This is a genomic window from Streptomyces sp. NPDC101225 (assembly GCF_044767585.1).
Classification (GTDB): Bacteria; Actinomycetota; Actinomycetes; order Streptomycetales; family Streptomycetaceae; genus Streptomyces.
The window spans coordinates 169,443-224,712 of record NZ_JBIWOE010000012.1; the positions used below are offsets into that span (position 1 = coordinate 169,443).

The following is a 55,270-nucleotide window of genomic DNA, read 5'->3' on the forward strand; positions in this document are numbered from 1 at the left end:
GAACCGTAGTGGGTGGCGAGGTGCTTGGCCGTGTCGGCGGCCATCCGCGGCCCCGGCGCCGGGTGGTCCACCAGCAGCCGGTGCGCGACCGCGCGCGGGTTGGCGACACCGGGCAGCGGCAGCTTCTTCGGCAGCGAGGCGATGGGCTCGAAGTCGTCGCCCAGCGGGTGGCCCGGCAGCGACTCCAGCTTCTTCATGACCGTACGGCCTATGTGGCGGAAGGTCGTCCACTTGCCGCCGGCGACGGACAGCATGCCGCCGCGGCCCTCCGTGACCACGGTCTCGCGCTTGGCCTTCGCCGTGCTGCCGGGACCGCCGGGCAGCACGCGCAGACCCGCGAAGGAGTACGTGATCAGGTCCCGGGAGAGCTGCTGGTCGCGCACGGAGAAGGCGGCCTCGTCGAGGATCTGGGAGATGTCCCGGTCGGTCACCGAGACGTCCGCCGGGTCGCCCTCGAACTCCTCGTCGGTGGTGCCGAGCAGCAGCATGTCCTCCCAGGGGAGGGCGAAGGTGATGCGGTACTTGTCGATCGGGGTGGCCAGGGCGGCCTTCCACGGGGAGGTCCGCCTCAGGACCAGATGCGCGCCCTTCGACAGCCGGATCGACGGTGCCGCATTCGGGTCCTCCATCCGGCGCAGGTGGTCGACCCAGGGTCCGGTCGCGTTCAGAACGAGCCGGGCGTCGACGCCGAACTCGTCGCCGGAGGTGCGGTCGCGCAGCTCGGCACCGGTCACCCGGCCCCGGGTGAAGCGCAGGCCGGTCACCTCGGCGTGGTTGAGGACCACGGCGCCCGACTCGACGGCCGCGCGGACCGTCATCAGCGCCATGCGCGCGTCGTTCATCTGGTCGTCGCCGTACACGGCCACGGCCTTGAGGTTCTCGGTGCGCAGCTCGGGCACGTCCTGCGCCGCCTTGGCGGGGGAGAGGAGGTGGCCGACGCCGTCACCGAACGCGGAGAGCGCGGAGTAGGCGAAGACGCCCGCCCCGAGCTTCGCGGCGCCGTGCGGCCCGCCCTTGTACACGGGGAGGTAGAAGGTGAGCGGGTTCGCCAGGTGAGGTGCCACCTGGCGGGAGACCGCACGGCGCTCGAAGTGGTTCTCCGCCACCAGCTTCACCGCGCCGGTCTGCAGGTAGCGCAGACCGCCGTGGAGGAGCTTGGAGGAGGCGGACGAGGTGGCGCCGGCGAAGTCGCCGGCGTCGACCAGAGCCACCCTGAGGCCGGACTGCGCGGCGTGCCAGGCGGTGGAGATGCCCAGGATGCCGCCGCCGATCACAAGAAGGTCGAACGACGCCTTGGCGAGCTGCTCCCGGGTCTCGGCGCGGCTCGCGGTGAAGCCGGAGGCCGGGCGGGTGCCCAGGGCAGGCACGGACTGCAGGGTGGACTGACTGGTCATGTCGGGTACTTACTCCTCATCAGAGCGGGCTGAGCCTTCGCGGGGCCCTCGTCAGCTCTCGTCCTCGAGCCAGCCCATGGTCCGGTCGACGGCCTTGAGCCAGTTCTTGTACTCACGGTCGCGGGTCTCCGCGTCCATGCGGGGGGTCCACTCGGCGGCCCGGCGCCAGTTGGCGCGCAGTTCGTCGGTGCTGGACCAGAAGCCGACGGCGAGACCGGCGGCGTAGGCGGCGCCGAGGCAGGTGGTCTCGGCGACCATCGGGCGCACCACGGGCGCGTCCAGGACGTCGGCGAGCGTCTGCATCAGCAGGTTGTTGGCGGTCATGCCGCCGTCGACCTTGAGGGTCACCAGGTCGTCGCCGGAGTCCTTGACCATGGCGTCGGCGATCTCCCGGGTCTGCCAGGCGGTGGCCTCCAGGACGGCGCGCGCGAGGTGCGCCTTGGTGACGTACCGGGTCAGGCCGGCGATCACACCGCGGGCGTCGGCGTTCCAGTGCGGGGCGAACAGGCCGGAGAAGGCCGGCACGAAGTAGGCGCCGCCGTTGTCCTCGACCGAGAGCGCGAGCGTCTCGATCTCGGCGGCGGTGGAGATCAGGCCCATCTGGTCGCGCATCCACTGCACCAGGGACCCGGTGACGGCGATCGAGCCCTCCAGGGCGTAGACCGTCTTCTGGTCGCCGATCTTGTAGCCGACGGTGGTGAGCAGGCCGGCGTACGAGTTGATGATCTTGTCGCCGGTGTTCATCACCATGAAGGTGCCGGTGCCGTACGTCGACTTGGTCTCGCCCTCGGCGAAGCAGGTCTGGCCGAACAGGGCCGCCTGCTGGTCGCCGAGCGCGGAGGCGACCGGGATGCCGCCGAGCAGGTCGCCCAGCTTGCCGCCGGTGATCTCGCCGTAGACCTCGGCGGAGGAGCGGATCTCGGGCAGGATCTGCAGCGGCACGCCGATCGACTCGGCGATCTTGTCGTCCCACTCCATGGTGTGGAGGTTCATCAGCATGGTGCGGGAGGCGTTGGTGACGTCGGTGACGTGCTTGCCGCCGTCCGGGCCGCCGGTCAGGTTCCAGATGACCCAGGTGTCCATGGTGCCGAAGAGGATGTCCCCGGCCGCGGCGCGCTCCTTGAGGCCGTCCACGTTGTCCAGCAGCCAGCGGGCCTTGGGACCGGCGAAGTAGGAGGCGAGGGGAAGGCCGGTCTCGCGGCGGAAGCGGTCCTGGCCGACGTTGCGCCCGAGCTCCTTGCACAGGGCGTCGGTGCGGGTGTCCTGCCACACGATGGCGTTGTGGACGGGCTCACCGGTGTTCTTGTCCCACAGCACGGTGGTCTCGCGCTGGTTGGTGATGCCGATGGCCTTGATGTCGTCGCGGGTGATGCCGGCCTTGGCGATGGCCCCGGCGACGACCTCCTGGACGTTGGTCCAGATCTCGGTGGCGTTGTGCTCGACCCAGCCCGGCTTCGGGAAGATCTGCTCGTGCTCCTTCTGGTCGACGGAGACGATACGGCCGTCCCGGTCGAAGACGATGCAGCGCGAGGAGGTCGTGCCCTGGTCGATGGCGGCGATGAAGGGGCCGGCAGTGTGGGCGTCGGTCACTGTGTGCTCCTGGGGTTCACTGAGTTGGGAGGGGGACTGTTCCACCGTGCTTTAAGCAAAAGCGACGTTGTAGATGCCTGCAGCGATCGCGCCGCCGATCAGCGGACCGACCACCGGCACCCAGGCGTAGCCCCAGTCCGAGCCGCCCTTGTTGGGCAGGGGCAGAAGGGCGTGCACGATGCGCGGGCCCAGGTCGCGGGCCGGGTTGATCGCGTAGCCCGTCGGGCCGCCGAGCGAGAGACCGATGGAGACGACGACCAGCGCGGTGATCAGACCGCCCAGGACGCCGAGCCCGTCACCCTTGGCGTTGAGACCCTGCGTGAGCACCGCGAGGATCAGCACGATGGTGCCGACGATCTCCGTGAGGAGGTTCTGCACCGCGTGACGGATCTCCGGGCCGGTGGAGAAGATCCCCAGGACCGGGCCGGCGCCCGTCTCCTGGGCCTCGACGGCCTTGACCTTCGTGGCCTGGGCGCCCGGGCCGCCGACGATCTCCTTGTCGGTCAGGTGAGCGTGGAACTGGCCGTAGTAGGCGACCCACACCAGGGTCGCGCCGATCATCGCGCCGAGCATCTGGCCGGCGAAGTAGACCGGGACGTTGCTCCAGTCGCTGTCCTTGATGGCCAGGGCGACGGTGACGGCGGGGTTGAGGTGGGCACCGGAGAGCGGGCCGGAGATGTAGACCGCCGTCATGACCGCGAAGCCCCACCCGAAGGCGATGGCGAGCCAGCCGGCGTTACGGGCCTTGGAGGCCTTCAGCGTCACGGCGGCACAGACGCCGCCGCCGAGCAGGATGAGTATGGCGGTACCGATGGTCTCGCCGATGAAGATGTCGGAGCTGGACACCCGCGACTCCTTTGTCCTTCGTCCAGGGGACCGAACCCCGGGTCCCTCCGGGAGTTCGAGCTGCCCTCGGGGGTGAGAGCGATGCCGGCCCTTGGCGTTGTCACACTCTAGCGCGTATTGCCGGTAGGTGTTCGACAATGCCGACCGATGGACGGGAGTCTTGCCCCGGGGTCGCATGCCCGTCAAGGGTCCTGTTGTCGAAAATGCGATCGTTATCGATCGGCGAGAAATGTCGATCTTGCAGGTCAGCTGTGTACGGCCGAGTAACAAGCACGGTGCGTACCGACCGGGCGGTCTGTGCCGCCGGGCCGGTGCGGGTGGGAAGGGTTCAGAACCGTCCGGCGCCCAGGTCCCGCGACACCGCGCGGGCGCAGTCCCGTACCGCGGCCACCAGATCGGGGCGCAGTTCGCCGTTCCGGCACAGCCGCTCCACGGCGCCGGTGACGCCCACGGCGCCCACCGGCATCCGCCGCCGGTCGTGGATGGGCGCGGCGACGGACGCCACGCCCTCCCAGGTCTCCTCGACGTCGGCCGCGTAGCCACGCGCGCGTGACATGTCGAGGATGTGCTCGAAGCCCTCCAGGTCGCACACCGTCCGGTCGGTGAAGGCCTTGCGGTCGGCCTCGATCGCCTCGCTGTGCGCGACCGGGTCGTAGGCCGACAGGACCTTGCCGAGGGCCGTGGAGTGCAGCGGCTGCATGGCCCCGATCTCCAAGACCTGACGGCTGTCGTCGGGCCGGAAGACGTGATGCACGATGAGCACGCCGTGCTGGTGCAGTACGCCGAGGTAGACGCTCTCGCCGCTGGAGCGGGCCAGGTCGTCCGTCCAGACCAGGGCGCGCGCCCGCAACTCGTGCACGTCGAGATAGGTGGTGCCCAGGCGCAGCAGTTCGGCGCCCAGCTGATAGCGCCCGGAGGCGTCGTCCTGCTCGACGAAGCCCTCCTGCTGGAGGGTGCGCAGGATCCCGTGGGCGGTGCCCTTGGCGAGGCCCAGTGACGAGGCGATGTCCGAGAGGCCGAGCCGTCGCTCGCCACCCGCGAGCAGCCGCAGCATCGCGGCCGCCCGTTCGAGCGACTGGATGTTCCGTGCCATCGCCGTGCTGCCTCCGTCCCCTTCGACCGTCGACGAACGACGTCGCTGCCGCTGTTCGGCAATGCCGAACACTACCGGTCGATGCCGACCTCCCGCCAATGGTCCACTGTCATCCGTCGAGATCTGTTGCGTCACTCGTATCCCGCAAGTGGCCCGTGCGTCATCCTCGTCCGCGTCGTGGACGCCCCGTCCGTCCCCGTCCGGACCCGGTTACTCTGGCGAGGTGCGCCCACCGCGGAAGACCCGCGGGCGGACGCAAAGCCGACAGCCGTCGCACTCCAAGGGAGCCCCTTCATGGCCTCGTCGCCACTGACCCCTTCCGCCGACAGCCGGACCCGTGTGTCCGCGCTCCGCGAGGCGCTCGCCACCCGGGTGGTGGTCGCCGACGGAGCCATGGGCACCATGCTCCAGGCCCAGGAGCCGACCCTCGAGGACTTCCAGAACCTCGAAGGCTGCAACGAGATCCTGAACCTGACCCGCCCCGACATCGTCCGCTCCGTGCACGAGGAGTACTTCGACGCCGGCGTGGACTGCGTCGAGACCAACACCTTCGGCGCCAACTACGCCGCGATGGCCGAGTACGACATCCCCGAACGGGTCTACGAGCTGTCCGAGGCGGGCGCCCGCATCGCCCGCGAGACCGCCGACGGCTACCTCGCCCGGGACGGCCGCCCGCGCTGGGTGCTGGGCTCCATCGGCCCCGGCACCAAGCTGCCCACGCTCGGCCACATCGGGTACACCACCATCCGCGACGCCTTCCAGCAGAACGCCGAGGGCCTGATCGCGGGCGGCGCCGACGCGCTGATCGTGGAGACCACCCAGGACCTGCTGCAGACCAAGGCCGCGGTGATCGGCGCCCAGCGGGCCCGCGAGATCTCCGGCCTCGACCTGCCGGTCATCGTCTCCGTCACCGTCGAGACGACCGGCACCATGCTGCTGGGCTCGGAGATCGGCGCCGCGCTGACCGCGCTGGAGCCGCTCGGCATCGACATGATCGGCATGAACTGCGCCACGGGCCCCGCCGAGATGAGCGAGCACCTGCGCTATCTCTCCCGCCACTCCCGCATCCCCCTGTCCTGCATGCCGAACGCCGGCCTCCCGGTGCTCGGCAAGGACGGCGCCAGCTACCCGCTCGGCCCGTCCGAGCTGGCCGATGCCCACGAGACCTTCGTGCGCGACTACGGCCTCTCCCTCGTCGGCGGCTGCTGCGGCACCACCCCCGAGCACCTGCGGCAGCTGGTGGAGCGGGTCCGGGCGGCCACCCCGACCGAGCGCCGGCCGCAGCCCGAGCCCGGTGCCGCCTCGCTCTACCAGACGGTGCCCTTCCGCCAGGACACCGCGTACCTCGCGATCGGCGAGCGCACGAACGCCAACGGCTCCAAGAAGTTCCGTGAGGCGATGCTGGAGGGCCGCTGGGACGACTGCGTGGAGATGGCCCGCGAGCAGATCCGCGAGGGTGCCCACATGCTGGACCTGTGCGTGGACTACGTCGGCCGGGACGGCGTCGCCGACATGGAGGAGCTGGCCGGCCGCTTCGCCACCGCCTCCACCCTGCCGGTCGTGCTGGACTCCACCGAGGTCGAGGTCATCCGGGCGGGGCTGGAGAAGCTGGGCGGCCGCGCGGTCATCAACTCCGTCAACTACGAGGACGGCGACGGCCCCGAGTCCCGGTTCGCGAAGGTCACCAAGCTCGCCCGGGAGCACGGCGCCGCGCTCATCGCCCTCACCATCGACGAGGAGGGCCAGGCCCGCACCCCGGAGAAGAAGGTCGAGATCGCCGAACGGCTCATCGAGGACCTGACCGGCAACTGGGGCATCCACGAGTCGGACATCCTCATCGACACCCTGACCTTCACCATCTGCACCGGGCAGGAGGAGTCCCGCAAGGACGGTCTGGCCACCATCGAGGCCATCCGCGAGCTCAAGCGCCGCCATCCGGACGTGCAGACCACCCTGGGCCTGTCGAACATCTCCTTCGGCCTCAACCCGGCCGCCCGCATCCTGCTCAACTCCGTCTTCCTGGACGAGTGCGTCAAGGCGGGCCTGGACTCGGCGATCGTGCACGCCTCCAAGATCCTCCCGATCGCCCGCTTCGACGAGGAGCAGGTCACCACCGCCCTCGACCTGATCCACGACCGCCGCGCCGAGGGCTACGACCCGCTGCAGAAGCTCATGCAGCTGTTCGAGGGCGCCACCGCGAAGTCGCTGAAGGCCGGCAAGGCGGAGGAGCTGGCGGCGCTGCCGCTGGACGAGCGCCTGGCGCGGCGGATCATCGACGGCGAGCGCAACGGCCTGGAGGCCGACCTCGACGAGGCCCTCCAGGAGCGCCCGGCGCTGGACATCGTCAACGAGACGCTGCTGGACGGCATGAAGGTCGTCGGCGAGCTCTTCGGCTCCGGCCAGATGCAGCTGCCGTTCGTGCTGCAGTCCGCCGAGGTGATGAAGAGCGCGGTCGCCTACCTCGAACCGCACATGGAGAAGACCGACGCCGACGGCAAGGGCACCATCGTGCTGGCCACGGTCCGCGGCGACGTGCACGACATCGGCAAGAACCTGGTCGACATCATCCTGTCCAACAACGGCTACAACGTCGTCAACCTCGGCATCAAGCAGCCGGTCTCCGCGATCCTGGAGGCGGCCGAGGAGCACCGCGCCGACGTGATCGGCATGTCGGGGCTCCTGGTCAAGTCCACGGTGATCATGAAGGAGAACCTGGAGGAGCTCAACCAGCGCAAACTGGCGGCGACCTACCCCGTCATCCTGGGCGGCGCGGCCCTCACGCGCGCGTACGTCGAGCAGGATCTGCACGAGGTCTACGACGGCGAGGTCCGCTACGCCCGCGACGCGTTCGAGGGCCTGCGCCTGATGGACGCGCTCATCGGCGTCAAGCGCGGTGTCCCCGGCGCGCAGCTGCCCGAGCTGAAGCAGCGCCGTGTACGGGCGACCGCGCCCGCCGCGGTGGAGGAGCACCCGGAGGAGGGCCACGTCCGCTCCGACGTCGCCACCGACAACCGCGTCCCGCAGCCGCCGTTCTGGGGCACCCGCGTCATCAAGGGCATCCAGCTCAAGGAGTACGCGAGCTGGCTCGACGAGGGCGCGCTGTTCAAGGGCCAGTGGGGCCTGAAGCAGGCCCGTACGGGCGAGGGACCGTCGTACGAGGAGCTCGTCGAGAGCGACGGCCGGCCGCGGCTGCGCGGTCTGCTCGACAAGCTCCAGACCGAGAACCTCCTCGAGGCGGCCGTCGTCCACGGCTACTTCCCGTGCGTCTCCAAGGACGACGACCTGATCATCCTGGACGAGCACGGCAACGAGCGCACCCGGTTCACCTTCCCGCGCCAGCGGCGCGGCCGCCGCCTCTGCCTCGCCGACTTCTTCCGCCCCCAGGAGTCCGGCGAGACGGACGTCGTCGGCCTCCAGGTCGTCACCGTCGGCTCGCGGATCGGCGAGGAGACGGCACGTATGTTCGAGGCGAACGCCTACCGCGACTACCTGGAACTGCACGGCCTGTCCGTCCAGCTGGCCGAGGCGCTCGCCGAGTACTGGCACGCGCGTGTGCGTTCGGAACTGGGCTTCGCCGGTGAGGACCCGGGCGCGATGGAGGACATGTTCGCCCTGAAGTACCGGGGCGCCCGCTTCTCCCTCGGCTACGGAGCGTGCCCGAATCTGGAGGACCGGGCCAAGATCGCGGACCTGCTGCAGCCCGAGCGGATCGGTGTGCGGCTCTCGGAGGAGTTCCAGCTGCACCCCGAGCAGTCCACGGACGCGATCGTGATCCACCACCCGGAGGCGAAGTACTTCAACGCGCGCTGAAAGGGCGCGCCGGATCCGGCGAAGGCGCAGCTCACAGCGGCACGCGGCGTACAGAGGGTGTGCCCCGGAGCACGCCGGATAAACGAGGCGTTTGCGCCGCGACCGTCGTACACTGGTCGGTCCACTGCAGGCCGGTTCCCCGCACGGGAACCGGCCTGCTCGTCCCTCAAGGAGGTGCGCCCGGATGACCAGTACGGTCCCCGCGCTCGGAACCCGCATGGCCGAAGGCTCCGCTCTTCAGGCCGTGCTCCTCGACATGGACGGAACCCTGGTGGACACCGAGGGGTTCTGGTGGGACGTCGAGGTCGAGATCTTCGCCGGACTCGGCCACGCCCTCGACGACTCGTGGCGTCATGTCGTGGTGGGCGGGCCGATGACCCGCAGCGCGGGGTTCCTGATCGAGGCCACGGGCGCCGACATCACCCTCGCCGAGCTCTCCGTCCTGCTCAACCAGGGCTTCGAGAGCCGTATCTCCGGCGCCCTGCCGCTGATGCCGGGCGCCGCCCGGCTGCTGGCCGAGCTCGCCGAGTACGAGATCCCGACGGCCCTCGTCTCCGCCTCCCACCGGAGCATCATCGACCGGGTGCTCACCTCGCTCGGCCCCCAGCACTTCGCGCTGTCGGTGGCCGGCGACGAGGTCCCGCGCACCAAGCCGCACCCCGACCCCTATCTGACCGCGGCCGCCGGACTCGGCGTGGACCCGGCCAGATGCGCGGTCGTCGAGGACACCGCGACCGGTGTCGCCTCGGCCGAGGCCGCGGGCTGCCATGTGGTCGTGGTGCCCTCGGTGGCCCCCATCGCCTCCGACGTCCGGCGGACCGTCGTCACCACCCTGGAAGACGTGGACCTGACCTTCCTGCGCGGTCTGATCACCCTGTGACGGCGGAGCCGGTCACGCGGCGATCACCGGGTCGGCGACGGCGTCGACGACTGCCTTGATGACAGAAATGCGCCGGGCGTTCACCCAGTGTGCAGAGGGGAAAGGACTGGAATTCCGGAGTCCGGTGTGCGAAGGAATTCGAATCAAGACGACCGGCCGAATTCCGGCGCCGCTCTCGCCTGTTGATGGTGTGACGTTCACCACTTGTACGGGGCTCGACAGGCCGCGCGGTGTGTGCAGTAAGCCCTGATTCGCGGTGGGCCGCTGTGCCCTTGTGTCCCGATTGATGGAAAGCTGCACTAATCCTTCCCGTCGTGGGCCTCCGGTCTGTCCACGGCCGGTTCCGCTGCGTGATGGTGGCTCAACTCCGGTGATTGTGAACCCTCGTGCAGGTGCGGACTAATCTCGTCGCGAGAACCATCGCCCCTACCCCCGTGATCCGCCGCGACACCCCTGCATGCCGGGTACACGGACCTGAACAGCTCTGGAGAAACACGAGCATGAACCGCAAGACATTGGTGCTGCCGGCCGTGGTCGGGCTGCTCGCGCCCGTGCTCGCCGCCTGTGGTGGTTCCGACAGCGGCAGCAGCGGTGGGGACGCGATCGTCGTCGGGACGACGGACCAGTTCACCGCCACCAAGGATGCCCCTGCGCCGCTCGATCCGGCGTACGCGTACGACGTGGGCACCTGGAACATCCTGCGTCAGACCGTGCAGACGCTGATGATCCAGCCGCGTGGTGAGGGCGAACCCGTCCCCGAGGCCGCCGAGAGCTGCGCATTCACCGACTCCGGCAACGAGCGCTACGCGTGCAAGCTGCGTGAGGGCCTGAAGTTCGCCAACGGCGACCCCATCACCGCGCAGGACGTCAAGTACTCCATCGACCGTGTGCGGGCCATCAACGCGGAGGGCGGCCCGGTCGGCCTGCTCTCCACCATCGACACGGTCGAGGCCAAGGGCGACCGCGACGTGATCTTCCACCTGAAGACCGCCGACGCCACCTTCCCGTACAAGCTGTCGACCCCGGTCGCCGGCATCGTCAACCCCGACGACTACGAGAAGAAGAAGCTGCGCGACGGCTTCGACGTGGACGGCTCCGGCCCGTACACCCTGCGGAGCGAGGTGAAGGACGACTCGCTCGTCAAGGCCACGTTCACCAAGAACCCCAACTACAAGGGGACGCTGAAGGTGAACAACTCCAAGGCGGAGATGGTCTCCTTCCCGGACGCCGGTGCGATGGGCAAGGCGCTCGACAAGGGTGACATCGACGTCATGACCCGCAGCATGTCGCCGCAGCAGATCCAGAAGCTGTCCGACGACCCGGGCAACAACGTCGACCTCGTCGAGATGGCCGGCCTCGAGATCCGCTACCTCGCCTTCAACACCGACGCCCCGAGCGTGAAGTCGAAGGCCGTCCGCCAGGCGATGGCCCAGGTGATCAACCGCGGCGAGCTCGTCTCCAAGGTCTACGGCACCCAGGCCGAGCCGCTGTTCTCGCTGGTCCCGGCCAGCATCACCGGCCACTCCAACTCGTTCTTCAACAAGTACGGCGACCCGAGCACCGCCAAGGCCAAGTCCCTGCTGGCGGCCGCCAACATCACCACTCCGGTGAAGATGACGCTGCACTACACGACCGACCACTACGGCCCGGCCACCAAGAAGGAATTCGAGATCCTTCGCAAGCAGCTCAACGCCAGCGGCCTGTTCGACGTCAGCATCCAGGGCGCGCTGTGGAAGGACTACATCCCGGCCGAGCGCAAGGGCGAGTACGACGTCTGGGGCATGGGCTGGTTCCCGGACTTCCCGGACGCCGACAACTACCTGGCGCCGTTCCTCGACAAGGACAACTTCCTCAAGCTGCCGTACCACAACAACAAGATCATCAACACCCTCATCCCCGCGTCCCGCCGCGAGGCCGACCGCATCGCCGCCGCCCCCGACCTGACCGCGATCCAGGACACCGTCGCCGACGACGTGCCCATCCTGCCGCTGTGGCAGGGCAAGCAGTACGTGGCCGCCCGCGACGACGTCACCGGCACCGCGTACGCTCTCAACTCCTCCTCGACTCTGCAGTTGTGGGAGCTCGGCCGTGGCGTGAGCGGCTGACGGCCGTTCCCGGGGCCCCAGGGACGGCGGCCCCGGGAGTCCTGACACCGACGAGAAGGCACCTTGCCGTGAAGATGCGCATCCAGTGGCCGGTCCTGCCCGTAGTGGCGGGGCTGGCCTCCGGGCTTTTGACGGGCTGTGGAGCGGGCAGCGGCGATTCCGGGGGGACCGGGCCCGCCGTCGTCATGGGGATGTCGGACGACGTGCTGGCCACCGACCCCGCCTCCGGATACGACCCGGGGTCCTGGCTGCTGTTCAACAACGTCTTCCAGTCGCTGCTCAGCTTCCCCGACGGGGGGACCGAGCCGCAGCCGGAGGCGGCCCAGTCGTGCGGCTTCACCGACCTGTCGACCACGGCCTACAAGTGCACCCTCAGGGACGGCCTGAAGTTCAGCAACGGTGACGAACTCACCTCCGAGGACGTGAAGTTCTCCTTCGACCGCATGCTCAGGATCAACGACGCGGCGGGTCCGGCGATCATGTTCCCCATGCTGGAGAAGGTGGAGGCGCCGGACGCGAGGACCGTCGTCTTCCGGCTGAAGGTCCCCGACGCCACCTTCCCGAGCAAGATCGCCTCCGGCGCCGGCTCGATCGTCGACCACACCCAGTACGACGCCGGCGGACTGCGCAAGGACGGCAAGGCGATCGGCTCCGGCCCGTACACCCTGGACTCCTTCGGCAAGGAGAAGGCCGTCTTCTCCGTCAACCACAGGTACAAGGGCACCGCCGAGGTCAAGAACTCCGGCGTGACGCTGAAGTTCTTCCACGGCAACCAGTCCGCGCTGAAGAAGGCTCTGCAGGACGACAAGGCCGACATCGCCTACCGCGGCCTGACCGCCCAGGACGTCGCCGGCCTGCAGAACGCCGACAACAAGTCCAAGGTCGAGGTCGTCGAGGGCAGCAGCGCCGAGGTCCAGCACCTGGTCTTCAACATGAGGGACCCGGTCGCCGGAAAGCTGGGCGTGCGCAAGGCCATCGCCTATCTGCTCGACCGCGACGCCCTCATCAAGGACGTCTACCGGGGCACGGCCACCCCGCTGTACTCGATCATCCCGGCGGGCATCGCGGGCCACAACACGGCCTTCTTCGACACCTACGGCGCCAGTCCCTCGCCGACCAGGGCCGCCGCCGCGCTGAAGGCCGACGGCATCACCGGCAAGGTCAAGCTGACCCTGTGGTCCACCCCGTCGCGCTACGGCCCGGCCACGGACCAGGAGCTGACGGCGATCGCCAAGCAGCTCGACGACAGCGGGCTGTTCGAGGCCGACGTGAAGTCCGTCCCCTTCGACCGGTACGAGAAGGACATCGCCAAGGGCAGGTACGGCGTCTACGTGAAGGGCTGGGTGCCGGACTACCCGGACGCCGACAACTTCACCGCGCCGTTCTTCGGCAAGGGCAACGTACTGAGCAACAACTACAGCAACAGCTTGATCACCGGCACGCTCATCCCGCGCACCGCCGCCCAGAGCGACCGCTCCGCCACGGACCACGACTACGGCCGGCTCCAGGACATCGTCGCCGACCAGCTGCCGGTCCTCCCGGTCTGGCAGGCCAAGCAGTACGCCGTGACCCGGGAGAACGTCTACGGCCTGGAGTACTGCCTGGACGCCTCGACGGTGTTCCGGTTCTGGGAGCTCAGCAAGGACTGAGCGGCCGTGCACACGGAAAGAAGGGCGCCCCTCGCGGGGGACGCCCTTCCTCCGTCACGGCCGCCACCGCGGCCGCGGCGCCCTACTGCGCGCCGGGACGCACCAGGCCGCTCTCGTACGCGTACACCGCGGCCTGCACCCGGTCGCGCAGCCCCAGCTTGGTCAGCACATGCCCGACGTGCGTCTTCACGGTGGTCTCGCTCACGAACAGGTCGGCGGCGATCTCGGCGTTGGACAGCCCGCGCGCCACCAGCTTCAGCACCTCCACCTCGCGGTCGGTGAGGGTGTGCAGCGTGTCGGGGACGGGCTCCTCGCCGGAGGGCAGATGGGTGGCGTACTTGTCGAGCAGCCGCCGGGTGATGCTCGGCGCGAGCATCGCCTCACCGCCGGCCACCACACGGATGGCCTGCACCAGTTCGTTGGCCGGCGCGTCCTTCAGCAGGAAGCCGCTGGCACCCGCGCGCAGCGCCTCCACCACGTACTCGTCGAGGTCGAAGGTGGTCAGCACCAGCACCTTGGCCGGGCCGTCCCGCCCGGGCCCGGTGATCTGCCGGGTCGCCTCCACCCCGTCCATGCGGGGCATGCGGATGTCCATCAGGACCACGTCGGGCTGGAGCGCCCGCACCTGGTCGAGAGCCTGGAGGCCGTCTCCGGCCTCGCCGACGACCGCGATGTCCTGCTCGGCCTCCAGGATCATCCGGAAGCCCGTGCGCAGCAGCGGCTGGTCGTCGACCAGTAGGACGCGGATGGCCACGTAAGTCTCCTTCGCTAGTCCGGCCCCATTCTGCCCTGCGTGAGGTCGCCGGACTCGACCACCCTCACCGGCACCGGCACCGGCGCCGCCTGCCGGACGGCGGAGTCCGCTCCCGCGGCCGGGGCCGCGGCGGTGGCGGACCGCGGGCCGGCCGCCCGCACCGCCAGCGGATACGGCGGGGGAGTGCCGCCGAACTCCGGGCAGTGGGCCTGGTGGTCGCACCACCCGCACAGCTTGGTGGGGCGCGGACGCCATTCGCCGGACTCGGTCGCCCTGCTGATCGCCTCCCACAGGGCCAGCAGCTTGCGCTCCACACGCTCCAGGTCGGCGAGGACGGGATCGTAGGTCAGGACGTCACCGCTGCCGAGGTAGACCAGCTGCAGCCGCCGCGGCACGACGTTCTTCAGCCGCCACACCACCAGGGCGTAGAACTTCATCTGGAACAGCGCGCCCTCGGCGTACTCCGGCCGGGGCGCCTTGCCCGTCTTGTAGTCGACGATCCGCACCTCGCCCGTGGGCGCCACGTCGACCCGGTCGATGATCCCGCGCAGCGTGAGCCCCGAGTCCAGCTCGGTCTCGACGAACAGCTCCCGCTCGACCGGTTCCAGCCGGGTCGGGTCCTCCAGGGTGAACCAGCGCTCGACCAGCCGCTCCGCCTCGCCCAGCCAGCGCGCCAGCCGCTCGCCCTCGGGGTCGTCCTCGAACAGCTCCACCACCTCCGGCCTGGTCTCGCGCAGCCGGTCCCACTGCCCGGGGATCAGGGCCTTGGCGCGCAGCGCGGTCCGGTCCGCGGCCGGGGCGTCGAAGAGCCGCTCCAGCACCGCGTGCACCAGCGTGCCCCGAGTGGCCGCCTCGCTCGGCTTCTCGGGCAGCCGGTCGATGACGCGGAAGCGGTAGAGCAGGGGGCACTGCATGAAGTCGCCGGCCCGCGACGGCGACAGGCTCGCGGGCGCCGTGGCCACCGGCACCCGCCTGCCCGCCCCACCGGCCGCGTCCACCGCGACCGCCGCCACCGGTTCCACCGCCGCCACCGGTTCCACCGCCGCCACCGACTCCACCGCCGCTACCGGACCCGACGGCTCCACTGGACCCGCGGGCTCCTCCGCGACCACCGGCTCCCCGCGCTCCGCGGGGGCCGGCGCCTCCCCCCGCACCGCCCCGCTGCCGCGCGCCTCCGCCGTGCCCTCCGCGCTCGTCTCCATGCCCCAGACCATACGGCCCGCCACCGACAGTGACCCAGCCGTGCCCGTGACGGGTGCGACGCACGGGAAAACTGAGGGGGTGCCGGGGCGGAACACGCCGCGACGGCCGCATACCATCGACCCCAGACCCTTCCGCCCGGCAGGCGCGGAAGACGCTTCGAACGAGGGGACATCGTGGACGAGAGCGGCGGGAGCGGGCAGCCGCGGTCCGGCACCGACGAGCCGGCCGAGCACCACGCAGGGCCGGTGGCCCCGGCCGCCCCCTCACCCACCCCGGCCGACGGGCGGCCCACACGGTCCGCCGAGGCGGAGAACGGCACCGGGGCCGCGGGAAGCGACGGCCGGGACACCCCCCACGGCACCGACCCGCAACAGGCTCCCTCGGCCGGCCCCGGAGACCCGCACCCCGCGAACGGCCCCGGAGACCCGCACCCCGCGAACGGCTCCGGTGACAGGCACTCCACGGACGGTTCCGACCGCAGCGACTCGGCGGCCGGCCCTAGGGGTCCGCACCCCGCAGACGACTCCGGCCGCACCGGCTCGGCGGACGGTTCCGGGGGCCCGCGCCCCGCGGGCGGTCCCGGCCGCGAGCGCTCCGTGGACGGCCACACCGCCGCGGACGGCCGTCCCGGCGCCCAGGACCGTCCCACCGGCGACCGCTCCACGGCGGACCACACCGATCACACCGCCCACACCGCCGGTCACGAGCGCACCCTCGCCCACTCCGGTACTACCGGTACCACCGGTACCACCGGGACCCGCCCGCCCCGCCGGCCCGAGTCCCCCCGCGGGGGTCTGCTCATGGGCCGGCCCTTCGGCGTGCCCGTGTACGTCGCGCCCAGCTGGTTCCTCGTGGCCGCCCTGATCACCTGGGTGTTCGGCGGCCAGCTCGACCGCGTGCTGCCCGAACTCGGCGCCGCCCGCTACCTGGTCTCCCTCTTCTTCGCGGTCGCCTTCTACGCCTCCGTCCTCGTCCACGAACTGGCCCACACGGTCGCGGCCCTGCGCTTCAAGCTCCCCGTGCGCCGCATCCAGCTCCAGTTCTTCGGCGGCGTCTCCGAGATCGAGAAGGAGGCCGAGACCCCCGGCCGGGAGTTCGTCCTGGCCTTCGTCGGCCCCCTGCTCTCCCTGGTCCTCGCCGGCCTCTTCTACGTCGCCATGCAGCCCGTGGAGCCCGGCACCGTCCCCGGCGTCCTGCTGGCCGGCCTGATGGTCTCCAACCTGATCGTCGCCGTCTTCAACCTCCTGCCCGGCCTGCCCCTCGACGGCGGCCGCATGCTGCGCGCGGTCGTCTGGAAGATCACCGGCAGGCCCATGTCCGGCACCGTCGCCGCCGCCTGGGTCGGCCGCGCCCTGGCCGTCTCCGTGCTCATCGGACTCCCGCTGCTCACCCAGTCCGGGGCCCTCGGCTCCACCGCCGAGGACAGCGTCGGCATGGACACGGTGACCGACGCCCTGCTCGCCGCGATCCTCGCCGCCATCATCTGGACCGGCGCCGGGAACAGCCTGCGCATGGCCCGGCTGCGGGAGCATCTGCCGGAGCTGCGCGCCCGCAACCTCACCCGCCGCGCCGTCCCGGTCGAGACCGACACCCCCCTGTCCGAGGCGCTGCGCCGCGCCAACGCCGCGGGCGCGCGCGCCCTGGTCGTCGTGGACCCCGACGGCAACCCGCTCTCCCTGGTGCGCGAGGCCGCCATCGTCGGCGTACCGGAGCACCGCCGCCCGTGGGTGGCCGTCGGCGGCCTCGCCCAGGAGCTCACCGACGGCATGCGCGTCTCCGCGGAGCTCGCGGGCGAGGACCTCCTGGACGTCCTGCGGGCCACCCCCGCCACCGAGTACCTGGTGGTCGAGGAGACCGGCGCGATCTACGGAGTCCTGTCCGCCGCCGACGTCGAGCGGGCCTTCGTGAAGGCCATGGCCCGCCCCTCCCCGTGAACGGCCCGGTGGTCGGCGGCCCCGGCAAACCCCGGTAGGCTGTTCACATGTCCGAACCGACCGGTGCCGCCCGCAGGCGCGGGCCCTTCAAGGTCGGGGACCAGGTTCAGCTGACCGACCCCAAGGGCCGCCACTACACGTTCACGCTCGAGGCCGGGAAGAACTTCCACACCCACAAGGGTTCCTTCCCGCACGACGAACTGATCGGCGCTCCCGAGGGCAGCGTTGTCCGCACCACCGGTAACGTCGCCTACCTCGCGCTGCGCCCCCTGCTCCCCGACTACGTCCTGTCCATGCCCCGCGGGGCGGCCGTCGTCTACCCCAAGGACGCGGGGCAGATCCTCGCCTTCGCCGACATCTTCCCCGGCGCGCGCGTCGTGGAGGCCGGTGTCGGCTCGGGCTCGCTCAGCAGCTTCCTGCTGCGCGCCATCGGCGACCAGGGCATGCTGCACAGCTACGAGCGCCGCGAGGACTTCGCCGAGATCGCCCAGCAGAACGTGGAGCGCTACTTCGGCGGCCCGCACCCCGCCTGGCAGCTCACCGTCGGCGACCTCCAGGACAACCTCTCGGACGCCGACGTCGACCGCGTCATCCTCGACATGCTCGCCCCCTGGGAGTGCCTGGAGGCCGTCTCCAAGGCGCTCGTGCCCGGCGGCATCCTGTGCTGCTACGTCGCCACCACCACCCAGCTCGCCCGGACCGTCGAGTCCATCCGTGAGATCGGCTGCTTCAACGAGCCGACCTCCTGGGAGACGATGATCCGCAACTGGCACATCGAGGGCCTGGCCGTCCGCCCGGACCACCGGATGATCGGCCACACCGGCTTCCTCCTCACCGCCCGCCGCCTCGCGGACGGCGTCGAGCCGCCCATGCGCCGCCGCCGCCCCGCCAAGGGCGCCTACGGCGAGGACTACGCCGGCCCCAACGCCGACGGGGGCTCCGGCCGCTAGGGCGGACGACGGGAATCGTCAGACACCCCCTGGGGCTGTCCGGACCTCCCCGGGGCGGTGCGTGCCGTACTCAACGAAGGGGCGCCGGGGCCGAGTTCCGGAGGGGATCCGGAACTCGGCCCCGGCGCCATTGTGTTGACATCGCGGCGCAAACCGCACCATCCCGGCGAGCAGGCGCCGAGGACCGGACACCCCGCCGTTCCGCCGCAGTGTGACGTGTGGCACGATGCAGGCCACCCCCACCGGCACAGCCCTCACAGGAGACACTCCTCGTGCAGCAATCCGCCGTTCCGGAACTGGCACACACGCAGACCCGGCCCATCCACTGGGTCGCCACCGCCACGGCCGTAGCGGGCGTCATGGCCCTCTCCTCGCTCCTGCAGCCCAACTCGGCGACCGCGGCCCAGCCGGCCACCGGCCCCGAGACCAAGGCCGCCCACGCGGCGGCCGCGCCCGGCACCGCCGGCGTCGACTTCCCGCTCACGTGCGGTCCGGTGAAGGCCGTCGTGCGGAAGAAGGCCACCGGCGACCTCGACGGCGACGGCAATCCGGAGACGGTCGCCGTGGTGCACTGCGACGCCCCCATGGGCACCCCGCCCGACGGCGTCTACGTCCTCACGCGCGCCAAGGACGGCCGGGCCCGGGTGGTCGCCACCCTCGCCGACCCCAAGGCGGGGGACACGGTGAGTGACGTCGTGGTGCGCCGGGGAGCGGTCTTCGCCACCCTCCTCGGCTACTCCTCCCGAGACGTGCCGCGCTGCTGCCCGGACGTCACCGACCACGTGAAGTGGCAGTGGAAAAACGGCTCGTTCGAGCGCTCGACATCCGCCGGAGCGCACCGCGTCTGAGCCGCGCGGGAAACGTGTGAGATTTCAGACAGCGGTGACGTTCCGTGTCCGGACGTTCACCCGGAGTCCGGACCGTAGACCTCGACCCTGTCCGAAACCCGCCGCACATGGATGCACTCGCCCGGGCACTCCCGGGCCGAGTCCACCACGTCCGTGAGGAGCGGCAGGGGTACGGGCGTTGCGGCGCCCTTGTCCTGGAGGAGCTCGTCGTCGGAGCCCTTCACATAGGCCAGCCCGTCGATGTCCAGCTCGAACACCTCGGGCGCGTACTGAGCGCAGATGCCGTCGCCGGTGCACAGGTCCTGATCGATCCAGACCTCCAGCGTCTCGCCGGGACCGGCCTCTTGCTGCACGCTCATGTCTCCTGCCGTTTTCAAGTCGGGCGGGCGGGAATCCGGCCAGCTCTGACGGGTGTTGAACACTTCGACCCTACCTGGGGCAGCTTTCCAATCATGTTCGGTGGGTATTCCCCTGGCGTGAGGGAGAGCGCAAGGGTGAAGATCGGACACACCCCGACCGTCTTTGTGATCTAGGGGTTTCAATCGACACCCACCCAGGTAGGGTCTGGAAGCGTCCAGCTCCCCTTGGAGGAGGTGAGGACCGTGGCAGCCCACGACGACGACATGAACCGCGGCATCCGCCCGGGACGAGGGTCCGAAGACCCCGCCGGGCAGATTGCCTACCTTGAGCAGGAGATCGCCGTCCTGCGGCGCAAGCTCGCCGACTCTCCGCGGCACACGAGGATTCTCGAAGAGCGGATCGTCGAGCTGCAGACCAACCTGGCCGGCGTGTCCGCCCAGAACGAGCGACTCGCCAACACGCTCCGTGAGGCCCGCGACCAGATCGTGGCCCTCAAGGAGGAGGTCGACCGGCTGGCGCAGCCGCCGGCCGGATTCGGCGTCTTCCTGCAGGCCAACGAGGACGGCACGGCCGACATCTTCACCGGGGGCCGCAAGCTCCGGGTGAACGTCAGCCCGAGCGTCGACCTCGAAGAGCTCCGGCGCGGCCAGGAAGTGATGCTCAACGAAGCGCTGAACGTGGTCGAGGCCATGGAGTTCGAGCGCGCCGGCGACATCGTGACCCTCAAGGAGATCCTCGAGGACGGCGAGCGCGCCCTGGTGCTCGGCCACACCGACGAGGAGCGGGTGGTACGGCTCGCCGAGCCGCTGCTGGACGTGAACATCCGGCCCGGTGACGCCCTGCTGCTCGAGCCCCGGTCCGGCTATGTCTACGAGATCATCCCCAAGAGCGAGGTCGAGGAGCTCGTCCTCGAAGAGGTGCCCGACATCGGCTACGAGCAGATCGGCGGTCTGGGAGGCCAGATCGAGGCGATCCGCGACGCCGTCGAGCTCCCCTACCTCTACCCGGACCTGTTCAAGGAGCACGAACTGCGCCCGCCCAAGGGCGTCCTGCTCTACGGGCCGCCCGGATGCGGCAAGACGCTGATCGCCAAGGCCGTCGCCAACTCGCTGGCCAAGAAGGTCGCCGAGGTCACCGGTCAGGCCGCCGGCAAGAGCTTCTTCCTCAACATCAAGGGCCCGGAGCTGCTGAACAAGTACGTCGGCGAGACCGAGCGGCAGATCCGGCTCGTCTTCCAGCGTGCCCGTGAGAAGGCCAGCGAGGGCACCCCCGTCATCGTCTTCTTCGACGAGATGGAGTCGCTCTTTCGCACCCGTGGCTCCGGCGTCAGCTCGGACGTGGAGAACACCATCGTCCCGCAGCTGCTCGCCGAGATCGACGGTGTCGAGGGCCTGCAGAACGTGGTCGTGATCGGCGCCTCCAACCGCGAGGACATGATCGACCCCGCCATCCTGCGCCCCGGCCGCCTGGACGTGAAGATCAAGATCGAGCGTCCCGACGCCGAGGCCGCCAAGGACATCTTCGGCAAGTACCTCACCGAGCGCCTCCCGCTGCACGGCGACGACCTGGGCGAGCACGGCGGCGACAAGCCGGCCACCGTCGAGAGCATGATCCAGACGGCCGTCGAGCAGATGTACGCGGAGTCCGAGGAGAACCGCTTCCTGGAGGTCACCTACGCCAACGGTGACAAGGAAGTCCTCTACTTCAAGGACTTCAACTCCGGCGCCATGATCGAGAACATCGTCGGCCGCGCCAAGAAGATGGCGATCAAGGACTTCCTCGAGCACAAGCAGAAGGGCCTTCGGGTCTCCCACCTCCTCCAGGCCTGCGTGGACGAGTTCAAGGAGAACGAGGACCTGCCGAACACCACGAACCCGGACGACTGGGCCCGGATCTCTGGAAAGAAGGGCGAACGGATCGTCTACATCCGTACCCTCATCACCGGAAAGCAGGGCGCGGACACCGGACGCTCCATCGACACGGTGGCGAACACTGGTCAGTACCTGTAAAAGACAGGGCGGCTGCGGGTGCCCTCACCGGGTACCCGCAGCCGACTGTTTTTCAGGCCACGGCTGGAGCAAGGCAATGACGCAAATGATCTCCCCACCAGCGCAAAGCCGTTCTAGGCTCTTCGGTACCGCCGAGTCGCGCAGTGCGGGGACGGGCACCGCACACGCACCGGAGCGCCAGCGGTACTTGAGCGGCGTCCCCGACCGAGGGCGCCGCCGGGCAAGGAGGGCCGCATGACCGTACGGCGAGTAATGGGCATCGAGACCGAGTACGGCATCTCCGTACCCGGCCACCCCAACGCCAATGCCATGCTCACCTCGTCCCAGATCGTCAACGCCTACGCGGCGGCGATGCACCGGGCCCGCCGGGCCCGCTGGGACTTCGAGGAGGAGAACCCGCTGCGCGACGCGCGGGGCTTCGACCTCGCGCGCGAGGCCGCCGACGCCAGCCAGCTCACCGACGAGGACATCGGCCTCGCCAATGTGATCCTCACCAACGGCGCACGGCTCTACGTCGACCACGCACACCCCGAGTACAGCGCGCCCGAGGTCACCAATCCGCGCGACGCCGTGCTGTGGGACAAGGCGGGCGAGCGCATCATGGCCGAGGCCGCCGAACGTGCGGCCCAGCTGCCCGGGGCGCAGCCGATCCACCTCTACAAGAACAACACCGACAACAAGGGCGCCTCCTACGGCACGCACGAGAACTACCTGATGAAGCGGGAGACCGCCTTCTCGGACATCGTGCGCCACCTCACACCCTTCTTCGTCTCCCGCCAGGTCGTCACCGGCGCCGGTCGCGTCGGCATCGGCCAGGACGGCCACGAGCACGGCTTCCAGCTCAGCCAGCGCGCCGACTACTTCGAGGTCGAGGTCGGCCTGGAGACGACCCTCAAACGCCCGATCATCAACACCCGCGACGAACCGCACGCGGACGCCGAGAAGTACCGCCGGCTGCACGTGATCATCGGCGACGCGAACCTGTCGGAGATCTCCACCTACCTCAAGCTGGGCACGACCGCCCTGGTCCTGTCCATGATCGAGGACGGCTTCATCGCGGTGGACCTGGCCGTCGACCAGCCGGTGCGCACCCTGCACCAGGTGTCGCACGACCCGTCCCTCAAGCGTCTGGTCACGCTCCGCAGCGGCCGTACGCTCACCGCGGTCCAGCTCCAGATGGAGTACTACGAGCTGTCCCGCAAGTACGTGGAGGAGCGCTTCGGCTCCGACGTGGACGAGCAGACCAAGGACGTGCTGGCCCGCTGGGAGGACACCCTCAACCGCCTGGAGAACGACCCGATGAGCCTGGCCGGCGAACTGGACTGGGTCGCCAAGCGGGAGCTCATGGAGGGCTACCGGCGGCGTGACAGCCTGGACTGGGACGCCGCCCGGCTGCACCTGGTGGACCTGCAGTACGCCGACGTGCGGCCGGAGAAGGGCCTCTACAACCGTCTGGTGGCCCGCGGCCGGATGAAGCGCCTGCTGGACGAGAACGACGTCGAGCGGGCCCGTACGAGCCCTCCGGAGGACACGCGCGCGTACTTCCGCGGCCGCTGCCTTGAGCAGTACGCCGACGACGTGGCGGCGGCCTCCTGGGACTCCGTGATCTTCGACCTCCCGGGCCGGGACTCGCTCCAGCGGGTCCCAACCCTCGAACCGCTTCGCGGAACGCGAAATCACGTCAAGGAGCTCCTGGACCGCTGCCGGACGGCGGAAGACCTGGTCAGGGTGCTGTCCGGCGGATGACGGGGTACCCGGGGCCGACCCGGCCGAACAGGGTGGAAATCCTGGCGTAAGGGAATCATCGAGGTGGTCCCCGGACGTTGAGGGAACTGCGGGGCCGATGTCGGACCCTGCTTGTAGGGTCTGATCAAGAACGTCGAACCGAGCGGGGTGAGGGTTATGGCGACCAAGGACACCGGCGGCGGCCAGCAGAAGGCGACGCGCTCCACCGAGGAGGTCGAGGAGCAGGCGCAGGACGCGCAGGCTTCGGACGATCTCAAGGAGCGCCAGGAGAAGCTGAGCGACGACGTGGACTCGGTGCTGGACGAGATCGATGACGTGCTCGAGGAAAATGCCGAGGACTTCGTTCGCTCATTTGTTCAGAAAGGTGGCCAGTAGCCTTCGAGCCGAAGGCTGCGGAAGGCGCTGACCGCCTCGGGCGAAGAGGGCGTGGAGCGCTGCGTGCGGTGACGTCGAGCCGCACGCGGCCTTCGCCCGCGGCCGGTCCGGCCGGGACGGCCGGCGCCGGGGCTGCGGGGACCGCGCATCGGGCGGTCACCGGTGCGTGGGCGGATCCGACGCGCCGCGAGGCGTCAGCACGGCGTGACCGAAGCCGGACGTGACGAGACGATCGCCTCCCGGGCGGGGCTCCGCGTGATCTGCCCGAAGGCTCCCGCCGTACATGTGGATCACCGCCACAAGACGGGTAGGGTCCGAGGCGTACTGTGCTTCAACTGCAACCGGGCCACCGGCACGTTGGGAGACGATCCCGACGCCGTACGTCGGGCCGCCGCTTACTTGGAAGGAATCGCGTGGAAGCCAACACTCGTAGCACCGGGCGTCTACCGGCTGCCTTCCTGACGCCTGGGTCCTCGTCCTTCATGGACTTCCTGTCCGAGCACCAGCCGGAGATGCTGCCGGGCAACCGCCAACTGCCGCCCACCCAGGGTGTCATCGAGGCGCCGCACGGGACGACCATCGTGGCCGTGACCTTCCCGGGCGGTGTCGTGCTCGCCGGTGACCGCCGGGCCACCATGGGCAATGTGATCGCCCAGCGCGACATCGAGAAGGTGTTCCCGGCGGACGAGTACTCCGCCGTCGGCATCGCCGGCACGGCCGGTCTCGCCGTCGAGATGGTCAAGCTGTTCCAGCTGGAGCTGGAGCACTTCGAGAAGGTCGAGGGGGCGCAGCTTTCCCTGGAGGGCAAGGCGAACCGGCTGTCGACCATGATCCGCTCCAACCTCGGCATGGCCATGCAGGGCCTGGCCGTGGTCCCCCTCTTCGCCGGTTACGACGTGGACCGGGACAAGGGCCGGATCTTCTCCTACGACGTGACGGGCGGCCGCAGCGAGGAGTCGGGCTACGCGGCCACGGGCTCCGGCTCGATCTTCGCGCGCGGCGCCATGAAGAAGCTCTTCCGCGACGACCTGACCGAGGACCAGGCCACCACGCTCGTGGTGCAGGCCCTCTACGACGCGGCAGACGACGACTCGGCGACCGGTGGTCCCGATGTCGCCCGCCGGATCTATCCGATCGTCACCGTGATCACCGAGGACGGCTTCCGCCGGCTGACCGAGGACGAGTCCTCCGAGATCGCCCGCTCGATCCTGGCGCGGCGGCTGGAGCAGCCCGACGGCCCGCGGGCCGCGCTGCTGTAGCCGGCGGCGGGCCGTTATCTAGGTGATCCAGCTGACCTCGACAGAAAGGGACGGATAACCGGTGTCGACGCCGTTCTACGTTTCACCCCAGCAGGCCATGGCCGACCGGGCGGAGTACGCCCGCAAGGGCATCGCCCGTGGCCGCAGCCTGGTCGTGCTGCAGTACGCCGACGGCATCGTCTTCGTCGGCGAGAACCCGTCCCGCGCGCTGCACAAGTTCAGCGAGATCTACGACCGGATCGGCTTCGCGGCCGCCGGCAAGTACAACGAGTACGAGAACCTCCGCATCGGCGGCGTGCGCTACGCCGACCTGCGCGGTTACACCTACGACCGCGACGACGTGACCGCCCGCGGTCTCGCCAACGTCTACGCCCAGACACTGGGCACGATCTTCTCCTCGGCGGGCGAGAAGCCGTACGAGGTGGAGCTGGTGGTGGCCGAGGTCGGCGAGACCCCGGACGGCGACCAGATCTACCGGCTGCCGCACGACGGCTCGATCGTGGACGAGCACGGCTCCGTCGCGGTCGGGGGCAACGCCGAGCAGATCAGCGGCTACCTCGATCAGCGCCACCAGGACGGCATGACCCTGGCCGAGGCGCTCAAGCTGGCCGTGACGGCCCTGTCCCGCGACACGAACGGCAGCGAGCGGGAGATCCCCGCCGAGCGCCTGGAGGTCGCGGTGCTGGACCGTACGCGCCCGCAGGCCCGCAAGTTCCGGCGGATCGTCGGCCGCCAGCTCTCCCGGCTCCTGGAGAGCGACGGAGCGGCCACCGAGGCCGAGAGCTCCGACGAGGCCGGAAGCCCGGACTCGGACCAGGAGTAGTCCGCCTCACCTCACCCCTCGTGTGCCCCGGTCGCCGTCCGGCAGCCGGGGCACAGGGCGTTCAGGAGGCACTGGGGGGCGCCGTGGAGCCCCGTACGATCAGCTCGACCGGGATGTCCCCGGCCGTCGGTGCGCGGCCTTCCAGGACCGCCAGCAGGGCCCGCATGCCGCGTTCGCCGAACAGCTCCGCGTCCAGGCGCACGGTCGTCAGCTCCGGATCGAGGGCCGTGGCGAGGGCGAGGTCGTCCAGGCCGGTGACGGAAAGGTCGTCCGGGATCCGCAGGCCGAGGCGCCGGGCCGCCTTGTAGGCGCCGGCCGCCAGCTTGTCGTCGTCGCACACCAGGGCCGTGGGCCGGGGCCCGGGCGCCGCCAGGGCCGCCTCGGCGGCGGTCAGGGCGTCGTCGATGGAGATCGGTGCCCGGGCGGTGCGGACGGACGCGCCCGGGACCGTGCCGACCCGGTCGGCGAGCTCGCGCGCGCGTACCTCGAAGGTCCAGGACGCCACGTCCGCCGCCAGATGCAGGAAGCTCCGGTGGCCGAGGCCCAGCAGATGGTCGGCGACCTGCCGAACGCCGTCGGCGATGTCCAGGTTCACCGTCGCCGCGCCGAGGCTGCCCTCCGGGTCACTGTCGAGCATCACCAGGGGCAGCTGGTCGCCGCGGATCGCGGTGAGGGCGTCCGCGGCCATGGAGGAGGCGATGACGCCGTCCAGGGCCGCCTGCGCGGACGCGAAGGGGTCGCGGGCCGGGCCGATGCCCTCGGGGGAGGGGTACAGGACGACGCCGAAGCCGTGCTCGGCGGCCACCCGGGCGGCGCCCGTGTAGACGCCGGCGAAGAACTCCGTGGTCAGCGCGGGGACGACGAGCAGCACCGTGCGGGTGCGGCCCAGGCGCAGGTTCCGGGCGGCGAGGTTGGGGCGGTAGCCGAGTTCGCGTGCGGCCTGCCGTACGCGCTCGGCGGTGGCCTCGGAGACGCGGCCGCGCCACTTGTCGCCCAGGACCAGCGAGACGGCGGCCTGGGAGACGCCCGCCGCCTGCGCGACGTCACGGCTGGTCGGGCGCGTGCTGCTGCGTGCCACCGTGGGCCTGCTCTCTTCGTCTGGGGCCGTCGTCTGGACTGCGGACAGCGCACATGCTACGTATGGGAGTCGGGGTTATACGTAACACTTGGAGGCGGGACATGGCCGCGGGATACCTGGAGATCCTCAGGGCGAGACACGCGGTCCGGCTGCTGGCGGGCACGCTGGTGGGGCGGCTGCCCAACGCGACCGCCGCGATCGCCCTGGTGCTGTTCGTGCGTGCCGAGGGCGGCTCGTACAGCCTGGCGGGTGCCCTCGCGGCGGTGTACGGCGTCGCCAACGCCGTCGGGCAGCCCGTCCTCGGCCGGCTGGTGGACCTGCACGGCCAGCCGCGCGTCCAGCTGCCCGCGGCCGTCCTGTCGGCCCTCGCGATGGCGGGCTTCGCCTTCTCGGGCACCGACCCGCTTCCGCTCGCGTACGCGTGCGTGGCGGCCGCCGGGCTCCTCACGCCGCCCCTGGAGGGCGGGCTGCGGGCCCTGTGGCCGTCGGTGCTGCGCCGTGAGGAGCAGGTGCACACCGCGTACGCCATGGACGCCGTGGCCCAGGAAGTCATGTTCACGGTCGGGCCGTTGCTGGTGACCCTGTGCGTCTCGCTCTGGTCGGAGCGGGCGGCCCTGCTGGCGCTCAACGCCGTGGGCGTGCTCGGCGCCCTCTCCGTGGTCGTGTCGGCGCCCTCGCGCGCGTGGCGTTCGGCGCCGCGCGAGGCGCACTGGCTGGGCGCCCTGCGTTCCAGGGGGCTGCTCGCCCTGCTCGGCGCGTTCCTGTTCGTCGGCATCGCGCTGGGCTCCATCGCGGTGGCCTCGGTGCCGTACGCCGACACGCACGGCGGGGACGCCGTGTACGGCTGGCTGATGGCCGCGCTCGGGTTCGGCGCGCTCGTCGGGGGGACGGCCTACGGGGCGCGGCGCCGGACCGGCGAGCCCGCCCGCCGACTGCAGGTCCTGGTGGCCCTTCTGGCGGTGTGTTACCTGCCGCTCACGCTGCTGCCCGGCCCGTTCGCCATGGTGCTGCTCGCGGCCCTCGCGGGGCTCTTCCTGGCCCCCGTCCTCGCCTGCGCGTTCGTGCTCGTCGACCGGCACGCGCCGGCCGGGACGGTCACCGAGGCCTTCTCCTGGCTCGTGACGACCTTCACCGTCGGAGCATCGGTCGGAACGGGCCTCACGGGCCCCGTCGTCGAGGCGGGCGGGGCGCTGTGGGGCTTCGCCGTGCCGGGCGCGGCGGGCGGCGTGTCGCTGTTGGTCCTGCTGGCCACCGGACGGGTCCTCGCAGCTCCCGCGGGTGGTGCAGTCGTTGCGGCTTCATCCGAAAATGATCCGAACCGAGCGCCCGAACCCCGTTTCAGCTCAGGGGATCGGGCGTAATGTTCACTCATGGACCGCCGCATTTTCGGGCTGGAGAACGAGTACGGCGTCACGTGTACGTTCAGGGGACAGCGCCGCCTGTCTCCCGACGAGGTGGCGCGGTACCTCTTCCGCCGTGTCGTGTCATGGGGCCGCAGCAGCAATGTCTTTCTGCGAAACGGCGCCCGCCTCTATCTCGACGTGGGCTCACATCCGGAATACGCGACACCCGAATGTGACAACGTGACCGAGCTGGTCACCCACGACAAGGCCGGCGAGCGCATTCTGGAAGGGCTACTGGTAGACGCCGAACGACGCCTGCACGAGGAAGGAATCGCGGGCGACGTCTACCTCTTCAAGAACAACACCGACTCGGCGGGCAACTCCTACGGCTGCCACGAGAACTATCTCGTCGCACGCCACGGGGAGTTCTCCCGGCTCGCGGACATCCTCATCCCGTTCCTGGTCACGCGCCAGCTGCTGTGCGGTGCGGGCAAGGTGCTGCAGACGCCGCGCGGCGCGGTGTACTGCGTCAGCCAGCGGGCCGAGCACATCTGGGAGGGCGTCTCCTCGGCGACCACCCGCTCCAGGCCCATCATCAACACCCGCGACGAACCGCACGCGGACGCCGAGCGCTACCGCCGCCTGCACGTCATCGTGGGCGATTCCAACATGTCCGAGACGACCATGCTGCTCAAGGTCGGCGCGACCGACCTGGTGCTGCGCATGATCGAGGCGGGCACCGTGATGCGCGACCTCACGCTGGAGAACCCCATCCGGGCGATCCGCGAGGTCAGCCACGACATCACCGGCCGGCGCAAGGTGCGCCTGGCCAGCGGGCGCGAGGCCTCCGCCCTGGAGGTGCAGCGCGAGTACTACGAGAAGGCCGTGGACTTCTGCGAGCGCCGGGGCATCCGCACCGGCACCGTCGAGCAGGTCCTGGAGCTGTGGGGCCGCACCCTGGACGCGATCGAGTCCGAGGACCTCGACCGGATCGGCACCGAGATCGACTGGGTCATGAAGTACAAGCTCATCGAGCGGTACCGGGCCAAGCACAACATGACCATGTCCCACCCGAGGGTCGCGCAGATAGACCTCGCCTACCACGACATCCACCGCCGTCGTGGCCTGTACTACCTGCTCGAGAAGAAGGGGCAAGCAGCGCGGATCTGCAACGACTTGAAGATCTTCGAGGGCAAGTCCGTCCCCCCGCAGACCACCAGGGCCCGGCTGCGCGGCGACTTCATCCGCAGGGCCCAGGAGCAGCGCCGGGACTTCACCGTCGACTGGGTCCATCTCAAGCTCAACGACCAGGCGCAGCGCACGGTGTTGTGCAAGGACCCGTTCCGTTCGGTGGACGACAGGGTGGAGAAGCTCATCGCCGGGATGTGAGCAACGCGTTCCGGTGACAGGCCGGAAGGCAACACGGGCGCCGTACGTTTCCAGTGCGGCGCCCTGCTCACGCCGTAGAGTTGCGCGCACGCCCTTCACAAGATCGACCGATACGAGGCCCCCACCGTGCGCCGACGCTCCCTTCTCATCGCTGTACCCGCAGGACTTGTCACCGTCGCCGGCTGCGGCGACGACAAGAAGTCCGACTCGAGCAAGGCCAGCGACAGCGCGTCGCCCTCCGCCGCGGCCACGTCCGCCGCGCCGCCGCCGAAGATCGTCGACGGCCCGCTGCCGGCCATCACCGCGGGGACGAAGTTCGGTGCCAAGCCGACCGTCGCCAAGGGCTCCGGCGATCCGTCGAAGCAGCTCGCGGTGAAGACGGTGATCGCGGGAGGCGGCAGGACGGTCGCCGAGAACGACTATGTGCAGGCCCACTACCTCGGCCAGGTCTGGAACACGGCGAAGGTCTTCGACAACTCCTACGACCGCAAGACCCCCCTGCTCATCCAGCTCTCCCAGGGCAGCATCATCGACGGCTGGCGGTACGCGCTGGCGGGCAAGAAGGTCGGCAGCCGCGTCCTGTTCTCCGTGCCGCCCACCTGGGGCTACGGCAAGGAGGGCAACGCACAGGCGGGCATCAAGGGCACCGACACGCTGGTGTTCGTCGCCGACATCCAGAGCACGTTCAACGCGACCAGCTCCGCCAAGGGCACCGACGTCCCGCAGAACGACGCGAGCCTGCCCAAGGTCGGCACGAACACCGACGGCAAGGCGCCCTCGATCGACATCCCCAAGAAGGACGCACCCACCGACCTGGTCGCGAAGTACGTCATCGAGGGCGACGGCGACGCGGTCGCCGCCAAGGACAGCGTCCTGGTGCAGTACAAGGGCGTGTTCTGGGACAACGGCAAGGAGTTCGACTCGACCTACAGCCGCAAGGCGCTGACGTCGTTCGGCCTGCAGCAGGTCGTCAAGGGCTGGGCGCAGGGCCTGACGGGCAAGAAGGTGGGCAGCCGGGTCCTCATCGTCGTCCCGCCGAAGCTGGGCTACGGGGACAATCCGCCGGCCGGCAGCGGCATCAAGAAGGACTCCGTGCTGGTCTTCTCGGTCGACATCCTCGCGAAGATGTAGCCCTCCGGGATGTAAGACTGTGCGTGTTGCCTTTCCGCGGACAAGCAGGAGCTGAAAGACGTGAGCATCGAGAAGCCCGAGATCGACTTCCCGGGCGGCGAGCCCCCGGCGGACCTCGAGATCAAGGACATCTGGGAGGGCGACGGCGCTGTCGCGCAGGCGGGCCAGACCGTCACCGTCCACTACGTGGGCGTGGCCTTCAGCACCGGTGAGGAGTTCGACGCCAGCTGGAACCGCGGCACCCCGTTCCGCTTCCCGCTGGGCGGCGGCCGTGTCATCGCGGGCTGGGACCAGGGTGTGCAGGGCATGAAGGTCGGCGGCCGCCGCCAGCTGACCATCCCCGCCCACCTCGCCTACGGCGACCAGAGCCCGACCCCGGCGATCAAGCCGGGCGAGACCCTGATCTTCGTGGTCGACCTCGTCGCGGTCTGACTCCCGGATCCGATCGGACCCGATCACCTGGGGCCCATGCCTGTCCAGGCATGGGCCCTCGGCTTTTGCCACGCCACTTCGGGGCGGTACGGTCAACGTCGTCAAGCACCATAGGGAGGCGAAGGGCGCCGATGGCCATTGCCAAGGCAGAGCGGCTGATGAACCTCGCGCTGTGTCTGCTCGGGACCCGGCGGCCGCTCAGCAAGCGCGAGCTGCGTGAGTCCATCGAGGCCTACGTCGAGGCCTTCGGGCCGGGCAACGGCGCAGCGGGCAGCGACGACTCCTTCAGCCGTATGTTCGAGCGCGACAAGGACGATCTGCGCGAACTCGGCCTGGTCATCGAGACGGTGGAGAACCTCGACGGCGAGACGGGCTATCTGGCGCGCCGCGACAGCAACCGCCTGCCCCCGATCACCCTGGACGCCGAGGAGGCGGCCGCCCTGGGGCTCGCCGCCAAGGTGTGGCAGCAGGCCCGGCTCGCCGGAGCGGCCAGCGGCGCCCTGCAGAAGCTGCGCGCGGCCGGCCTGCCCGAGGACGTCGACCCGTACGAGGCCCACGGCGCCCTGGAACCGCGCATCCCGGTGCACGAGGCCGCCTTCGAACCGCTCATGCTGGCCTGCCGTGACCGCCGTCCGGTCGTCTTCGACTACCGCAAGGCCACCGCCGCCCGCCCCGAGCCCCGGCATGTCGAGCCGTGGGCGCTGGAGTGCTGGCGCGGCCACTGGTACCTGGCTGGCTGGGACCGCGACCGGGGCGCCGAGCGGGTCTTCAGGCTCTCGCGGATCACCGGCAAGGTGCGCAGCCGCAGCGGCCGGTTCGGCGCCGCCGTACCCGACGTGGTCACCGTCCGCGAGACCGTGGCGAGCTGGGCGGGGGAGACCGCCGACCGCTCCGCGCTGATCCGGCTGCGCCGGGGGGCGGGTTACCCCCTTCGGGCGAAGGCCACCGCGGTGCGGGAACTCGGCGACGGCTGGGACGAGTTGGAGATTCCGTACGGGCACGGGCTGGACGCCTGGCTGGTGGAGTTCGGGCCGGACGTGGTGGTCCTGGAACCGGCCGAGCTGCGTGCGGACGTGGTGGACCGGCTGCAGGCCGTGGCCAAGGGCTGAGGGGGAGCGGAGCAGGACAGTGGCAGGAAAACCGGTCAGGCCCGCGAACGCCATCGACCAGACCCGGCGGATGCTCTCGCTGGTGACGTATCTCAAGGAGCGCCCCGGAGCGCGGGTCGAGGACGTCGCACGCGCCTTCGGCATCACCGAGGACGAGCTGGTCTCCGACCTCGACGTGCTGCCCATGTGCGGCACCAGCTTCCGCGGCGGCGACCTGCTCGACATCGACACCGACGGGGAGCGCATCTGGTGGCACAACGCCGCCGCCCTCGGCGAAGAGGCCGCCGAGCCCCTGCGGCTGGCCGCCGACGAGGCGACCGCGCTGCTGGTGGCCGCCCGCGCGGTGTCCACGCTGCCCGGACTGCGCGAAGGCGACCGGCAGGCGCTGCTGCGCGCCACCGCCAAGGTGGAGGCCGCGGCCGGCGAGGCGGCGGGCGCCAGCTCCCGGCTCTCGGTGACCTTCGAGTCCGAGGGCGGTGTCTTCGCCGACGTCGACCGGGCGATCGCCGAGCGCCGCAGGCTCTGGATCCGCTACTACTCGCCCGCGCGCGACGAGCTCAGCGAGCGGGAGATCGACCCCATCCGGCTGGTCAGCGTCGGGCACACGTACGTGGAGGCGTGGTGCCGCCGCTCCGAGGCACGGCGCACCTTCCGGCTGGACCGGGTCGCCGAGATCAAGATCCTCGACGAGCCGGCCGCGCCGCCCGAGATCGAGCTGCGGGACCTGTCGGAGGGGCTGGTGCAGCCCGCCGCCGAGGACCCGGAGGTCGTGGTCGAGGTCGGCCCGGGCGGCCGCTGGGTCGCCGAGTACTACCCGCACGACAGTGCGGATGAGCTTCCGGACGGCGGGCTGCGTATCAGCCTGCGTACGCCCGACCCGGCCTCGCTGCGGCGGCTGGCGCTGCGGCTGGGCCGTGACGGCCGGATCGTCGCCCCGCGCGACCTCGCCGACAGCGCCCGCCGGGCGGCCCGTGAGGCACTGGCGGCGTACGACGGGCAGTACGACAGGGAGTGAACCGTGGGGCGGGCCGGCACCGGCCGAGGCGCCCGAAGGCGAACGACCCGAGGTGGAGGAGCAGGAGCTTTGAGCGAGTCGTCGGTGTCTGGAGTGCAGGACGTGTCGGTGGCGGCAGCCTTCGCCGGGATGAGAAGCGTGTCGCCGGTGACGTTCAGGGCGGGCTGCCCGGAGTGCCGTGGCAGCTTCGAGCTGGCCGCCGGTGCGCTGCGCCTGGCCATCGGCGCCACGAGCCGCACCACCTTCTACTCCTTCACCTGCCCCGACTGCGGCTCCTCGGTCCGCAAGCCGGCCGGGGAGCGCATCGTGGAGCTGCTGACCGGCGGCGGCGTCAGGACCCTGAGGCTGCACTCCACCGTCGGGTAGCGCCGCCGCACGCCGCGTCGGACGGCGGTGGCGCGGACGACGGCGGCGGGGGGGGGGCGGGGCCCCGGGCCCCCCCCCCCCCCCCGGGGGCCCCCCCCCCCCAAACCAACCGGCGGGCCCCCCGGGGGCGCCCCCCCCCGCCCCCCGCCCCCCCCGGGGGGCCCCATTAAGCGCCGGGGGGGGGGGGGGGGGGGGGGGGGGGCGGGGGGCGCCCCCCCCCCCCGCCCCCCCCCCCCCGGCCCGGTGGCCTCGCACCGGACATCCCTACGGGAGGACCGCCGGGGGCCGCCCCGCCGGTCTCCGCGTCCGGGGCGTGCTCAGCAGCGGCCGCCCCTGGCCGACGCGAACGTCATCGGCTTGTTGTAGACCACCGTGTGCCCCTTGCCGTCCGCGGCGACGTTCGCGCACCACTTGTTGTTGAACAGCGCGTTCGTGGTGCCGGCGATGGCCGACTTCACGCTGCAGGTGTTGTGGTAGTAGATCGTGTACGTCGCGCTTCCGTCCCCCCAGGAGTAGTTGAAGCAACCCACGCTGCCACGGTGAACGGAGTCGGCCGACATGGTGGCCGCACCGGCCGGAGCCCCGGCGGCTATCGCGAGGAGCGCCGCGGATCCGGCGGCGATGACGCTGAAACGCTGCCTGATATTCATATTTCCCCCTTGGAAATCGAATGGGCGGGGGTGAGGCGGCGCACACCGGACCGCCGCCGCTCGACGGCGGCGACGGTGACTGTGTGTGCTCCTCGGCCCCCAGGTCGGCGACGACGGTACCCGGATGTGATCATGCTTTGTCAACGCGGATTGCGGATGTGAAGCCTCTGCCGCGTGCTGTGTGGGCAGCGCCCGGGACCGTCTAGGCTCGACCCCATGTTCTGGCCGATGTTCGCGGTAGCTGTGGGTTTCCTGGGTCTCGCCGTCCTCGGTGTGCTGGCCGTCCGGGTCTTCCTGGAGGCGCAGCGCCTCGGCAGGCAGGTCTCCGACTCGGCGCGCCGGATCAACAGGGCCGCCGAGGAGCTGGAGCGGGCTTCGGTCAGCGCCACCCGTGCCGCCGACTCCCTGTGAGGCCCCGAGGGGGCCCCGCGCGGCGTGGAGCGAAAGCGTTCTGGGACACTTCGCACTGTCACACGAGCCACCGCGCCGGGTACGCTGCAGGTCGCGGTGCGGAGAACGAGGCCCGTATCGCTGACCGGGAGTACGCACGGGGATTGCCTCCGGTTTACCCCTGAGCGTTACGATCGCTGTCAGTACGACCGTTCGGACGCAGGTCCGACTGATCGGACAGCATCCCAACCAGCCGCCTCGGTGAGAAGGTAGAGACTTATGTTCGGAAGGCTCGGCGCTCCCGAGATTCTGCTCATCCTCGTAGTCGTCGTTCTGCTGTTCGGCGCGAAGAAGCTTCCGGATATGGCCCGCTCGCTCGGCAAGTCCGCGCGCATCCTCAAGAGCGAGGCCAAGGCGATGAAGGACGAGGGCAACGCCCCCGCCGAATCGGCCTCCACCGGTGAGCAGCCTTCGGCGCAGCGCACGATCCAGGCGTCCCCGGGCGACGTGACCAGCTCGCGCCCGGTCAACGAGCCGACGGACACCACCAAGCGCTGACGCAGGGCCGGACCTATCCGGCCCGCCGCACGAGACGAGGACGTGGGGTGCTCAAGTCCGCCCGCAAGAAGGAGAAGGACCCCGAGGGGCGGATGCCTCTCGTGGAGCACCTTCGCGAGCTGCGCAACCGGCTCGCGAAGGGCATGTTGGCGATCACGGTCGTGTCCCTCGTGGCCGCCTTCTACAGCCAGGATCTGATGAACTTCCTGATCGATCCGGTGCCCCGCTGCAAGACGGGACTGGGTGAGTCCACGGGCGGCGCCTGCGCTGTCATCGCCTACACCGACCTGCTGTCGCCCTTCACCACCACGGTGAAGGTCTGCTTCATGGCAGGCGTGATCCTCTCCAGCCCTGTCTGGCTCTATCAGCTGTGGGCCTTCGTGGCGCCCGGCCTGCACCGGCACGAGCGGAAGTACACGTACTGGTTCGTCTCGGCGGCCGTACCGCTCTTCCTGGCCGGCGCCTGGCTCGCCTACACGATCCTTCCCATCAGCATGCGGGTGCTGCTCGGCATCACGCCCGACGGCTCCGCCAACATCCTGCCGATGGACAAGATCCTGGACTTCGTCGTCCGGATGATCCTCATCTTCGGAGGCGCCTTCGAGCTGCCGCTGATCCTTGTCATGCTCAATTTCGCGGGCATGGTGTCCGGCCGCAGGATGGCCGGCTGGTGGCGCGGTGTGGTGATGGGCGTCTTCGTCTTCGGCGCGGTGGCGACGCCCACGACCGACCCCTTCGGCATGATCGCACTCGCCGGCCCGATCGTCGTGCTGTACTTCATGGCGGTGGGAGTGGCCCTGCTCAACGACAGGCGTCGGGCCCGCGCGAACCCGGACGCGGAGCTGAGCGACGACGAGGCCTCCGATCTGGACCTCACCCCCGAGGCCGTCGGCGAGGTCGAGACGGTCTCCGCCAGCCGGGCGCTGCCGGAGCAGACGAGCACGGACCGGGTCAACGGCTACGACGACGTGACCTGAGTCCCGCCCGGACACGTCCGCGGGAGGTGCCCCGTCCTTGGTGACGTGGGCACCTCCCGGTGTTTGACGGACCGGGTTCCGGATAATGATCGTCCTGTTGTCAGTGTGGCCCGGTACGCTCGAAAGCACGATGACAGAGGACCTCTCCCCGGCCGAGCGGTACGCGGCTGCCCGCAGGCGCGCTGCCGAGCAGGCCACCGCGCTCGCCTCCTTCCGCGAGATGTACGACTTCGGCCTCGACCCCTTCCAGATCGAGGCCTGCCAGGCGCTCGAGGCGGGCAAGGGCGTGCTGGTCGCGGCCCCCACCGGCTCCGGCAAGACGATCGTGGGCGAGTTCGCCGTCCACCTCGCTCTCCAGCAGGGCAAGAAGTGCTTCTACACGACACCCATCAAGGCGCTGTCGAACCAGAAGTACGCCGACCTGTGCCGCCGTTACGGCGCGGACAGGGTCGGCCTGCTCACCGGCGACAACAGCGTCAACTCGGAGGCCCCGGTGGTCGTGATGACCACCGAGGTGCTGCGGAACATGCTGTACGCGGGCTCGCAGACCCTCCTCGGCCTCGGCCATGTGGTGATGGACGAGGTGCACTACCTCTCCGACCGCTTCCGCGGCGCCGTCTGGGAAGAGGTGATCATCCACCTCCCCGCGTCGGTGACGCTGGTCTCGCTGTCCGCGACCGTCTCCAACGCCGAGGAGTTCGGCGACTGGCTCGACACGGTCCGCGGCGACACCGAGGTGATCGTCTCCGAGCACCGGCCCGTACCGCTGTTCCAGCACGTGCTCGCCGGGCGGCGGATGTACGACCTGTTCGAGGAGGGCGAGGGCAGCAAGAAGGCCGTCAACCCCGACCTCACACGCCTGGCCCGGATGGAGGCGAGCCGCCCCTCGTACCAGGACCGCAGGCGCGGCCGGGCGATGCGGGAGGCCGACCGCGAGCGGGAGCGCAGACAGCGGTCCCGGGTGTGGACCCCGGGACGCCCCGAGGTCATCGAACGGCTCGACTCCGAGGGCCTGTTGCCCGCCATCACCTTCATCTTCAGCCGCGCGGCCTGCGAGGCGGCCGTACAGCAGTGCCTCTACGCGGGCCTGCGGCTCAACGACGACGAGGCGCGCGGCAAGGTGCGTGCCCTCGTCGAGGAGCGCACGGCGTCCATCCCGACCGAGGACCTGCACGTCCTCGGCTACTACGAGTGGCTGGAGGGACTTGAGCGCGGCATCGCGGCCCACCACGCGGGCATGCTGCCGACGTTCAAGGAGGTCGTCGAGGAGCTGTTCGTACGCGGCCTGGTGAAGGCCGTGTTCGCGACCGAGACACTGGCGCTGGGCATCAACATGCCCGCGCGCTCGGTGGTGCTGGAGAAGCTCGTCAAGTGGAACGGCGAGCAGCATGCCGACATCACCCCCGGCGAGTACACCCAGCTGACGGGTCGCGCGGGCCGGCGCGGCATCGATGTCGAGGGCCATGCCGTGGTGCTGTGGCAGCGCGGCATGAGCCCCGAGCACCTGGCGGGGCTGGCCGGCACCCGCACCTATCCGCTGCGCTCCAGCTTCAAGCCCTCGTACAACATGGCGGTCAATCTGGTCGAGCAGTTCGGCCGGCACCGCTCGCGCGAGCTGCTGGAGACGTCCTTCGCCCAGTTCCAGGCCGACAAGTCGGTCGTCGGGATCTCGCGGCAGGTGCAGCGCAACGAGGAGGGCCTGGACGGCTACAAGGCCTCCATGACCTGCCACCTCGGCGACTTCGAGGAGTACGCGCGCCTGCGGCGCGAGCTCAAGGACCGCGAGACCGAGCTCGCCAAGCAGGGCGCCGCCCAGCGGCGCGCCGAGGCCGCGGTCGCCCTGGAGAAGCTCAAGCCGGGGGACGTCATCCATGTGCCGACGGGCAAGTACGCCGGTCTCGCGCTGGTGCTGGATCCCGGCCTGCCCGCCGGGCGGTCCAACGGCCATCGCGGCTTCGAGCACCACGACGGGCCGCGCCCGCTGGTGCTGACCGCGGAGCGCCAGGTCAAGCGGCTGGCGTCGATGGACTTCCCGGTGCCGGTCGAGGCGCTGGAGCGGATGCGCATCCCCAAGTCCTTCAACGCCCGCTCCCCGCAGTCCCGCCGGGACCTCGCCTCGGCGCTGCGCACCAAGGCCGGGCACATCCCGCCGGAGCGGGCCCGCAAGAAGCGCTCCCTGGCCGTCGACGACCGCGAGATCGCCCGGCTGCGCACCGCGATCCGCGCGCACCCCTGCCACGGGTGCAACGACCGGGAGGACCATGCGCGATGGGCCGAGCGGTATCACCGGCTGCTGAAGGACACCTCGCACCTGGAGCGGCGCATCGAGGGCCGTACGAACACCATCGCCCGGACCTTCGACCGGATCGTGTCGCTGCTGACCGAGCTGGACTATCTGCGGGGTGACGAGGTCACCGAGCACGGAAAGCGGCTGGCCCGGCTCTACGGTGAACTGGATCTGCTGGCGAGCGAGTGTCTGCGGGCCGGCGTCTGGGAGGGGCTTGCCCCCGCGGAACTGGCCGCGTGCGTCTCGGCGTTGGTCTACGAGGCCCGGGTCGGCGACGACGCGATGGCCCCGAAGCTGCCGTCCGGCAAGGCCAAGGCCGCGCTCGGCGAGATGGTGCGGATCTGGGGGCGGCTGGACGCGCTGGAGGAGGACTTCCGGATCACGCAGACCGAAGGGGTCGGGCAGCGGGAGCCGGATCTCGGGTTCGCCTGGGCCGCCTACATGTGGGCCTGCGGCAAGGGGCTCGACGAGGTTCTCCGCGAGGCGGAGATGCCGGCCGGGGACTTCGTGCGGTGGTGCAAGCAGGTGATCGACGTGCTGGGGCAGATCTCCGCGGCGTCGTCCTCCGTGGAGGGCTCGACCGTGGGGAAGGCCGCGCGGAAGGCGGTTGAGGAGTTGCTGCGGGGGGTTGTGGCCTACTCGTCGGTGGGGTGACGGGACCGATCGGCGGGTGCGGGTGCGCCGTGGCTGGTCGCGCCCTTCCCCGCGCCCCTAAGGACGCTGCCCTGAGCGGTCCTTCAGGTAGGTCCGCCAGCCGCCGTGCCGTGTGATGTCCTCGGCGTCCTCCAGGGCGCGCGGTTCGCACAGGAAGCCCGGGACCCGGGTGCCGTCCGACAGCTCCACGCCGCCCAGCGTCATCGGACGGGGGAGCGCCGCCAGCAGGCGGCCCAGGCCCTCCGCCGGCAGGCGCCAGATCTCCGTCTCGACCTCGGCTCCGCCCTCGCCCACGTGCACCAGGCCCGGCTTGGGCGGCGCCGTCCGCAAGGCGTGCAGGCGGTAGACAGGCGCCGTGACGGTCGTGCGCTCCAGGCGGGCGCCGAGGGCCTGCAGCTGGGGGTTGAGCGGTTGTCCGGTCAGGTGCGCGCCCACCACCGCCAGCCGTGTCTCCGGCTGGAGCAGTCCCGCGATCCTCGTCAGGCGCTCGTCCGAGAAGGCCGGGCCGATCAGCATCACGCCGAAGGGGAGAGCGCCGACCTCGCCGGCCGGGACGGCCACCGCCGCCAGGCCGAAGAGGTTGGTGGAGTTGGTGAAGCGGCCGAGGCGGGCGTTGGCGGTCAGCGGGTCGGCGGCCACCTCGCCGAGGGTCGGGTGGCCCGTGGTGGTGGGCAGCACGAGGGCGTCCGCGTCGGCGAGTTCCTCCAGGGCCCGGACGCGCAGGGCCGCCAGGCGGTCCATGTCCGCGAAGAGGCGGTGGGCCGGGATGGCGCGGGCGCGGGTGATGATGCCGGCCACGGTGGGGTCGAGCGTGCCGGCGGCCTCGCCTTCCTTCGCGAGCAACGTGTCGACGAACGCCCCCACGGCGGTGTAGCGCTCCGCGACGAACGCGCCGTCGTAGAGCATCGCCGCGGCCTCGGTGAACGGGGCGAGGTCCAGGGTGCGCAGGTCGGCGCCCGCCGACGCCAGCTGCCGCACGGCCGCCTCGTACGCCTCCGCCCAGCCCTCGTCCAGCTCGCCGAGCTGCTCGCGGGGCGGGACCGCGACACGCCACGGGCCCGGGGCGCGCCGGGGGAGCGGAGGCAGCTCCCGGTCGGGCGGGGCCGCCATGAAGGACAGCGCCTGCTCGGCCTCCGGGAGGGTGCGGGCGAACACCGTCACACAGTCGAGCGAGGCGCAGGCCGGGACCACTCCGGCCGTCGGGACCAGGCCCCGGGTCGGTTTGAGGCCGACGATGCCGTTGAGGGCGGCCGGGACCCGGCCCGAGCCCGCGGTGTCGGTGCCGAGCGCCAGGTCGACGAGGCCCAGGGCCACCGCGACGGCCGATCCCGAGCTGGAGCCGCCGCTGATGCGGGCCGGGTCGTGGGCGTTGCGGACGGGACCGTAGGGCGAGCGGGTGCCCACCAGGCCCGTGGCGAACTGGTCCAGGTTCGTCGTGCCCAGCACGATCGCGCCCGCCGCGCGGAGCCGGGCGACGACCGGCGCGTCGGCTTCGGGCCGGTAGGCGTACGCCGGGCAGCCCGCGGTGGTGGGCAGGCCGGCCACGTCGATGTTGCCCTTCACCGCCAGCAGGCGCCCGGCGAGCGGGAGCCGCTCACCCGCCGCCACCCGGGCGTCGACCGTCCGGGCCTCCGCCTCGGCCTCGGCCCGTGGGCGCAGACCGATCCAGATCTCGGGGCGGTCCACGGCCGCGATGCGCGCGTGGGCGGCGCGGACTCGGGTCACTGCGGACATCTCTCGCTCCTCGGTCTGTCTCACCGTGCCGCCGGGGCCAGGACCAGCAGTGCCGTCCCCGCCTCGACCTGGTCGCCCGGCCCGGCCAGGATCGCCGTCACCACGCCGTCCGCCGGTGCGTGCACCCTGGACTCCATCTTCATCGCCTCCAGGGCCAGGAGCGGCTGTCCCGCGCTGACCGCGTCACCGGGCCGCACGTTCACCTGCCAGACGGACGCCGCGAACTCGGCCTCGACGAGCCAGCCGCCCGGGGGGACGGGCACCTCCGCCGGGGGAGCGGGCGGTGCGGTGGCGGCCTCGGCGCGTGCGAACTCGCCCGCCGCCTCCCAGGCGTCCCGCTCCGCGGCGAAGGCCGCCTGCTGCCGGGACCTGAACTCCCGTACGGAGTCGGCGTTCTCGGTGAGGAACCGCTGATACCCGGCCAGTGAGAACGTGCCCTCCTCGATACGGGGCACGAAGCGGCCGGACGTGATGTCGGCGCGCAGTTCCTGGAGTTCGTCCGCGTCCACCGGATACCAGCGGATGCGGTCGAAGAAGCGCAGCAGCCAGGGTGAGCCGGGCTCGAACGCGCCCCGCTGCTGCCAGCCCGACCACACCTGGGTCGTACGGCCCACGAACTGGTAGCCGCCGGGGCCCTCCATGCCGTAGACGCACAGGTAGGCGCCGCCGATGCCGACCGAGTTCTCGGCCGTCCAGGTACGGGCCGGGTTGTACTTGGTGGTCACCAGGCGGTGGCGCGGGTCCAGCGGGGTGGCGACCGGGGCGCCGAGGTAGACGTCGCCCAGGCCCAGGACGAGGTACTCCGCGCCGAAGACGGTGTCGTAGACGTCGTTCACCGACTCCAGGCCGTTGACGCGGCGGATGAACTCGATGTTCCACGGGCACCAGGGCGCGTCGTCGCGGACGCCCGCCGTGTAGCGGGCGATCGCCTCGCGGGTCGCCGGATCGTCCCAGGACAGGGGGAGGTGGACGGTGCGGGAGGGGACGACGAGTTCGTCCGTGGGCGCGAGCGCGGCCGTGATCTCCCTGACCCGGGACAGGAGTTGGTGCTGCGGCAGGCGGCCGGGGTCCGTCCGGATCTGCAGGGAGCGGATGCCGGGCGTGAGGTCCGTGACACCGGCGAGATCGGCCTCGGCCACCGCTTCCATCAGCGCGTGCACGCGCATGCGCAGCGCCAGGTCGAGCTGCATCGGGCCGAACTCGACCAGCAGATTGTCGTCGCCGCTGCGGCGGTAGGTGAGGTCTCCGTCCCGGGCCAGTACGCCGCCGTCCACGATGGCCGGGCGCGGCGAGCCGTCGACGGACACCGGTGTGAAGCGCACCGTGTCGCCCGGCCGCAACTGGCCGAGCTTCCAGCGCTCCGCGCTCAGCACGGTCGCGGGGCACACGAACCCGCCGAGCGAGGGGCCGTCCGGGCCGAGCAGCACGGGCATGTCGCCGGTGTAGTCGACGGCGCCGACGGAGTAGGGCGTGTCGTGGATGTTGGACGGGTGCAGGCCCGCCTCACCGCCGTCCGCGCGCGCCCAGCGCGGCTTGGGGCCGACCAGCCGTACGCCGGTGCGGGCGGAGTTGAAGTGGACCTTCCAGTCGGCGGCGTAGAAGTCGCGGACGTCGTCCTCGGTGAAGAACTCCGGTGCGGCGTGCGGGCCCTCGACGGCGGCGAGGTGCCACACGGCACCGAAGGCGGGACGGTCCCGTCGGGGCACCGGGGCGCCCTCGGTGACCGTGCCCCCGTGCAGGACGTCGCCCGTACGCAGCGCCCGGCCGCCGTGCCCGCCGAAACGGCCCAGCGTGAAGGTGCTCGCGCTGCCCAGGAAGCCGGGTACGTCGAGGCCGCCCGCGACGAGGACGTAGGTGCGCAGGCCGTGCTCGGCCGGTGCGCCGATCCGCAGCACGGCACCCGCGGGCACCGTGACCGGCTCCCACCGGGCGACCGGGGTCCCGTCGACGGTGATCTCGGCGGGGGCGCCCGTCACGCACACGGTCGTCGGGTGCGTGAACCTCAACGCCGGTCCCTGGAGGGTGCATTCGAGCCCCGGCGCGCCCTCGGCGTTGCCGAGCGCGCGGTTGCCGAGCCGGAACGACCGGTCGTCCATCGGCCCGCACGGCGGCACGCCGACCTGCCAGAGGCCGGTGCGGCCCGGCCAGTCCTGCACGGTGGTCAGGGTGCCGCCGGAGACGACCTCGATCCGCGGGGTCGGGTCCGAGACGGAGGCGAGCGTCGCCGTGGAGTGCTCGGCGGCGGTGAAGTCCCCTGCGGCGAGCGCCGCGCGCACCAGGCCCAGATTGGTCTCGATGCCGTCGACACGGGTGCGGGCCAGCGCCTCGTCCAGCCGGCGCACGGCATGGGCACGGTCGGGGCCGTAGGCGATCACCTTCGCGAGCAGCGGGTCGTACGCCGTCGTCACCTCGGTGCCGGTCTCCACCCAGCCGTCGACGCGCACGCCCGGCGGGAACTCGACCCGCGTCAACAGGCCCGCGCCGGGCCGGTGGTCGCGCGAGGGGTCCTCGGCGTAGAGACGGGCCTCGACCGCGTGGCCGCGGGCGGCGCGCGGCTCGCGGACGACGTCCGGCTCGCCGCGCGCCAGACGCAGCATCCAGGCGACGAGGTCGATGCCGTAGATCTCCTCGGTGACCGGATGTTCCACCTGGAGGCGGGTGTTGACCTCGAGGAAGTACGCCTCCTCGCGGGCGGCGTCGTACACGAACTCGACGGTTCCCGCCGAGCGGTACCCGACGGAGGCGCACAGGTCGCGGGCCGAGGCGGCCAGTCGCCCGCGCACACGGGGCGGGAGACCCGGTGCCGGTGCCTCCTCCACGACCTTCTGGTTGCGGCGCTGCAGGGAGCAGTCGCGGTCGCCGAGGGTGACGACCCTGCCGGTGCCGTCGCCGAAGACCTGCACCTCCACGTGGCGGGCGTGCTCGACGAGCCGCTCCAGGAAGACGCCGGCGGAGGAGAAGGAGGCGGCGGCGACACGCTGCACCCGCTCCCAGGCATCGGTGAGTTCGTCGACGGATCGACAGGCCGACATGCCGATACCGCCGCCACCGCCGGTCGCCTTGAGCATGACCGGGTAGCCGATGCGCCCGGCGGCCCGCACGGCAGAGTCGAGATCCGGCAGCAGGCCCGTCCCCGGCGCCAGCGGCACCCCCGCCGCCTCGGCGGCCGCCCGCGCCGTGTGCTTGGCGCCGAACAGCTCCAGGTGCTCGGGCGCCGGCCCCACGAACGCGATCCCGGCGTCCTCGCAGCGGCGGGCGAAGGCGGCGTCCTCCGAGAGGAAGCCGTAGCCGGGATGGATCGCGCCCGCGCCGGTGTCCTTGGCCGCCTTCAGGACCAGGTCGGCGTCGAGGTACGACTCCCGCGCGGGCGCGGGCCCGAGCCGTACCGCCTCGTCGGCGAGGCGGACATGGGGCGCGGTGCGGTCCGGGTCGGCGTACACGGCGACCGTGCGCAGGCCGAGTTCGCGGGCGGTGCGGATGATCCGGACGGCTATCTCGCCCCGGTTGGCGACGAGCAGGGTGTCGAAGGTCATGCGGCGGCTCCCGCGGCGTCGGCCCGCACGGTCATCCGCACGGCCGTCGGCTCGAAGCCGTTGCACGGGTTGTTGATCTGGGGGCAGTTGGAGACGAGCACCAGCACGTCGCGCTCCGCGCGCAGGGTCACCTTCAGGCCGGGTGCCGAGAGGCCGTCGACGATGCCGAGGGTGCCGTCCCGCTCGACCGGCACGTTCATGTACCAGTTGATGTTGGAGACGAGGTCGCGCTTGCCGAGGCCGTGCCGGGCGCCCTCGGCGAGGAAGTTGTCCACGCAGGCGTGCTGCGACCAGGTGTGGTGGCCGTACCGCAGCGTGTTGGACTCCTTGGAGCAGGCGCCGCCGAGCGTGTCGTGCCGGCCCACCTCGTCGTCCACGACCGTCATCAGCGGGGCGTGCTCGTTGCTCATGAGCACACTGCCCGTCGTCAGGAAGACGGAGCCCTGGGCCTGGATCGTGTCGGGGGCGCTGTAGCGCACGGACGTGTCGTGGGCGTCGTAGACGAGGAAGTCGACGGCCTGGTTGCCGTGCAGGTCGGTGAGGGTCAGCGTGTGGCCGCCGCGGACCACGGAGGACCAGGCGGACCGGGCGGGAACGACCTCCGTGCGCGTGGCGGCCGGTGCGCTCGTGCTCATGCGAGCCCCCTCGCGGCGAGGAATTCGGCGGTGTTGAGGAAAGCGCGGCGGCCCTCGGGCGTGGCCCGCCACAGCGGGTCGCCCGGGCCGGTCGGGGCGGCGCGCCAGGCGAGGACCTCCAGCGGGGTGCTGACGTAGTCGGGGCGTGGGTCGACGGGATGCGGGACGTTGGCGATCAGCACGGTCAGGTCCTGTTCGGCGCGGAGGGTGACGCTGCCGCCGGGGCCGGCGGAGCCGGTGAACTCCAGACCGCCGTCCGCACGCACGTCGACTCCCTGGAAGAACGACAGCGACGGCGGCAGGTCGCGCGGCTCCAGGCCGTTCTTCGCCGCCGCCAGCTTCAGCAGCTCGCGTCCCGCGGGGGAGGCGGACTGCGGGGTGCCGTCGCCGTACCGCTCGGTGTTGCGGACGAGGGTGGAGGTGCCGCACAGCGCGTCGTGCCGCCCGGAGGTGTCGGCGACCACGGAGGCCAGCACCCGCCCCTGGTCGGACAGGAGGAGGCGGCCCTCGCCGAGATACGCGTTCCACTGGACCTTCACCGTGTCGGCCACGTTCAGCCGCTCCCAGGTCCGCTCCGCCGCGTACAGCAGCAGGTGGGCGCAGGCGTCGCCGAGCGGGTCGGTCAGGCGCAGCTCGGTGCCGCGGGCCAGCACCCGGTGGGTGTAGTTGCCGCCCGCCACGGTCTCGGCCCACACCAGGTGTCCCGCCGCGCAGGGCGGGTCGGGCCAGTCGGCGGCCGGGACGACCGGCATGGCCTCGGCACGGGCACCCTCCTGGGCGCGTGCGTGGTCGCGGGCTCCGTACGTGGTGGCTGTCGCCATCGCGGGACCTCCGGCTCCGGGGTGTCGGCTGGGGTAGGCGGCTCGGGGTATTTCTGTCGCTTGACAGAAATTAGGAGGCGGACGGGTCGCGGGCGTTGCCCGTGCGTTGCGGGGTGGTTACCGAGCCCTCACGAAGATCGCCCCCGGCCGGCCGTGTGCGAGGATCGAACGCATGGGAACGCCGGGTGGAGGAGGCGGCCGCCGGGTCGGCCGGCCGCGGGCGGCGCAGCGGCCGGACACCGGACTGCAGCCGCGCGACGAACTGCTCGCCGCCGCGGCCGAGTTGTTCACCACCCGCGGCTACGCGGCCACCACCACGCGTGCGGTCGCCGAGCGCGCGGGCATGCGGCAGGCCTCGATGTACCACTACGTCGCGGGCAAGGAGGAACTCCTCGCCGCCCTGCTGGAGTCCACGGTCACGCCCTCGCTGACGTACGCCCGCCACCTCCTCGCCGACGACGCGACCCCGCCCGAGCGGCGGCTGTGGCAGCTGTGCCGGCAGGACGTGGAGCTGCTGTGCGGCGGCCCGCACAACCTCGGGGGCCTCTATCTGCTGCCCGAGGTGCGCGCCGAGCGGTTCGCGGGCTTTCACGCCGTGCGCGACGAACTCAAGGACGCCTACGGGCAGTTGCTCGCCGCCACGGCTGCCGGGAGCGCGCTCGCCAAGAGCGAGCTGGAGCTGCGGACGGACCTGGTGTTCGGTCTGATCGAGGGCGTGATCCTGGTGCGCCGCTCCGACCCCGGGCGCCCGGTGCGGGCGTTCGCCGAGGCCACCGCGGACGCGGCCCTGCGGATCGCCGGAATCTGATCTTCACCCGTCACGGTGAGTGTTCTCGTACGGCCATGCCGTGTGACGCACGGTGTTCGAGTGATCCCTGAGCGTGTAAATGGGCTGAGAGTACTCCTCGGGTGTGGCCCGTTTCAGGCGCTTGCTGAATATGACACGGCGATGATCCGGTCGGACTAAGCTCGCCCGCAGCGCACCGAGTTGAGATGTATTCGTGCGCTTGTTCCCTATATGTGCGACTCCCCGTCGATTCGTCTCAGAGGGCCTACATGGTGAGTGTCCAATCCCCTCCCCGGCGCCGTGAACTCCCCTATGCGCGGGTGCTGTTGCTGCCGGCCATAGTGATGGCCGCGGCGACCGGGGCAGCCGCCGCCGCGGTGACCGTGCCGGCCCGGGCGGCCGTCGTCTGGTGCGGTGTCGTCGCCACGCTGCTGGTGATCGCGACGGCGGCCGAAGCGGTCCGGCGCGGCCGCAGCCTGCACACCCTGCGTGAGGAGAGCGCCCGTCACACCGCGTATCTGGAGCAGCGCGTCGCCGGCCACGAGCAGGAGATGCACCGTCTCGCGCACGAGATCGCGCCGACCGCCATCTACTATCTGCGCGGGGGCAATTCGCCCGGAGAGGTGATGCGCCAACTCGGCGACATCGACCCCTCCTACCGCGAACTCCCCGTGGCCCAGGTGGCCCTGCTCAAGCGCGTGCTCGACATCGTCGACACCGAGGAGGCCATGCGGGACTCCTCGCAGCGCTCCTTCGTCAGCATCGCCCGGCGCGTGCAGGCCATCGTCCACCAGCAGGCCAAGGAACTGCGCGAGATGGAGGAGGACCACGGCCGTAACCCCGAGGTCTTCGACGACCTGCTGCGCATCGACCACGGCACCGCGCTGATCGGCCGGCTCGCCGACTCGATCTCCGTGCTCGGCGGCGGCCGCCCCGGCCGCCAGTGGCCGCAGCCGGTCCCGCTCTACAGCGTGCTGCGCGGCGCCATGTCCCGGATCCTGGAGTACCGGCGCATCTCGCTGGACAACATCGCCAAGGTCAACATCCGCGGCATCTCCGTCGAGCCGGTCATCCACGCCTGCGCCGAACTCCTCGACAACGCCACGCGCTACTCGCCCCCGCAGACCAAGGTGCACGTCACCGCCACCGAGGTGCAGACCGGCATCGCCATCGAGATCGAGGACGCCGGCGTCAGCCTGAGCGAGGAGGCCCGCGCCCGGGCCGAGGGCATGCTGGAGCGCGCCCAGGCCGGCGTCGACCTCCAGGACCTCGGCGAGTCCCCGCGCCTCGGCCTCGCCGTCGTGGGCCGCCTGTGCAAGGCGTACGACATGCAGATCTCGCTGCGGGCCTCGGCGTACGGCGGCGTCCGCGCCGTCCTCGTCGTGCCGCGCGTGATGATGACCAGCGACCCCGCGCCCGGCCTCGCCCACGGCGTCGGCGCCACCTCCGCGCCCAAGCTCGACGTCGGCGGCATCGAGGGGCCCAAGCGCGCTCCCAAGCGGCGGCGTCCCACCAGCCCGCGCATCCCCGCCGGCGTGTCCATGGAGGACGAGGTCCCCGAGGTCACCGAATGGACCGCCGGCGGTCTGCCGCAGCGGCGCAGCCGGGTCAAGGTCCCGCTCAGCCAGCGGCTGGCCGAACAGGCCGCGGCCGAGGAGGCGGAGCGCGAGGCCCAGGCGGCCCGGCCCTCCTGGGCGTCCCCCGTGCCCGAACCCGAGCCGGAGGAGAAGGAACCCGAACCCGGGCTGTGGGTCGAGGCGTTCTGGGAGGGGCTCAAGGGCGACCCGGACCCGACCGCATTCACCCAGCCGACCACCGAGCCGGCCCGCATCGAGGCCGACGACGAGAGGGACCACAAGTGATCCAGCAGCGAGCCAACTTCGACTGGATGCTCAAGGATCTCGCCGACGGAGTACCGGGCATCGAGATGATCGTGGTGCTCTCCGCCGACGGCCTGCGCATCGCTCGCTACGGGGGAGATCCGGACGCGGCCGACCGCGTCGCCGCGGCCTGCGCGGGACTGCAGAGCCTCGCGGGTGCCGTGGCTCACGAGATCCCCGGCAGCGACGGCCGCATGAAGCTCGTCATCATCGAGATCAACGGAGGCTACTTCTATCTGATGGCCGCGGGGGCCAACGCCTATCTCGCCGTCCTCTCCGACGTGGTCGCCGAACCCGGCCTGATGAGCAACCGCATGCGCGACCTGGTCGTACGTATCGGGGCCCATCTCACCAGCCCGCCCCGCCGCAACGGGCAGACCGTATGAGTCCTCCGCAACGCCGGCGGCGATACCCCAGTCAGGACAACGCAGAACCACCCCCGAAACCGAAACCCGCCAAAGAGGGCGACGCCAAGGCCCCGGAGCGGCTCTACGTGGTCGCCGGACCGGACGGCGAGCGTGCGGACATCGACCTGGTCACGTTGATCGTGGCGCGCGCGGACCCCCCGCCCTCGGCCACGCCGGAGCAGACGGCGATGCTCCGGCTCTGCACGGCACCCCTCTCGGTGGCCGAGCTCTCGGCCTATCTGAGCCTGCCGTTCAGCGTGGTGACCGTGCTGCTCACCGACATGCTGGCGGCAGAGCTGGTGCAGGCGCGCGCCCCCATCGTCCGGCAGGCGCTCCCCGACCGTTCCCTCCTCGAAGCGGTGATGCATGGACTTCAAAGGCTCTGACACCATCCCCGGACCACGCACGGAGGATCATCTGCCGCACACGGCCCAGGCCGCGGTGAAGATCGTGATCGTGGGCGGCTTCGGAGTCGGCAAGACGACGATGGTCGGCTCGGTCAGCGAGATCAGGCCGTTGACCACCGAGGAGACCATGACGCAGGCCGGCGTCGGGGTGGACGACAACTACGGCTCCGACTCCAAGACGGCCACCACCGTGGCGATGGACTTCGGCCGCATCAGCATCACCGACCAGCTGGTGCTCTACCTCTTCGGCACCCCGGGCCAGGAGCGCTTCTGGTTCCTGTGGAACGGGCTGTTCGAGGGCGCGCTCGGCGCGGTGGTGCTGATCGACACCCGCCGCCTCGAGGTCAGCTTCGACGTCATAGGACGCCTGGAGGAGCGTGGTGTGCCCTTCGTGGTCGCCGTCAACTCCTTCCCGGACGCGCCCCGTTACCCCATCGCGGACCTGCGCAGCGCCCTCGACCTGCCCGCGGAGATCCCGATCATCGAGTGCGACGCACGCCGCCGGGCCTCCAGCCGTGACGTCCTGATGACCCTGCTGCGCTTCCTGCACTCGCTGGCGAGGGCGAAGGCCGCCACGTAGGCGTCCCGCCGACCCGACCCGACCCGACCCGACCCGCCGCGCCGTGCCGCCGTGCCGTGCCGTGCCGTGCCAGCGTGCCGGCTTCCGTCCCGTACGACCTCCCCATCCCCATCCCCATCGCCATCACCTTCAGAACTTCAGCTTCGGAGCGACCATCGTGACGCCTGAACACCTCTCCCCGACCGGTACGGACGAACCCCTGGCCGGACCGCCTCCCGGCTGCCCCGCGCACGGCATCGGCCCCGGCGGGCTGCGCCGGCTGTACGGCCCCGAGGCGGAGAACCTGGGAGCCGTCTACGAGAAGCTCCGCGAAGAACACGGCCCCGTGGCACCGGCGCTGCTGCACGAGGACGTGCCGATCTGGGTGGTGCTGGGGCACAGCGAGAATCTGCATATGGTGAGCACGCCCTCGCAGTACTGCCGTGACACCCGGCAGTGGACCGCGCTCCAGGACGGCACGATCAAGCCGGATCATCCGCTCATGCCGCTCGTCGCCTGGCAGCCCATCTGCTGCCACGCCGAGGGCGACGAGCATCTGCGGCTGCGCGGTGCGGTCACGGGCGCCATGTCGACGATCAACCACCGGGGCATCCGCCGGCACATCAACCGATCGACCCAGCACCTCGTCAACAAGTTCTGCGAGGAGGGCAGGGCCGACCTGGTCAGCCAGTTCGCCGAGCATCTGCCGATGGCGGTGATGTGCCAGATCCTCGGCATGCCCGACGAGTACAACGACCGGATCGTGCATGCCGCCCGCGACATGCTCAGGGGCACCGAGACGTCGATCGCGAGCAACGCGTACATCATGGACGTCCTGATGCGGCTCACCGCCCGCCGGCGGGCCGAGCCCGAGGACGACTTCACCAGCCACCTCATCAACCACTCGGCACGGCTCACCGACGAGGAGGTCGGCCAGCACCTGCGCGTCGTGCTGATGGCCGCCTACGAGGCCACGGCCAACCTCCTCGCCAACGTGCTGCGGCTGGTGTTCACGGATCCCGGATTCCGCGCCCAGCTCAACGGCGGGCAGATGACGGTGCCCCAGGCGGTCGAGCAGTCACTCTGGGACGAGCCGCCCTTCAGCACCCAGCTCGCCTACGTCGCCAAGCAGGACACCGAGTTGGGCGGCCAGCGCATCCGGCGGGGCGACGGACTCCTGCTGGGGATCGCGCCGGGCAACGTCGACCCGCGGGTCCGCCCCGACCTGACGGCCAACATGATGGGCAACCGCTCCCACCTGGCCTTCAGCGGTGGCCCGCACGAGTGCCCGGGCCAGGACATCGGCCGCGCCATCGCGGACGTCGGCGTGGACGCGCTGCTGAACCGCCTGCCCGACATCCAGCTCGACTGCGACGAGGACGAGCTGCACTGGCGGGCGTCCATCCTGAACCGGCACCTGGTGGAACTGCCGGTCCGCTTCGACCCGAGGCCCCAGCAGGACGTGACGGCGCGGCCCGCGTCCGTGCCGGTCCAGCGCACCGACTGGCAGGTCGGCGCCGCACAGCCCGCACAGCCCGCACCGGCCGCCGCGGCACCCCGGCCGGTGCCGGCCCAGCAGGCCCCGCCGACCCCCGAGCCGGCCCGCCCGCTGGGCGCCTGGCGCCGTCTCCTGCGCTGGTGGCGCGGCTACTGACCGACCGGGTGAGGTGAACTCCGGTGCCCGCGCGGTGACTTGTGCCGGGCGCCGGAGTCAGGCGACGGACCGGTAGCGCTCGGTGTCCTGGTGCCAGTGGTAGGAGCCCGCCGCCCAGCCCTGGATGGCCGCAGCGTGCCGGAGCACGGCACGCTGGGTGGCCGGGTCCGCGCGCAGGTCGCGCAGTGCCTGCGGGAGGTCGGAACGCACCGTCTCGGCGAGTGTCCTGACCCGCCCCGTCAGGATGCGGTCGACGAGGGAGACCGCCTCGTGGAGCGGGATGCCGTACAGCTCCTGCGCCACCTGCACGATGTTGTTCCTGGCTGCGCCCTCGCGGACCTCCTTGGGGTAGGACACGATGTCGTTGTGCAGGTCGACCGTGTCCCGGAACGCGTCGATCAGTACCGTGAAGGGGCGGGTCGCGCGTATCTCGTCGGTTATCTCCCAGCCCAGCGAGTGCTCCATCAGCAGGGCACTGCACCCTGCGGCCCCGAAGTGGCGGCGCATCTCCATCTGTTCGATGAGATCGGGGTATCGCTCGCGGGTGAGGTTGTCCGCCTCCCACAGGGACGCGTCCAGGAACTGCCGTACGGACCTGGTGTACAGAACCCGCCATGAGCGGGAGGCTTCGGGCGCGGTGCGCTGCCACAGGTCTAACAGGGCGCCTTCCAGCGGGTGTTGCGGAGCCGGGCCCGAGCCGTAGGCCGTGACCGGCAGGAAGCTCATCAGCCGCTCGATGCGGTCCAGGATGCGCTCACGGCTGCCCAGAGCTTCGCACCAGGGAAGGAAGACGTCGTCGAGGCACCAGATGACGCTGTGCCAGCTGGACAGCAGCTCCAGTTCCCGGGCTGAGGCGTGCGGGTACGTCAGTGCGGTGAACAGGGTGAAGTCCGCCCGGTCGAAGACCTCGGCGCTCCAGCCGCCGTGATGCGAATCGGTGTGCTGGGGTTCGAGCAGGCCCAACGACCAGGCCCAGGCCCGGACCCGGGGTCGTACGTACTCCAGATGCGGGTTCACCGTGGCCTTGAACGGCATGTAGAACGCGGGGAGTTGGAAGGTGTCCAACACGGTTGCCTCCTGTTGGGTGACGGTGTCCTTCTGCACCGCACGAACTGGGCCTGCTGACGGAACCGGTCGAACGGAGCCTTGCCAACTGCGTGCCGAGCGCTGTACGCACGGGCTCATGGCGATGCGGCCGCACACGGCGCGGGCCATGAGCCGCGAGACTGGGCACCTGGTGTTGTCCGCTGTTCCGAGCAGCCATGACGGCGGTCTCATATGGGAATTTCCGGTGTTACCTCGGAATACGACCCCGGCCCGCATATCCGGCGAGTAATTCGGCTTCATCCGGTGTCACGCTGCATAAGTGGTGTGACTGACGCGGCGCTTCCTGAATTCCGCATATGCCCGACAGACGTTCCTCAGCCTGTTTCCCAGAGCCCTCCCAAGTCGGCATGTCCGGGGTTGCTACCGCGAACTCAACGCGACTTGATGCCATGACCCGAGCCTCCGCAAGAACGTCCTACTTCTGGCTGTACTCCCAGCGTGCGTGCGTCCCCGGTGCTCGTGAAGGAGCGTAAGAGGAGCGTATGACGGCACATGAGGGGCGCACTTGGTTGAAATGTTGTCATGTGTGGCATCGATCCGAAAGTGCTGACTCTGATTCATTCATAGCTGTACGAGTGAACTGATGGGAAACGCGCGACATTTGTCATCTCCGGAGATCGGAGTGCCCTGGTCAGCGACCGGCCGCCCACTCCTCGTAAGCCCCCCACGCCCCCAGCACCCGCCCGCTCCGGAACCGGTGTTCCACGCCCGTGACCGGGTCGGCGAAGGTCAGTGCGCGGGCCAGCAGTTGGAGGGGGCGGCGGAAGTCGCCGACCGGCACGGGGGCCGTCACCACGGGGTAGAGGGGGTCGCCGAGGATGGGCACGCCGAGTGCGTTCATGTGGACGCGCAGCTGATGGGTCTGCCCGGTGCTGGGGAGCAGACGGTAGCGCGCGGGCCCGCCGTCCCGGTGCTCCGTCAGCTCGATCCGGCTGACGGCGTTCGGCTCGCCCTCCACCTCGTACGCGGCGAGCACCCCGCGCTCCTTCACGATGCGGCTGCGCACGGTGCGGGGCAGGACGAGACCGGGATCGTACGGCGCCACCGCCTCGTACTCCTTGCGGACCCGCTTGTCGCGGAACAGGGCCTGGTACGCGCCGCGTTCCTCCGGGCGCACCGTGAACAGCACCAGCCCGGCCGTGAGCCGGTCCAGCCGGTGGGCGGCGCCCAGGGCCGGGAGGTCCAGCTCCCTGCGCAGCCGTGCGAGCGCGGTCTCGGTGACGTGGCTGCCGCGCGGGGTGGTGGCCAGGAAGTGCGGCTTGTCGACGACGACGATGTGCTCGTCGCGATGGACCACCTCCAGCGGGAACGGCACCGGAACCTCGGCGGGCAGCTCCCGGTGGAACCACACGAACATGCCGGGCTCGTACGCCGCGTCGGGCGCCACGGCCCGGCCGTCGGCCCCGACGATCTTCCCCGCGGCCAGCATCCCCTCGACGACGCCGGGGTCCGCGCCGCGCAGCCGCTCGACCAGATACTCCCGCGCGGTGGCCCACGGCCCCTCCAGGGGCAGCCGCACCCGCACCGGATCGATCCCCAGCCGCTGCGGCAGGGGAGGGGGCGGAACGCGTGGCCTTCGTCTCATCACGATCAAGACTACGGCCGCGGAAAACCCGTTGGGCCCTGCCGCGCCCCGCGTGCAGGATGCGGACCATGCCGTACACCACCAGCCCCGTCCTGCCGCCCGGAACCCTTCGCCGCTCACCGCAGCCGGTGCTGGCCACCGGGGACGGGCTGGTGCTGCGGCCCTGGCGGATCGAGGACGCCCCGGCCGTGCACGCGGCCTTCCAGGACCCGCTGATGCACCAGTGGCACCTGATGGCCAGCGGCTCCGAGGCCGAGGCCGTCGGCTGGGTCGAGCGGTGGCTCACGGAGTGGGAGGGGGAGCGGATCGCGCAGTGGACCGTGGCCGACGCGCACAGCGGTCAGCTGCTGGGGCGGGTGGCGCTGCGCGACATCGTGCTCGCCGACGGCCTGGCGAAGATCGGGTACTGGACGACGGCGGCGGCGCGTGGCCGGGGCGTGGCCGTCCGCGCCACGGCCACCCTCACCCGCTGGGCCTTCGACGCGATCGGCTTCCACCGCCTGGAGCTCCTGCACGCCGGAGCCAACGAGGCCTCCTGCCGTGTCGCCACGAAGGCGGGCTTCGCGCTGGAGGGCGTGAAGCGCAGCGCCTTCCACCACCCCGACGGCTGGCACGACATGCACCTGCACGCCCGCGTCCACGGCGAGTGACCCGGCCCCCGACCGCCCCGGTTCCTCACCGCCCCGGCCCCGGCCGACCGGTTCCTGACCGCCCTGGCCCCTGACCGCCCCGGCCCCCGACCGACCTGTTTCCGGCCGTTCCGGGTCCCGACCGCCTCGGACCCTCACCGACCTGGCCGCCGATCGACCTGGTCCCTGGCGGACCTGGTTTCCGGCCGTTCCGGGTCCGGGCCGGCCTGGCTTCTGGCCGACCCGGACCCCGACCGCCTCGGCGCCCGAGCGACCCGGTTTCCGGCCGTTCCGGGTCCCGACCGCCTCGGCCCCTGACCGACCCACACCCGGCCGCCCTAGATCCGATCCGCGCCCCGGCCGATCCACACCCCGGCCGACCTAGACCCGACCCACACCCCGGCCGATCCACACCCCGGCCGACCTAGACCCAACGCCGTGTAGTTAGGCGTGGGGTTGGTGTGTCAAGCCGTAGGAAGCAGAGATGGAGCTCCTGCTAGAACCGTGTCGACCAAGATCACTGTT

General features: G+C 71.0%; 47 protein-coding genes (1 of these 47 running past the window's edge). 31 read left to right on the forward strand and 16 right to left on the reverse strand.

The annotated features are described in order from the left end of the window. From ACIRPX_RS19570 to ACIRPX_RS19585, 4 genes are all read right to left on the reverse strand, one after another. Nucleotides 1-1,394: the 5' portion of an FAD-dependent oxidoreductase gene (locus ACIRPX_RS19570; protein WP_404195812.1), read on the reverse strand. 223 nt of this gene lie to the left of the window's left edge; only the first 1,394 of its 1,617 coding nucleotides appear in the window; the start codon lies at nucleotides 1,392-1,394; its stop codon lies beyond the left edge, outside the window. Between the two features lie 51 nt (nucleotides 1,395-1,445). Further along, on the reverse strand, nucleotides 1,446-2,984 hold the full coding sequence (gene glpK / locus ACIRPX_RS19575; RefSeq protein WP_404195814.1) for a glycerol kinase GlpK: 1,539 nt from the start codon (nucleotides 2,982-2,984) through the stop codon (nucleotides 1,446-1,448). Nucleotides 2,985-3,035: 51 nt separating this feature from the next. Next, nucleotides 3,036-3,830 carry an MIP/aquaporin family protein gene (locus ACIRPX_RS19580; RefSeq protein ID WP_404195817.1) on the reverse strand — a complete coding sequence of 265 codons (795 nt, stop codon included), beginning with the start codon at nucleotides 3,828-3,830 and terminating at the stop codon, nucleotides 3,036-3,038. Between the two features lie 328 nt (nucleotides 3,831-4,158). Beyond that, nucleotides 4,159-4,923 carry an IclR family transcriptional regulator gene (locus ACIRPX_RS19585; protein WP_404195819.1) on the reverse strand — a complete coding sequence of 255 codons (765 nt, stop codon included), beginning with the start codon at nucleotides 4,921-4,923 and terminating at the stop codon, nucleotides 4,159-4,161. A gap of 294 nt (nucleotides 4,924-5,217) precedes the next feature. Between ACIRPX_RS19585 and metH the strand changes: the two genes are divergently transcribed. Both metH and ACIRPX_RS19595 read left to right on the forward strand, forming a co-directional pair. Beyond that, on the forward strand, nucleotides 5,218-8,733 hold the full coding sequence (metH, locus tag ACIRPX_RS19590) for a methionine synthase (protein WP_404195822.1): 3,516 nt from the start codon (nucleotides 5,218-5,220) through the stop codon (nucleotides 8,731-8,733). Between the two features lie 184 nt (nucleotides 8,734-8,917). Further along, the gene (locus ACIRPX_RS19595; protein ID WP_404195825.1) at nucleotides 8,918-9,613 is read left to right on the forward strand and encodes an HAD family hydrolase; all 696 of its coding nucleotides are present in this window, start codon (nucleotides 8,918-8,920) and stop codon (nucleotides 9,611-9,613) included. Nucleotides 9,614-9,625: 12 nt separating this feature from the next. Here ACIRPX_RS19595 and ACIRPX_RS19600 read toward each other — a convergent pair whose 3' ends face one another. Continuing rightward, entirely contained in the window at nucleotides 9,626-9,913 is a 288-nt protein-coding gene (locus tag ACIRPX_RS19600) for a hypothetical protein (RefSeq protein ID WP_404195828.1), read from the reverse strand. Between the two features lie 200 nt (nucleotides 9,914-10,113). Between ACIRPX_RS19600 and ACIRPX_RS19605 the strand changes: the two genes are divergently transcribed. After that, nucleotides 10,114-11,718, forward strand: a complete 1,605-nt coding sequence (locus ACIRPX_RS19605; RefSeq protein WP_404195831.1) for an ABC transporter substrate-binding protein — start codon at nucleotides 10,114-10,116, stop codon at nucleotides 11,716-11,718. Nucleotides 11,719-11,786: 68 nt separating this feature from the next. Beyond that, complete coding sequence (locus ACIRPX_RS19610) at nucleotides 11,787-13,367, forward strand: ABC transporter substrate-binding protein (protein WP_404195834.1); 1,581 nt, start codon at nucleotides 11,787-11,789, stop codon at nucleotides 13,365-13,367. Nucleotides 13,368-13,449: 82 nt separating this feature from the next. On the opposite strand, the gene ACIRPX_RS19615 is transcribed toward ACIRPX_RS19610, so the two are convergent. Continuing rightward, nucleotides 13,450-14,121 (reverse strand): response regulator transcription factor, encoded by a 672-nt coding sequence (locus ACIRPX_RS19615; RefSeq protein WP_020939010.1) that lies wholly within the window; start codon nucleotides 14,119-14,121, stop codon nucleotides 13,450-13,452. A 14-nt stretch (nucleotides 14,122-14,135) separates the two neighbouring features. After that, nucleotides 14,136-15,323 carry a RecB family exonuclease gene (locus ACIRPX_RS19620; RefSeq protein WP_404195837.1) on the reverse strand — a complete coding sequence of 396 codons (1,188 nt, stop codon included), beginning with the start codon at nucleotides 15,321-15,323 and terminating at the stop codon, nucleotides 14,136-14,138. A gap of 174 nt (nucleotides 15,324-15,497) precedes the next feature. On the opposite strand from ACIRPX_RS19620, the gene ACIRPX_RS19625 reads away from it, so the two are divergent. From ACIRPX_RS19625 to ACIRPX_RS19635, 3 genes are all read left to right on the forward strand, one after another. Beyond that, complete coding sequence (locus ACIRPX_RS19625; RefSeq protein WP_404195840.1) at nucleotides 15,498-17,258, forward strand: site-2 protease family protein; 1,761 nt, start codon at nucleotides 15,498-15,500, stop codon at nucleotides 17,256-17,258. A 47-nt stretch (nucleotides 17,259-17,305) separates the two neighbouring features. Then, a complete protein-coding gene (locus tag ACIRPX_RS19630) occupies nucleotides 17,306-18,208 on the forward strand; it encodes a tRNA (adenine-N1)-methyltransferase (protein WP_384253267.1) in 903 nt (300 codons plus the stop codon). A 272-nt stretch (nucleotides 18,209-18,480) separates the two neighbouring features. Continuing rightward, complete coding sequence (locus ACIRPX_RS19635; RefSeq protein WP_404195844.1) at nucleotides 18,481-19,056, forward strand: hypothetical protein; 576 nt, start codon at nucleotides 18,481-18,483, stop codon at nucleotides 19,054-19,056. Nucleotides 19,057-19,112: 56 nt separating this feature from the next. On the opposite strand, the gene ACIRPX_RS19640 is transcribed toward ACIRPX_RS19635, so the two are convergent. After that, on the reverse strand, nucleotides 19,113-19,415 hold the full coding sequence (locus ACIRPX_RS19640; protein WP_404195847.1) for a ferredoxin: 303 nt from the start codon (nucleotides 19,413-19,415) through the stop codon (nucleotides 19,113-19,115). Nucleotides 19,416-19,658: 243 nt separating this feature from the next. Between ACIRPX_RS19640 and arc the strand changes: the two genes are divergently transcribed. From arc to prcA, 6 genes are all read left to right on the forward strand, one after another. Further along, complete coding sequence (gene arc / locus ACIRPX_RS19645) at nucleotides 19,659-21,425, forward strand: proteasome ATPase (protein ID WP_404195850.1); 1,767 nt, start codon at nucleotides 19,659-19,661, stop codon at nucleotides 21,423-21,425. Between the two features lie 234 nt (nucleotides 21,426-21,659). After that, entirely contained in the window at nucleotides 21,660-23,171 is a 1,512-nt protein-coding gene (gene dop / locus ACIRPX_RS19650; RefSeq protein WP_404195853.1) for a depupylase/deamidase Dop, read from the forward strand. Nucleotides 23,172-23,327: 156 nt separating this feature from the next. Further along, a complete protein-coding gene (locus ACIRPX_RS19655; protein ID WP_108011740.1) occupies nucleotides 23,328-23,546 on the forward strand; it encodes a ubiquitin-like protein Pup in 219 nt (72 codons plus the stop codon). 162 nt (nucleotides 23,547-23,708) lie between these two features. Beyond that, the gene (locus ACIRPX_RS19660) at nucleotides 23,709-24,008 is read left to right on the forward strand and encodes an endonuclease VII domain-containing protein (RefSeq protein WP_404195856.1); all 300 of its coding nucleotides are present in this window, start codon (nucleotides 23,709-23,711) and stop codon (nucleotides 24,006-24,008) included. Next, a complete protein-coding gene (gene prcB, locus ACIRPX_RS19665) occupies nucleotides 23,960-24,805 on the forward strand; it encodes a proteasome subunit beta (protein WP_404195859.1) in 846 nt (281 codons plus the stop codon). Before ACIRPX_RS19660 ends, prcB begins: the two co-directional genes overlap by 49 nt. 61 nt (nucleotides 24,806-24,866) lie before the next feature. Further along, the gene (prcA, locus tag ACIRPX_RS19670; RefSeq protein WP_404195862.1) at nucleotides 24,867-25,628 is read left to right on the forward strand and encodes a proteasome subunit alpha; all 762 of its coding nucleotides are present in this window, start codon (nucleotides 24,867-24,869) and stop codon (nucleotides 25,626-25,628) included. Nucleotides 25,629-25,689: 61 nt separating this feature from the next. Here the strand turns inward: prcA and ACIRPX_RS19675 are convergent, their stop codons facing one another. Further along, nucleotides 25,690-26,706: a LacI family DNA-binding transcriptional regulator gene (locus tag ACIRPX_RS19675; RefSeq protein ID WP_404195865.1), complete on the reverse strand. Its 1,017-nt coding sequence runs from the start codon at nucleotides 26,704-26,706 to the stop codon at nucleotides 25,690-25,692. 101 nt (nucleotides 26,707-26,807) lie between these two features. Between ACIRPX_RS19675 and ACIRPX_RS19680 the strand changes: the two genes are divergently transcribed. The 7 genes from ACIRPX_RS19680 (at nucleotide 26,808) to ACIRPX_RS19710 (ending at nucleotide 33,491) form a co-directional block, all read left to right on the forward strand. Next, nucleotides 26,808-28,067 (forward strand): MFS transporter, encoded by a 1,260-nt coding sequence (locus ACIRPX_RS19680; protein WP_404195868.1) that lies wholly within the window; start codon nucleotides 26,808-26,810, stop codon nucleotides 28,065-28,067. Between the two features lie 9 nt (nucleotides 28,068-28,076). Then, on the forward strand, nucleotides 28,077-29,438 hold the full coding sequence (pafA, locus tag ACIRPX_RS19685) for a Pup--protein ligase (RefSeq protein WP_093722625.1): 1,362 nt from the start codon (nucleotides 28,077-28,079) through the stop codon (nucleotides 29,436-29,438). Between the two features lie 126 nt (nucleotides 29,439-29,564). Next, nucleotides 29,565-30,569, forward strand: coding sequence for an FKBP-type peptidyl-prolyl cis-trans isomerase (locus ACIRPX_RS19690; protein ID WP_404195871.1), 1,005 nt, complete (start codon nucleotides 29,565-29,567; stop codon nucleotides 30,567-30,569). A gap of 60 nt (nucleotides 30,570-30,629) precedes the next feature. Further along, nucleotides 30,630-31,001, forward strand: a complete 372-nt coding sequence (locus tag ACIRPX_RS19695) for an FKBP-type peptidyl-prolyl cis-trans isomerase (RefSeq protein ID WP_404195874.1) — start codon at nucleotides 30,630-30,632, stop codon at nucleotides 30,999-31,001. A 131-nt stretch (nucleotides 31,002-31,132) separates the two neighbouring features. Then, complete coding sequence (locus tag ACIRPX_RS19700; RefSeq protein WP_404195877.1) at nucleotides 31,133-32,110, forward strand: helix-turn-helix transcriptional regulator; 978 nt, start codon at nucleotides 31,133-31,135, stop codon at nucleotides 32,108-32,110. Nucleotides 32,111-32,129: 19 nt separating this feature from the next. Then, nucleotides 32,130-33,125, forward strand: a complete 996-nt coding sequence (locus tag ACIRPX_RS19705) for a helix-turn-helix transcriptional regulator (RefSeq protein ID WP_404195880.1) — start codon at nucleotides 32,130-32,132, stop codon at nucleotides 33,123-33,125. A gap of 69 nt (nucleotides 33,126-33,194) precedes the next feature. Beyond that, on the forward strand, nucleotides 33,195-33,491 hold the full coding sequence (locus ACIRPX_RS19710; RefSeq protein WP_404195882.1) for a hypothetical protein: 297 nt from the start codon (nucleotides 33,195-33,197) through the stop codon (nucleotides 33,489-33,491). 317 nt (nucleotides 33,492-33,808) lie between these two features. Here ACIRPX_RS19710 and ACIRPX_RS19715 read toward each other — a convergent pair whose 3' ends face one another. Continuing rightward, nucleotides 33,809-34,141, reverse strand: a complete 333-nt coding sequence (locus ACIRPX_RS19715; RefSeq protein ID WP_404195885.1) for a hypothetical protein — start codon at nucleotides 34,139-34,141, stop codon at nucleotides 33,809-33,811. Nucleotides 34,142-34,357: 216 nt separating this feature from the next. Here ACIRPX_RS19715 and ACIRPX_RS19720 point away from each other — a divergent pair, with 216 nt between their 5' ends. From ACIRPX_RS19720 to ACIRPX_RS19735, 4 genes are all read left to right on the forward strand, one after another. Continuing rightward, nucleotides 34,358-34,552 carry a hypothetical protein gene (locus ACIRPX_RS19720; protein WP_404195888.1) on the forward strand — a complete coding sequence of 65 codons (195 nt, stop codon included), beginning with the start codon at nucleotides 34,358-34,360 and terminating at the stop codon, nucleotides 34,550-34,552. Nucleotides 34,553-34,810: 258 nt separating this feature from the next. Then, nucleotides 34,811-35,089, forward strand: coding sequence for a Sec-independent protein translocase subunit TatA (tatA, locus tag ACIRPX_RS19725; RefSeq protein WP_404195891.1), 279 nt, complete (start codon nucleotides 34,811-34,813; stop codon nucleotides 35,087-35,089). 92 nt (nucleotides 35,090-35,181) lie between these two features. Continuing rightward, the gene (gene tatC / locus ACIRPX_RS19730; RefSeq protein WP_404195952.1) at nucleotides 35,182-36,066 is read left to right on the forward strand and encodes a twin-arginine translocase subunit TatC; all 885 of its coding nucleotides are present in this window, start codon (nucleotides 35,182-35,184) and stop codon (nucleotides 36,064-36,066) included. A gap of 85 nt (nucleotides 36,067-36,151) precedes the next feature. Beyond that, nucleotides 36,152-39,007 (forward strand): DEAD/DEAH box helicase, encoded by a 2,856-nt coding sequence (locus tag ACIRPX_RS19735; RefSeq protein ID WP_404195894.1) that lies wholly within the window; start codon nucleotides 36,152-36,154, stop codon nucleotides 39,005-39,007. Between the two features lie 57 nt (nucleotides 39,008-39,064). Here ACIRPX_RS19735 and atzF read toward each other — a convergent pair whose 3' ends face one another. From atzF to ACIRPX_RS19755, 4 genes are read right to left on the reverse strand one after another with little or no spacing between them, the layout of a single operon-like run. After that, on the reverse strand, nucleotides 39,065-40,765 hold the full coding sequence (atzF, locus tag ACIRPX_RS19740) for an allophanate hydrolase (protein ID WP_404195897.1): 1,701 nt from the start codon (nucleotides 40,763-40,765) through the stop codon (nucleotides 39,065-39,067). Then, the gene (locus tag ACIRPX_RS19745; RefSeq protein WP_404195900.1) at nucleotides 40,762-44,274 is read right to left on the reverse strand and encodes a 5-oxoprolinase/urea amidolyase family protein; all 3,513 of its coding nucleotides are present in this window, start codon (nucleotides 44,272-44,274) and stop codon (nucleotides 40,762-40,764) included. Before ACIRPX_RS19745 ends, atzF begins: the two co-directional genes overlap by 4 nt. Next, on the reverse strand, nucleotides 44,271-44,909 hold the full coding sequence (locus ACIRPX_RS19750; RefSeq protein ID WP_404195903.1) for an urea amidolyase associated protein UAAP2: 639 nt from the start codon (nucleotides 44,907-44,909) through the stop codon (nucleotides 44,271-44,273). Before ACIRPX_RS19750 ends, ACIRPX_RS19745 begins: the two co-directional genes overlap by 4 nt. Beyond that, on the reverse strand, nucleotides 44,906-45,730 hold the full coding sequence (locus tag ACIRPX_RS19755) for an urea amidolyase associated protein UAAP1 (protein WP_404195906.1): 825 nt from the start codon (nucleotides 45,728-45,730) through the stop codon (nucleotides 44,906-44,908). Before ACIRPX_RS19755 ends, ACIRPX_RS19750 begins: the two co-directional genes overlap by 4 nt. A gap of 172 nt (nucleotides 45,731-45,902) precedes the next feature. Here ACIRPX_RS19755 and ACIRPX_RS19760 point away from each other — a divergent pair, with 172 nt between their 5' ends. The 6 genes from ACIRPX_RS19760 (at nucleotide 45,903) to ACIRPX_RS19785 (ending at nucleotide 51,424) form a co-directional block, all read left to right on the forward strand. Beyond that, the gene (locus tag ACIRPX_RS19760; RefSeq protein ID WP_404195909.1) at nucleotides 45,903-46,538 is read left to right on the forward strand and encodes a TetR/AcrR family transcriptional regulator; all 636 of its coding nucleotides are present in this window, start codon (nucleotides 45,903-45,905) and stop codon (nucleotides 46,536-46,538) included. Nucleotides 46,539-46,786: 248 nt separating this feature from the next. Further along, nucleotides 46,787-48,379, forward strand: a complete 1,593-nt coding sequence (locus tag ACIRPX_RS19765; protein WP_404195911.1) for a sensor histidine kinase — start codon at nucleotides 46,787-46,789, stop codon at nucleotides 48,377-48,379. Then, a complete protein-coding gene (locus tag ACIRPX_RS19770; RefSeq protein ID WP_016434374.1) occupies nucleotides 48,376-48,783 on the forward strand; it encodes a roadblock/LC7 domain-containing protein in 408 nt (135 codons plus the stop codon). Before ACIRPX_RS19765 ends, ACIRPX_RS19770 begins: the two co-directional genes overlap by 4 nt. Continuing rightward, nucleotides 48,780-49,190: a DUF742 domain-containing protein gene (locus tag ACIRPX_RS19775; protein WP_404195914.1), complete on the forward strand. Its 411-nt coding sequence runs from the start codon at nucleotides 48,780-48,782 to the stop codon at nucleotides 49,188-49,190. The genes ACIRPX_RS19770 and ACIRPX_RS19775 overlap by 4 nt, the downstream gene beginning before the upstream one ends. Beyond that, complete coding sequence (locus ACIRPX_RS19780; protein ID WP_404195917.1) at nucleotides 49,171-49,791, forward strand: GTP-binding protein; 621 nt, start codon at nucleotides 49,171-49,173, stop codon at nucleotides 49,789-49,791. Before ACIRPX_RS19775 ends, ACIRPX_RS19780 begins: the two co-directional genes overlap by 20 nt. Nucleotides 49,792-49,948: 157 nt before the next feature. Further along, on the forward strand, nucleotides 49,949-51,424 hold the full coding sequence (locus ACIRPX_RS19785; RefSeq protein ID WP_404195920.1) for a cytochrome P450: 1,476 nt from the start codon (nucleotides 49,949-49,951) through the stop codon (nucleotides 51,422-51,424). 57 nt (nucleotides 51,425-51,481) lie between these two features. Here the strand turns inward: ACIRPX_RS19785 and ACIRPX_RS19790 are convergent, their stop codons facing one another. Both ACIRPX_RS19790 and ACIRPX_RS19795 read right to left on the reverse strand, forming a co-directional pair. Further along, the gene (locus tag ACIRPX_RS19790) at nucleotides 51,482-52,492 is read right to left on the reverse strand and encodes a hypothetical protein (protein ID WP_404195923.1); all 1,011 of its coding nucleotides are present in this window, start codon (nucleotides 52,490-52,492) and stop codon (nucleotides 51,482-51,484) included. Between the two features lie 670 nt (nucleotides 52,493-53,162). Next, nucleotides 53,163-54,116: an RluA family pseudouridine synthase gene (locus ACIRPX_RS19795; RefSeq protein WP_404195926.1), complete on the reverse strand. Its 954-nt coding sequence runs from the start codon at nucleotides 54,114-54,116 to the stop codon at nucleotides 53,163-53,165. A 68-nt stretch (nucleotides 54,117-54,184) separates the two neighbouring features. On the opposite strand from ACIRPX_RS19795, the gene ACIRPX_RS19800 reads away from it, so the two are divergent. Next, nucleotides 54,185-54,766 (forward strand): GNAT family N-acetyltransferase, encoded by a 582-nt coding sequence (locus tag ACIRPX_RS19800; RefSeq protein WP_404195929.1) that lies wholly within the window; start codon nucleotides 54,185-54,187, stop codon nucleotides 54,764-54,766. Nucleotides 54,767-55,270: the final 504 nt, after the last annotated feature.

What these genes read in the sequence shown, in the direction of transcription:
- ACIRPX_RS19585 (WP_404195819.1), bottom strand. Translation starts at nt 4,923, where the DNA reads ATGGCACGGAACATCCAGTCGCTCGAACGGGCGGCCGCGATGCTGCGG.
- metH (WP_404195822.1), top strand. Translation starts at nt 5,218, where the DNA reads ATGGCCTCGTCGCCACTGACCCCTTCCGCCGACAGCCGGACCCGTGTG.
- ACIRPX_RS19595 (WP_404195825.1), top strand. Translation starts at nt 8,918, where the DNA reads ATGACCAGTACGGTCCCCGCGCTCGGAACCCGCATGGCCGAAGGCTCC.
- ACIRPX_RS19605 (WP_404195831.1), top strand. Translation starts at nt 10,114, where the DNA reads ATGAACCGCAAGACATTGGTGCTGCCGGCCGTGGTCGGGCTGCTCGCG.
- ACIRPX_RS19620 (WP_404195837.1), bottom strand. Translation starts at nt 15,323, where the DNA reads ATGGAGACGAGCGCGGAGGGCACGGCGGAGGCGCGCGGCAGCGGGGCG.
- ACIRPX_RS19630 (WP_384253267.1), top strand. Translation starts at nt 17,306, where the DNA reads ATGTCCGAACCGACCGGTGCCGCCCGCAGGCGCGGGCCCTTCAAGGTC.
- ACIRPX_RS19640 (WP_404195847.1), bottom strand. Translation starts at nt 19,415, where the DNA reads ATGAGCGTGCAGCAAGAGGCCGGTCCCGGCGAGACGCTGGAGGTCTGG.
- dop (WP_404195853.1), top strand. Translation starts at nt 21,660, where the DNA reads ATGACCGTACGGCGAGTAATGGGCATCGAGACCGAGTACGGCATCTCC.
- ACIRPX_RS19655 (WP_108011740.1), top strand. Translation starts at nt 23,328, where the DNA reads ATGGCGACCAAGGACACCGGCGGCGGCCAGCAGAAGGCGACGCGCTCC.
- ACIRPX_RS19680 (WP_404195868.1), top strand. Translation starts at nt 26,808, where the DNA reads ATGGCCGCGGGATACCTGGAGATCCTCAGGGCGAGACACGCGGTCCGG.
- pafA (WP_093722625.1), top strand. Translation starts at nt 28,077, where the DNA reads ATGGACCGCCGCATTTTCGGGCTGGAGAACGAGTACGGCGTCACGTGT.
- ACIRPX_RS19700 (WP_404195877.1), top strand. Translation starts at nt 31,133, where the DNA reads ATGGCCATTGCCAAGGCAGAGCGGCTGATGAACCTCGCGCTGTGTCTG.
- ACIRPX_RS19715 (WP_404195885.1), bottom strand. Translation starts at nt 34,141, where the DNA reads ATGAATATCAGGCAGCGTTTCAGCGTCATCGCCGCCGGATCCGCGGCG.
- ACIRPX_RS19720 (WP_404195888.1), top strand. Translation starts at nt 34,358, where the DNA reads ATGTTCTGGCCGATGTTCGCGGTAGCTGTGGGTTTCCTGGGTCTCGCC.
- tatA (WP_404195891.1), top strand. Translation starts at nt 34,811, where the DNA reads ATGTTCGGAAGGCTCGGCGCTCCCGAGATTCTGCTCATCCTCGTAGTC.
- tatC (WP_404195952.1), top strand. Translation starts at nt 35,182, where the DNA reads ATGCCTCTCGTGGAGCACCTTCGCGAGCTGCGCAACCGGCTCGCGAAG.
- ACIRPX_RS19735 (WP_404195894.1), top strand. Translation starts at nt 36,152, where the DNA reads ATGATCGTCCTGTTGTCAGTGTGGCCCGGTACGCTCGAAAGCACGATG.
- ACIRPX_RS19745 (WP_404195900.1), bottom strand. Translation starts at nt 44,274, where the DNA reads ATGACCTTCGACACCCTGCTCGTCGCCAACCGGGGCGAGATAGCCGTC.
- ACIRPX_RS19750 (WP_404195903.1), bottom strand. Translation starts at nt 44,909, where the DNA reads ATGAGCACGAGCGCACCGGCCGCCACGCGCACGGAGGTCGTTCCCGCC.
- ACIRPX_RS19755 (WP_404195906.1), bottom strand. Translation starts at nt 45,730, where the DNA reads ATGGCGACAGCCACCACGTACGGAGCCCGCGACCACGCACGCGCCCAG.
- ACIRPX_RS19760 (WP_404195909.1), top strand. Translation starts at nt 45,903, where the DNA reads ATGGGAACGCCGGGTGGAGGAGGCGGCCGCCGGGTCGGCCGGCCGCGG.
- ACIRPX_RS19765 (WP_404195911.1), top strand. Translation starts at nt 46,787, where the DNA reads ATGGTGAGTGTCCAATCCCCTCCCCGGCGCCGTGAACTCCCCTATGCG.
- ACIRPX_RS19775 (WP_404195914.1), top strand. Translation starts at nt 48,780, where the DNA reads ATGAGTCCTCCGCAACGCCGGCGGCGATACCCCAGTCAGGACAACGCA.
- ACIRPX_RS19780 (WP_404195917.1), top strand. Translation starts at nt 49,171, where the DNA reads ATGGACTTCAAAGGCTCTGACACCATCCCCGGACCACGCACGGAGGAT.
- ACIRPX_RS19795 (WP_404195926.1), bottom strand. Translation starts at nt 54,116, where the DNA reads ATGAGACGAAGGCCACGCGTTCCGCCCCCTCCCCTGCCGCAGCGGCTG.
- ACIRPX_RS19800 (WP_404195929.1), top strand. Translation starts at nt 54,185, where the DNA reads ATGCCGTACACCACCAGCCCCGTCCTGCCGCCCGGAACCCTTCGCCGC.